General features: G+C 52.8%; 48 protein-coding genes (1 of these 48 running past the window's edge). 21 read left to right on the plus strand and 27 right to left on the minus strand.

Annotated elements, in window-relative coordinates:
* A partial coding sequence (locus tag EDI29_RS16495) for an IS110 family RNA-guided transposase (RefSeq protein ID WP_193555660.1) occupies window positions 1–823 on the plus strand: 823 nt, incomplete at its 5' end.
* A 75-nt stretch (window positions 824–898) separates the two neighbouring features.
* Here EDI29_RS16495 and EDI29_RS16500 read toward each other — a convergent pair.
* The 6 genes from EDI29_RS16500 to EDI29_RS16525 form a co-directional block, all read right to left on the minus strand.
* On the minus strand, window positions 899–1,675 hold the full coding sequence (locus tag EDI29_RS16500; RefSeq protein ID WP_193555672.1) for an ABC transporter ATP-binding protein: 777 nt from the start codon (window positions 1,673–1,675) through the stop codon (window positions 899–901).
* Between the two features lie 44 nt (window positions 1,676–1,719).
* The gene (locus tag EDI29_RS16505; RefSeq protein ID WP_374213724.1) at window positions 1,720–2,607 is read right to left on the minus strand and encodes an ABC transporter ATP-binding protein; all 888 of its coding nucleotides are present in this window, start codon (window positions 2,605–2,607) and stop codon (window positions 1,720–1,722) included.
* On the minus strand, window positions 2,579–3,460 hold the full coding sequence (locus EDI29_RS16510) for an ABC transporter permease (protein ID WP_319849998.1): 882 nt from the start codon (window positions 3,458–3,460) through the stop codon (window positions 2,579–2,581). Before EDI29_RS16510 ends, EDI29_RS16505 begins: the two co-directional genes overlap by 29 nt.
* A 38-nt stretch (window positions 3,461–3,498) precedes the next feature.
* Complete coding sequence (locus EDI29_RS16515; RefSeq protein ID WP_039492138.1) at window positions 3,499–4,539, minus strand: ABC transporter permease; 1,041 nt, start codon at window positions 4,537–4,539, stop codon at window positions 3,499–3,501.
* A gap of 132 nt (window positions 4,540–4,671) precedes the next feature.
* Window positions 4,672–6,282, minus strand: a complete 1,611-nt coding sequence (locus EDI29_RS16520; RefSeq protein WP_137741817.1) for an ABC transporter substrate-binding protein — start codon at window positions 6,280–6,282, stop codon at window positions 4,672–4,674.
* A gap of 100 nt (window positions 6,283–6,382) precedes the next feature.
* The gene (locus EDI29_RS16525; RefSeq protein ID WP_137741750.1) at window positions 6,383–7,537 is read right to left on the minus strand and encodes a mandelate racemase family protein; all 1,155 of its coding nucleotides are present in this window, start codon (window positions 7,535–7,537) and stop codon (window positions 6,383–6,385) included.
* 634 nt (window positions 7,538–8,171) lie between these two features.
* Here EDI29_RS16525 and nirB point away from each other — a divergent pair.
* From nirB to EDI29_RS16565, 8 genes are all read left to right on the plus strand, one after another.
* Complete coding sequence (nirB, locus tag EDI29_RS16530; RefSeq protein WP_137741751.1) at window positions 8,172–10,724, plus strand: nitrite reductase large subunit NirB; 2,553 nt, start codon at window positions 8,172–8,174, stop codon at window positions 10,722–10,724.
* Window positions 10,721–11,089 carry a nitrite reductase small subunit NirD gene (gene nirD / locus EDI29_RS16535; protein WP_137741752.1) on the plus strand — a complete coding sequence of 123 codons (369 nt, stop codon included), beginning with the start codon at window positions 10,721–10,723 and terminating at the stop codon, window positions 11,087–11,089. Before nirB ends, nirD begins: the two co-directional genes overlap by 4 nt.
* 63 nt (window positions 11,090–11,152) lie before the next feature.
* Window positions 11,153–12,532 (plus strand): siroheme synthase CysG, encoded by a 1,380-nt coding sequence (cysG, locus tag EDI29_RS16540; RefSeq protein WP_137741753.1) that lies wholly within the window; start codon window positions 11,153–11,155, stop codon window positions 12,530–12,532.
* Between the two features lie 538 nt (window positions 12,533–13,070).
* The gene (locus tag EDI29_RS16545) at window positions 13,071–13,787 is read left to right on the plus strand and encodes an ABC transporter permease (RefSeq protein ID WP_137741754.1); all 717 of its coding nucleotides are present in this window, start codon (window positions 13,071–13,073) and stop codon (window positions 13,785–13,787) included.
* Window positions 13,787–14,521 (plus strand): ABC transporter permease, encoded by a 735-nt coding sequence (locus EDI29_RS16550; RefSeq protein ID WP_137741755.1) that lies wholly within the window; start codon window positions 13,787–13,789, stop codon window positions 14,519–14,521. The genes EDI29_RS16545 and EDI29_RS16550 overlap by 1 nt, the downstream gene beginning before the upstream one ends.
* Window positions 14,518–15,282 (plus strand): ABC transporter ATP-binding protein, encoded by a 765-nt coding sequence (locus tag EDI29_RS16555; protein WP_137741756.1) that lies wholly within the window; start codon window positions 14,518–14,520, stop codon window positions 15,280–15,282. The genes EDI29_RS16550 and EDI29_RS16555 overlap by 4 nt, the downstream gene beginning before the upstream one ends.
* A gap of 99 nt (window positions 15,283–15,381) precedes the next feature.
* The gene (locus EDI29_RS16560; RefSeq protein WP_137741757.1) at window positions 15,382–16,251 is read left to right on the plus strand and encodes a transporter substrate-binding domain-containing protein; all 870 of its coding nucleotides are present in this window, start codon (window positions 15,382–15,384) and stop codon (window positions 16,249–16,251) included.
* A 94-nt stretch (window positions 16,252–16,345) separates the two neighbouring features.
* On the plus strand, window positions 16,346–17,803 hold the full coding sequence (locus EDI29_RS16565; protein WP_137741758.1) for a M20 family metallopeptidase: 1,458 nt from the start codon (window positions 16,346–16,348) through the stop codon (window positions 17,801–17,803).
* Window positions 17,804–17,874: 71 nt separating this feature from the next.
* Here EDI29_RS16565 and trpS read toward each other — a convergent pair whose 3' ends face one another.
* The 12 genes from trpS to pilM all read right to left on the minus strand — a co-directional run bounded on the left by trpS (window position 17,875) and on the right by pilM (window position 28,148).
* Window positions 17,875–18,879, minus strand: a complete 1,005-nt coding sequence (trpS, locus tag EDI29_RS16570; RefSeq protein ID WP_137741759.1) for a tryptophan--tRNA ligase — start codon at window positions 18,877–18,879, stop codon at window positions 17,875–17,877.
* Window positions 18,876–19,580 carry a phosphoglycolate phosphatase gene (locus EDI29_RS16575; protein ID WP_107168883.1) on the minus strand — a complete coding sequence of 235 codons (705 nt, stop codon included), beginning with the start codon at window positions 19,578–19,580 and terminating at the stop codon, window positions 18,876–18,878. Before EDI29_RS16575 ends, trpS begins: the two co-directional genes overlap by 4 nt.
* Window positions 19,573–20,250: a ribulose-phosphate 3-epimerase gene (rpe, locus tag EDI29_RS16580; protein WP_137741760.1), complete on the minus strand. Its 678-nt coding sequence runs from the start codon at window positions 20,248–20,250 to the stop codon at window positions 19,573–19,575. Before rpe ends, EDI29_RS16575 begins: the two co-directional genes overlap by 8 nt.
* 112 nt (window positions 20,251–20,362) lie before the next feature.
* Window positions 20,363–21,175: an adenine-specific DNA-methyltransferase gene (gene dam / locus EDI29_RS16585; RefSeq protein WP_137741761.1), complete on the minus strand. Its 813-nt coding sequence runs from the start codon at window positions 21,173–21,175 to the stop codon at window positions 20,363–20,365.
* Window positions 21,176–21,254: 79 nt separating this feature from the next.
* Window positions 21,255–22,274, minus strand: coding sequence for an SPOR domain-containing protein (locus EDI29_RS16590; protein ID WP_137741762.1), 1,020 nt, complete (start codon window positions 22,272–22,274; stop codon window positions 21,255–21,257).
* Between the two features lie 149 nt (window positions 22,275–22,423).
* A complete protein-coding gene (gene aroB / locus EDI29_RS16595) occupies window positions 22,424–23,509 on the minus strand; it encodes a 3-dehydroquinate synthase (RefSeq protein ID WP_137741763.1) in 1,086 nt (361 codons plus the stop codon).
* Window positions 23,510–23,560: 51 nt separating this feature from the next.
* Complete coding sequence (gene aroK / locus EDI29_RS16600) at window positions 23,561–24,082, minus strand: shikimate kinase AroK (protein WP_005969451.1); 522 nt, start codon at window positions 24,080–24,082, stop codon at window positions 23,561–23,563.
* A gap of 351 nt (window positions 24,083–24,433) precedes the next feature.
* On the minus strand, window positions 24,434–25,708 hold the full coding sequence (gene hofQ, locus EDI29_RS16605) for a DNA uptake porin HofQ (RefSeq protein ID WP_137741764.1): 1,275 nt from the start codon (window positions 25,706–25,708) through the stop codon (window positions 24,434–24,436).
* Window positions 25,709–25,770: 62 nt separating this feature from the next.
* Window positions 25,771–26,148, minus strand: coding sequence for a HofP DNA utilization family protein (locus tag EDI29_RS16610; RefSeq protein ID WP_137741765.1), 378 nt, complete (start codon window positions 26,146–26,148; stop codon window positions 25,771–25,773).
* Window positions 26,145–26,732, minus strand: a complete 588-nt coding sequence (locus EDI29_RS16615; protein ID WP_137741766.1) for a hypothetical protein — start codon at window positions 26,730–26,732, stop codon at window positions 26,145–26,147. The genes EDI29_RS16610 and EDI29_RS16615 overlap by 4 nt, the downstream gene beginning before the upstream one ends.
* Window positions 26,725–27,294: a PilN domain-containing protein gene (locus EDI29_RS16620; protein WP_137741767.1), complete on the minus strand. Its 570-nt coding sequence runs from the start codon at window positions 27,292–27,294 to the stop codon at window positions 26,725–26,727. The genes EDI29_RS16615 and EDI29_RS16620 overlap by 8 nt, the downstream gene beginning before the upstream one ends.
* A gap of 2 nt (window positions 27,295–27,296) precedes the next feature.
* Window positions 27,297–28,148: a type IV pilus biogenesis protein PilM gene (gene pilM, locus EDI29_RS16625; RefSeq protein WP_137741768.1), complete on the minus strand. Its 852-nt coding sequence runs from the start codon at window positions 28,146–28,148 to the stop codon at window positions 27,297–27,299.
* Between the two features lie 111 nt (window positions 28,149–28,259).
* Here pilM and mrcA point away from each other — a divergent pair, with 111 nt between their 5' ends.
* Window positions 28,260–30,815 carry a peptidoglycan glycosyltransferase/peptidoglycan DD-transpeptidase MrcA gene (mrcA, locus tag EDI29_RS16630; RefSeq protein WP_137741769.1) on the plus strand — a complete coding sequence of 852 codons (2,556 nt, stop codon included), beginning with the start codon at window positions 28,260–28,262 and terminating at the stop codon, window positions 30,813–30,815.
* 71 nt (window positions 30,816–30,886) lie between these two features.
* Here the strand turns inward: mrcA and nudE are convergent, their stop codons facing one another.
* Complete coding sequence (gene nudE, locus EDI29_RS16635; protein ID WP_137741770.1) at window positions 30,887–31,453, minus strand: ADP compounds hydrolase NudE; 567 nt, start codon at window positions 31,451–31,453, stop codon at window positions 30,887–30,889.
* Between the two features lie 436 nt (window positions 31,454–31,889).
* Here nudE and EDI29_RS16645 point away from each other — a divergent pair, with 436 nt between their 5' ends.
* The 5 genes from EDI29_RS16645 to pckA all read left to right on the plus strand — a co-directional run bounded on the left by EDI29_RS16645 (window position 31,890) and on the right by pckA (window position 38,007).
* Window positions 31,890–34,037 (plus strand): intracellular growth attenuator family protein, encoded by a 2,148-nt coding sequence (locus tag EDI29_RS16645; protein ID WP_137741771.1) that lies wholly within the window; start codon window positions 31,890–31,892, stop codon window positions 34,035–34,037.
* A 119-nt stretch (window positions 34,038–34,156) separates the two neighbouring features.
* Complete coding sequence (yrfG, locus tag EDI29_RS16650; RefSeq protein WP_137741772.1) at window positions 34,157–34,843, plus strand: GMP/IMP nucleotidase; 687 nt, start codon at window positions 34,157–34,159, stop codon at window positions 34,841–34,843.
* 12 nt (window positions 34,844–34,855) lie between these two features.
* Window positions 34,856–35,266 (plus strand): ribosome-associated heat shock protein Hsp15, encoded by a 411-nt coding sequence (hslR, locus tag EDI29_RS16655; RefSeq protein WP_137741773.1) that lies wholly within the window; start codon window positions 34,856–34,858, stop codon window positions 35,264–35,266.
* Window positions 35,267–35,320: 54 nt separating this feature from the next.
* Window positions 35,321–36,190, plus strand: coding sequence for an Hsp33 family molecular chaperone HslO (gene hslO / locus EDI29_RS16660; RefSeq protein ID WP_137741774.1), 870 nt, complete (start codon window positions 35,321–35,323; stop codon window positions 36,188–36,190).
* Between the two features lie 197 nt (window positions 36,191–36,387).
* A complete protein-coding gene (gene pckA / locus EDI29_RS16665) occupies window positions 36,388–38,007 on the plus strand; it encodes a phosphoenolpyruvate carboxykinase (ATP) (RefSeq protein ID WP_137741775.1) in 1,620 nt (539 codons plus the stop codon).
* 281 nt (window positions 38,008–38,288) lie between these two features.
* Here pckA and envZ read toward each other — a convergent pair whose 3' ends face one another.
* The 6 genes from envZ to EDI29_RS16695 form a co-directional block, all read right to left on the minus strand.
* Window positions 38,289–39,650 carry a two-component system sensor histidine kinase EnvZ gene (gene envZ, locus EDI29_RS16670; protein ID WP_137741776.1) on the minus strand — a complete coding sequence of 454 codons (1,362 nt, stop codon included), beginning with the start codon at window positions 39,648–39,650 and terminating at the stop codon, window positions 38,289–38,291.
* Entirely contained in the window at window positions 39,647–40,366 is a 720-nt protein-coding gene (gene ompR / locus EDI29_RS16675; RefSeq protein WP_005969424.1) for an osmolarity response regulator transcription factor OmpR, read from the minus strand. Before ompR ends, envZ begins: the two co-directional genes overlap by 4 nt.
* Window positions 40,367–40,704: 338 nt before the next feature.
* Window positions 40,705–41,865, minus strand: a complete 1,161-nt coding sequence (locus EDI29_RS16680) for an ABC transporter substrate-binding protein (protein ID WP_137741777.1) — start codon at window positions 41,863–41,865, stop codon at window positions 40,705–40,707.
* Window positions 41,858–43,108 (minus strand): MFS transporter, encoded by a 1,251-nt coding sequence (locus tag EDI29_RS16685; protein WP_137741778.1) that lies wholly within the window; start codon window positions 43,106–43,108, stop codon window positions 41,858–41,860. The genes EDI29_RS16680 and EDI29_RS16685 overlap by 8 nt, the downstream gene beginning before the upstream one ends.
* Window positions 43,109–43,321: 213 nt before the next feature.
* Window positions 43,322–45,526 carry a TonB-dependent receptor gene (locus tag EDI29_RS16690; RefSeq protein WP_137741779.1) on the minus strand — a complete coding sequence of 735 codons (2,205 nt, stop codon included), beginning with the start codon at window positions 45,524–45,526 and terminating at the stop codon, window positions 43,322–43,324.
* Window positions 45,527–45,793: 267 nt separating this feature from the next.
* Window positions 45,794–46,114, minus strand: a complete 321-nt coding sequence (locus EDI29_RS16695) for a hypothetical protein (protein WP_137741780.1) — start codon at window positions 46,112–46,114, stop codon at window positions 45,794–45,796.
* 547 nt (window positions 46,115–46,661) lie between these two features.
* On the opposite strand from EDI29_RS16695, the gene EDI29_RS16700 reads away from it, so the two are divergent.
* The gene (locus tag EDI29_RS16700) at window positions 46,662–46,994 is read left to right on the plus strand and encodes a hypothetical protein (protein WP_137741781.1); all 333 of its coding nucleotides are present in this window, start codon (window positions 46,662–46,664) and stop codon (window positions 46,992–46,994) included.
* Window positions 46,995–47,066: 72 nt separating this feature from the next.
* Here EDI29_RS16700 and greB read toward each other — a convergent pair whose 3' ends face one another.
* A complete protein-coding gene (gene greB, locus EDI29_RS16705; protein ID WP_137741782.1) occupies window positions 47,067–47,546 on the minus strand; it encodes a transcription elongation factor GreB in 480 nt (159 codons plus the stop codon).
* 174 nt (window positions 47,547–47,720) lie between these two features.
* On the opposite strand from greB, the gene olsF reads away from it, so the two are divergent.
* Together olsF and EDI29_RS16715 are read left to right on the plus strand one after the other, a co-directional pair.
* Complete coding sequence (gene olsF / locus EDI29_RS16710) at window positions 47,721–49,436, plus strand: bifunctional ornithine lipid synthase OlsF (protein ID WP_137741783.1); 1,716 nt, start codon at window positions 47,721–47,723, stop codon at window positions 49,434–49,436.
* A gap of 315 nt (window positions 49,437–49,751) precedes the next feature.
* Window positions 49,752–51,419: a methyl-accepting chemotaxis protein gene (locus tag EDI29_RS16715; RefSeq protein WP_137741784.1), complete on the plus strand. Its 1,668-nt coding sequence runs from the start codon at window positions 49,752–49,754 to the stop codon at window positions 51,417–51,419.
* Window positions 51,420–51,473: 54 nt separating this feature from the next.
* Here EDI29_RS16715 and EDI29_RS16720 read toward each other — a convergent pair whose 3' ends face one another.
* The gene (locus EDI29_RS16720) at window positions 51,474–52,760 is read right to left on the minus strand and encodes a citrate synthase (protein ID WP_137741785.1); all 1,287 of its coding nucleotides are present in this window, start codon (window positions 52,758–52,760) and stop codon (window positions 51,474–51,476) included.
* 319 nt (window positions 52,761–53,079) lie between these two features.
* On the opposite strand from EDI29_RS16720, the gene EDI29_RS16725 reads away from it, so the two are divergent.
* From EDI29_RS16725 to kdgT, 3 genes are all read left to right on the plus strand, one after another.
* Entirely contained in the window at window positions 53,080–55,413 is a 2,334-nt protein-coding gene (locus EDI29_RS16725) for a Tex family protein (RefSeq protein WP_137741786.1), read from the plus strand.
* Window positions 55,414–55,957: 544 nt separating this feature from the next.
* Window positions 55,958–56,746, plus strand: a complete 789-nt coding sequence (locus EDI29_RS16730; protein ID WP_137741787.1) for an IclR family transcriptional regulator — start codon at window positions 55,958–55,960, stop codon at window positions 56,744–56,746.
* Between the two features lie 341 nt (window positions 56,747–57,087).
* Window positions 57,088–57,671, plus strand: the 5' portion of a protein-coding gene (gene kdgT, locus EDI29_RS16735) for a 2-keto-3-deoxygluconate transporter (RefSeq protein ID WP_129708579.1). It continues 373 nt past the right edge of the window; the window shows 584 of its 957 coding nt (coding positions 1–584); it begins with the start codon at window positions 57,088–57,090; its stop codon lies off the right edge, out of view.

Consider the following 57,671-nt stretch of genomic DNA (forward strand, 5'->3'; position numbering starts at 1 on the left):
GCCCTTTGGTGAATGTCATGTCTGCATGGAAGCGACCGGGGTTTACAGCGAGCCGCTGGCCACCTTCCTGAGTGATGCGGGTTATGTCGTCAGCGTGGAAAATCCGGCGCGTATTAAATCCTTCGGTCGCAGCGAGCTGAGCCGTAACAAAACGGACAAAGGCGATGCACGTATGATAGCGCGCTATTGCGGTCAGCACTCTCCGGTGGAATGGCAGCCGATCCCGCTGAATGAAAGAAAACTCAGGGCTCTGGTAAACCGCCTGAATAATCTGCTGGAGATGAAGCAGATGGAAGAAAATCGTCTGGAGACAGCGGATGCAGTGGTGCAGCCTTCCATCAGCGAAGTGATAGCCATGCTGGATGCCCAGTCAGAAGAGACACGGCGGGCAATAAACGACCATATCGATAATGACCCGGGGCTGAGGAAAAACAGGAAACTGCTGGAGTCGATCCCCGGGATAGCAGGTGTGCTGAGCAGTACGCTGCTGGCGTATCTGGGCGATATGTCGAGGTTCAGCAGCAGTAAGGCGGTGGTGGCGTGGACAGGGCTGAATCCGATGCAGCAGGAGTCAGGACAGTGGAAGGGAAAAAGTCGGATCTCGAAGATGGGTAACAGCATAATGCGCCGCTCACTGTATATGCCAGCGATAGTTGCGATGCAGTATAACCCGGCGGTAGCTGCGTTGAGAGAGCGGATGAATGCCCGTAATAAGTCAGGGAAAGTGGTGGTGTGTGCAGCAATGAAAAAGCTGCTGCAACTGGCTTACGGGGTGCTGAAATCGGGTCGTCCGTTCGATGCTGAGATATGTCTTGCCAGATAGCTGGCAAGACGGTATCTAATAACAGGCTTAATGGTGGATGCTCGGCCCTCATGATAATTATCGCGCACTGCACACCTAGCCCATACGCTCCGAACGCACCGCCAGATCGCGACTGTACTGACGGCTGGCGTCCACCAGCATCGAGGTATAGGCATCCTTCGGCACATCGCTGGTCAGATCGTCGGTCTCCAGCGTTTCCAGTATCTTGCCGTATTGCATCACCGCCACCTTATGACACAAGTGGGAAATCACGCCCAAATCGTGCGTCACCATCAGGTAAGTCAGCTTTTCCTGCTGGTGCAACTCCGTCAGCAGATTGAGAATCTCCGCCTGCACCGACACGTCTAGCGCCGAGGTTGGCTCATCCAGCAGCAGAACTCTCGGCTCCAGAATCAGCGCACGGGCAATCGCCACGCGTTGGCGTTGCCCGCCCGACAGCTGATGCGGATAGCGGCGACGGAAATTTGTTCCCAGACCGACCTTCTCCAACAGCGTATCGATGCGATCGTCACGATCGTCAAAACGGTGGATCGATAGCGGCTCTTCCAGAATCGCTTCCACGGTATGACGAGGGTGCAGCGACCCATACGGGTCTTGAAACACCATCTGCACCCGGCGACAACGCGCCCGATCGATCCGATGCGCCAACTTCTTCCCGTCAATGTGCAGCGTGCCTTCCCAATGGTTAAACAACCCGGCCAGACACTTCAGCACGGTGGTTTTTCCTGACCCCGATTCCCCCACCAGACCAAAGATATCGCCATCGTTGACCGTGAGGTTCACATCGTACAACACCTGATTCTTTGCGCTGCCCTGGCCGAAAGAGAGATTCAGGTTATTCACTTCGATCATCGGCTGACGCTGACTCATTGCTTCAGTTGCCATGCTTATCCCCTTTATCCGTTAATCCAGGCAGGATCGCGATTCATCACCGGCAAACGCGGGCGTCGGTGGTCGATATCCGGCAGCGAATTCAGCAACCCGCGCGTGTACGGATGCTGTGCGTTATCCAGATCGGCGGCAGCAATCGACTCCACGATACGCCCGGCATACATCACCAGCACCCGATCGCAGAAGCTACGCACCAGATTGATGTCGTGGCTGATGAAAATCAGCCCCAGACCGCGCTCACTCACCAGATCGTCCAACATCGCCAACACCTGCAAGCGCACGGAGACATCCAGCGCTGAGGTCGGTTCATCGGCAATCACGATTTCGGGTTCGGTAATTAGCATCATCGCAATCATGATGCGCTGTCCTTGCCCGCCTGAGATCTCATGGGGATACAGATTGTAGACACGCTCTGGCTGACGAATACGCACCACGTCCAGCATCGCCATGACCTTTTCCTTCGCCTCGCGGTGCGACACCTTATGGTGCGCCAGATAGGCTTCGGCAATCTGATCGCCGACGCAAACCACTGGGTTCAGCGAGTATTTGGGGTCCTGCATAATCATGGATATGCGCTTGCCGCGAATCTGACGCATCCGCGCCTCATCCGCTTTCAGCAAATCGGTATCGCCGAAGCGCAGTTTATCCGCTGTAATTCGCGCGCTGTGCGGGTGCAGTTGCAATAGCGCGCGGCCAACCGTCGATTTGCCGGAGCCGGATTCACCAACAATCGCTAGCTTTTCACAGCCCAGCCGGAAGGAAACGCCGCGCACGGCATCGGTCACAACACCACGGTTCACGAAGCCTACCCGCAGATTTTCCACTTCCATCAGGGGCGAGCTTCCCGGCACGCGTTGAGAAGACTTATTCAGTTCTGGGATCGAGGATGTCACGTAGGCCGTCTCCAAGGAAGTTGAACGCCAGGCTGTTAATCAAAATCGCCAGCCCCGGAATAGTTACTAACCACCAGCACTCCATCATGTAACGACGACCCGCAGAGATCATCGCGCCCCATTCAGGATCGGGCGGCTGTGCCCCCAACCCCAGAAAGCCCAGACCTGCCGCCGTCAGAATGATGCCCGCCATATTCATGGTGATACGAATAATCACCGATGGCAGGCACAGCGGTACAATGTGGTGCAGCAGGATGCGGATAGACGATGCCCCTTGCAGCTTCACGGCAGAAACAAAGTCCGCGTGACGCAGCGACAGCGTCTCCGCCCTTGCCAGACGAGCAATCGGCGGCCAGGCCGTCAGCGTAATCGCGATCACTACATGCTCCAGACCGGGGCCGAGCGCCGCCACGAACGCCAGCGCCAATACCAGACTGGGGAACGAGATAAAGATATCGGTGATGCGCATCAGGATAGTGTCAACGATACCGCCGTAATACCCTGCAACGACACCCAGCGCCAGCCCGATAGGCCCAACAGTGACCGACACCAGCGCCACGATATACAGCGTGATGCGTGAACCATAGACCAGACGACTAAACACATCGCGCCCAAATTCATCGGTGCCAAAGTAATGTGCCGCACTCGGTGCCTGTAGCGCGTTGGCCAAATCCTGTACCAGCGGATCGTGCGTGGCGATCCACGGCGCGAAGATGGCAACCAGCATCAACATCAACACAATCGCAGAACCAATCGCGGTGAGCGGATTGCGCAGCATCGTCAAGAGAAACCCGCCGATTCGCGCGCCGCGTAACCGCAGGCGGCTCACGCGTTTTTCCGGTGGTGTCCGCATTACCGACCCACGGCTGACAGATGGCTCAGAGGAAATATTCATGCGTTCGTCCTCGGATCAAAGATTTGATACAACATGTCCGACAGCAGGTTAAGCGTCACAAAGATCAACCCCACCAGCAGCACACATCCCATCACCGCGTTCATATCCCCTAGCAGCAGGCTACCGGTCAGATAGGAACCAAATCCCGGCCATGAGAAGACCGTTTCGATCAACACCGCCCCTTCAAGCAGCGAGCCATACGCCAGCGCCACCACGGTTAGAAGCTGAACCAGAATATTGCGAAACGCATGTGCCCAGACAACACGGAACTCAGACAGCCCTTTCACTCGCGCAGTAATGATATATTCCTGCGAAAGCTGCGCCAGCATGAAGCTGCGCGTCATACGGCTGATATAGGCCAGCGAGTGGAAACCGAGAATCGTCGCTGGCAGCACCAGATGGTTCAGCGCGCTGCGGAACACATCCCACTCGCCTGCCAGTAACGAATCTACCAGCAGCAGACCGGTACGGTTTTCCACCAGACCGTCGTAGGCCATATCAACTCGCCCTGCGCCGCCGACCCAATTCAGCCAGGCATAGAACACCAGCAGCCCCATCATCCCGACCCAGAATATCGGCGTCGAATAGCCGGCCAGACTGATAAAACGCACCACATAATCCGCCCACTTACCGCGTCGTGCCGCAGCCAGCACGCCTAGCGGTACACCCAAACCCGCACCCACGATAATCGCCATGGTGGCAAGCTCGATGGTGGCAGGGAAAACCCGGATAATGTCATCCATGACCGGTCGTCCGGTCAGGAGCGCATTGCCCAAATCTCCATGCATCAGTGAATTGAAGTAAATAAAGAACTGAACATACAGCGGCTTATCCAACCCCAGCTGTTGGTAAACCTGTTGATAGGTACTTTGGTCAGCATCCTGCCCGACAATAGCCAGGACTGGATCGATTGGCATCACGCGGCCGATCACGAAGGTCAGGATTAATAATCCGAACAGCGTAACGACGACCTGAAACAGACGTTTTGCCAAACGACGCAGTACTCCACCCGGCTTGATCCAATCAGAGAAAACCATGTTCTTTCTCCTGATATCCCGGTGAGCGGCGACAGCAAACCACCACTCACGCGGTTATCTCTTTTTAACGTATCTGATCGGGATGATTAACCGGGAACGTATCGGCTAATCATCCGGTTTAACGTGTGGACACTAGCGCTGCTTATACACCTCACGCAGATGTGTCGTAGAAGACGGATGCGGCACATAGCCTTTCACGTCCTTACGCAACACCACAGAATCGATCATCTGCGACACCGGAATGATGGCCGGGAACAGTTCTTCATAGCGATTCTGTACGTTGATATACATCTGCTTCTGTTTCTGAGGATCTTTCTCCAACAGCGCCTGATCGATCATGTCATTCAGAGGTTTGTCGTAGAAAGAGGTGCGCCAGCCTTGGAAGTTGGTCAGTTTGGCTTCGTCGCTGTTATCCGGGTTATAGACAACAGAACGCAGGCTGGAGTGAGGATGCGGATCGACGCCACCACCGCCGCGGCCGACCAGCATATCGAAGTTACGATCGCGCATCGCGCCGTAAACCTGATTACCGGTGCCGGAGATGATTTTGGCTTTGATGCCCGCCTGTGCCAGCGTGGACTGTACCGACGTCGCCAGATTCAGGAACGGCTGATCGGAAAGAACACGTAGCGTGGTTTCAAATCCATTCGGGTAGCCCGCTTCGGCCAACAGCGCCTTAGCGCGTGGCACGTCCAGCTTATAGCCAGGGTCCGGCAACGTCGCATCCATCCCTTTTTGGATGGGACGCTGATGATAGAAACCGTAGCCAGGCATTACCGTCTTATTGACGCCATCGTAATCAATCAGGTAGCGAACCGCTTCGCGCACTTTCGGTTTCGCGAAATATTCGTTTTTCAGGCTCATAGCAACGTAGTACAGCGTGCCTTTTTTCACCTCATCAACCACAACATCTTTATCTTGTTTTAACGCATTGATATCCGGCACCGACATGCCTGAGGCCACGTCAATGTCGCCTTTTTCAATCATCAGACGCAGCGCCTGTGATTCAGTCATGTGGCGGAAAATCACGCGGCGCATTTTCGCGTCGCCCTGCCAGTTGTTCTCAACCTTACTGATGCGCAGCACATCTTTCGCCTGCCACACATCCAGCTTGAACGGGCCAGAACCGGCTTCGTTCGTGGTTAGCCAGCCGTTACCCCAGTCACCGTTTTTCTCGTGCTTCATGACCGTTTTACTGTCCAGCACCGAGCCGCTACCTAACGTTGCCAGCGAATAGATCACCAGCTTGGGGTCGTTTGGCTTCGGCAACTCAATTTCAACAGTGTGATCGTCTTTGGCACGGATCATTTTCTCCACGTTTTCCGCGGTGAAGCCGTAGGATTTCCACGTCGTGGCCTGAGCCATGTTGAGGCTAAGCAGACGTTTCATCGACCAGGCGAAATCTTGTGCCGTCACGGGGTTACCGGAATGGAATTTGGCGTTATCGACCAGATTGAAGGTAATGACATTGCCCGCATCATTGACGCTCCAGCTTTTCGCCAGAGAAGGCAGGATATGACTCAGATTGGCAGGATCGAGCACCACCAGCGAGTCATAGAGGTTAACGATGATGCCCACCACTTCGTTACCGGTCATGGCGGCCGGATCGAGTGAGAGCATGTTGTTCATGTTCATTCCCACGATCAGCTGATCGTCAGGGGTTTTTGCCGATAGAATGGCCGGCGTCGCGGCCATGCAGAGTGAACCTAACAGCAGGGTACGGAGTATTGCTCGTGCTTTCATCATTATTCTCCAGGTGTGGGAGCATGGAAGACGACAACTTTTTATTTTTTAGGTAAGGCTATCTTTCAGATCGAACAAACAACTATTCATACAGAAAAAACTATTCTTTGCTTAGGGTATGCTCCTCAATCCAGTCAAAATTAATATCTTCTCCCAGCCCCGGACGTTGCGGCAGATGCACAAAACCCTCGTCATCCATCGGATCGACAATCGAATTCAGGTAAGCAGCAGGTTCATCGTAATCGAGGAAAGGATGCAGTAGCCCGCGTTCATACCAGCGGCAGTTTTTGATCGCACCCACAACGTTGAGGTTTGGCGCACCGTTACCGTGAATTTCACAGTCCATACCGAAAGATTCAGCCAGGCTGGCAACCTTCAGACACGGCCAGAGACCGCCGACGCCTTGCACGCCTGCACGTAAAATGTCGCATGCGCCTTCTTTAACCCAGTCAGCACGGCTAAAGTATTTGCCTGACAGACTTTCCGGCCCGATGACATCGATATCCAGGCTCTTGGTCAGCCAACTGTAAGACGCCATGCTCTGCTCTTCCATTGGCTCTTCAAACCAGGTGAAATCGAGCTTTTGCAGTTCACGACCGATGTATAACGCATCGCTGCGGCTGTACCAGTGGTAGCCATCCAGCATCAGGCAGACATCCGGGCCGACCGCTTCACGCACTGCCGCGCAGGCTTTCACATCAATCTTCGGGCTAGGTGCGAACGAGACAGGCGGCATCCAGGTATGCAACTTGATGGCTTTATAGCCGCGCTGCACCAGTTTTTCGGCGAACTGGCCGTATTCCTCTGGCGTAGATAAACCGCCTTCCAGCTCATCGCCACACATGGTACTGCCGTAAGCAGGGACTTTTTCACGGTAGCCGCCGAGCAGCTTATGCACAGGCATGTTCAGCACACGACCTTGCAGATCCCACAGTGCGGATTCCACAATCGACAGCGCGCGATCGGTCAGTTGGTTGGCGCTGCCGCGTTGCCAGTGCACCAGATCCTGCCAGAGGCGCTCACGATCGAACGGATTCTGCCCAATCAGCACTTTGCGGAAGAAAGCATTAACGATATGGGGACGAATCACTTCCGGCGGAGCGAAAGCGTAACCTTTTTGGCCGTCATCTGCCGTGATGGTCAACAGCGCCATCTTGGCCTGATTTTCGGCTCCCGGGTGTGAATGGCCCGCACTATCGGAAACCCGACGCGTGGGATAAGTGAAGACGGTGACATCAATTGATTCTATTTTCACGTTGTTACCTGCTTTGATGTTTAACACAACTCATGTATACGATTGCGAATGTGAGCCACATAACTATTAAAGAATCACTTCACTGCTTGTGCTGGGACGAGTAGATAAAAAACGCATAACGCTTTCTGGTACGACCTTATAAGTCGATCGGCGTCACAAAAAGAAATCACGTGTTAATTAAAAAAAAATAGCGTTTTATTTTTAATTATTAAGGTTGTTACGCCGTTAGTCATTAGGCAATTTCTTTCATATGAAGAAATTATGTCGCGGATAACTGTGCATTTGCACATAAAGCTGTGAGCACTATCACCAGAAAATTTCATATCCTTATTAAATGGATGGATAATCCCTTAGTTTTATTTTTACGTCTTCAGGAACGTGATTGATTGATGAGGGGGACGATTACCCTGATAGCGGATTGGCCGCTAATCAGTCGGCTTCTGACCAAAAGCGTGCTATAGATCTCATTTTTACCAGTCCCGAAAACTCCAACAAAAACCAAGACTTAATAAAAATTAAGCAAAATCATTAGGATACCCACAAAGAAGTATATAAAAGACAACTTGATGTACATCAATAAGCGGCCTTTGTAGCGCGATAAGGTAACCTCAGAAGAAGCAATTTTGAGGCAAAAATGAACAAAGTCAGACTCGCTGTTATCGGTAACGGGATGGTTGGCCACCGTTTTATCGAAGAGTTGCTGGATAAGGCCCCAACGTCCACCTACGAGATTACCGTTTTTTGTGAAGAACCCCGCGTCGCCTACGATCGTGTCCACCTCTCTTCTTACTTCGCTCACCACACGGTAGAAGAGCTCTCTTTAGTACGCGAAGGCTACTACGAAAAGAATGGCGTTAACGTCCTGCTAGGTGAACGCGCCATCACCATCAACCGCAGTGAAAAAGCCATTCACTCCAATTCCGGCCGTACCGTGTATTACGACAAGCTCATCATGGCAACCGGCTCCTACCCCTGGATTCCTTCAATCAAAGGATCAAACGGGCAAGACTGTTTCGTGTACCGCACCATTGAAGACCTGAACGCCATCGAAAACTGCGCCCGCCGTAGCAAACGCGGCGCGGTGATCGGCGGGGGCCTATTAGGTTTGGAAGCGGCTGGCGCACTGAAACACCTTGGCGTGGAAACACACGTCATTGAGTTCGCCCCCGTGCTCATGGCCGAACAGTTAGATGCACAGGGCGGCACCCTGCTGCAACGCAAGATTGAAAACATGGGTGTGCGTGTGCATACCAGCAAGAATACGCAGGCCATCCAACATTCTGGTCTGGAAAGCCGCAAGACGATGGTGTTTGCCGACGGCAGCACGCTGGAAGTCGATTTCATCGTGTTCTCTACTGGTATCCGTGCGCAGGACAAACTGGCACGTCAGTGTGCGCTGGAAATTGGCCCACGCGGCGGTATCGCCATTAACGACTGGTGTCAAACTTCCGACCCTGACGTCTACGCCATCGGCGAATGTGCCGCCTGGCAGGGCAGGCCATTTGGTCTGGTTGCGCCCGGCTACAAAATGGCACAGGTCACCGTCGACCATCTGTTAGGGCATGAGAACCGATTCCAGGGCGCCGACATGAGCGCCAAGCTCAAGCTGATGGGCGTCGATGTTGGCGGGATTGGCGATGCACACGGCCATACGCCGGGCTCTCGCAGCTACATGTGGCTGGATGAAAATAAAGAAACCTACAAGCGTCTGATCGTCAGCGCCGACAATAAAACGCTGCTCGGTGCCGTACTGGTCGGCGACACGCGGGATTACGGCAACCTGCTGCAATTCATGCTGAACAAAATCCCGCTGCCGGATTCTCCTGAAGCGCTGATTCTTCCCGCGTCTGCTGGCAGTGCGAAACCGACGCTGGGTGTCGATGCACTACCGGAAAGCGCACAAATCTGCTCCTGCTTTGACGTGTCCAAAGGCGACATCATCAAAGCGATTAACGGCGGCTGTCATACCGTTGCAGCACTGAAGGAAACCACCAAAGCCGGTACGGGCTGCGGCGGCTGTATCCCGCTGCTGACACAGGTACTGAACGCGGAACTCAGCAAACAGGGGATCGAAGTCAATAATCACCTGTGTGAACACTTTGCCTATTCGCGCCAAGAGCTGTACCACCTGATCCAAATCGAAAAAATCAAAACGTTCGATCAACTGCTGGAAAAACACGGTTCAGGCTATGGCTGTGAGGTCTGTAAACCGACCGTAGCCTCTCTACTGGCTTCCTGCTGGAACGAGTACGTGCTCAAACCGCAGCACACGCCGTTGCAGGATTCTAACGATAACTTCCTCGGCAATATCCAGAAAGACGGCACCTACTCGGTGATCCCACGCTCCGCAGGCGGGGAGATCACGCCGGATGGCCTGATCGCCATTGGCCGTATCGCGAAGCAATATAATCTGTACACCAAGATGACTGGTTCTCAGCGCATGGCGCTCTTTGGCGTACAAAAAGACGATTTACCCGACGTATGGGCTCAGCTTATCGAAGCCGGGTTTGAAACCGGCCATGCCTACGCCAAGGCGTTACGTATGGCAAAAACCTGCGTCGGCAGCACCTGGTGCCGTTTTGGCGTCGGCGACAGCGTAGGGTTCGGCGTTGAGCTGGAAAACCGCTACAAAGGTATCCGCACCCCGCACAAAATGAAGTTTGGCGTCTCCGGCTGTACGCGGGAATGTGCAGAAGCACAGGGTAAAGACGTGGGGATTATCGCCACCGAAAAAGGCTGGAACCTCTATGTATGCGGTAACGGCGGGATGAAACCGCGCCACGCTGACCTGCTGGAAGCCGACTTAGACCGCGAGACCTTAGTCCGCTATCTGGATCGCTTCATGATGTTCTACATCCGCACGGCCGATAAGCTCCAGCGTACATCCGTCTGGCTGGATAACCTCGAAGGCGGCATCGACTATCTGCGCAATGTGATTGTGAAAGACAAGCTGGGCATTAACGATCAGCTTGAAGCGGATATCGCCCGGCTACGAGAAGGCTATATCTGCGAATGGCAGGCGACGCTGGAAGATCCAGAAGCACAGAAACGCTTTGCCCACTTCATTAACAGCCCAGAGCGTGACCCAAATGTGCAAATGGTAAATGAACGTCAACAACACCGTCCGGCGCGCCCTGCCGAGCGCATTCCGGTGAAACAGATTGAACTGGAAGGGGAAAGCGCATGAGCCAGTGGACTACCGTATGTAAGTTAGACGACATCCTGCCCGGCACCGGTGTTTGTGCGCTGGTCGATCAGCAGCAGATCGCCGTATTCCGGCCACGTAACGACGAGCAGGTTTACGCCATCAGCAATATCGATCCGTTCGCCCAAGCGAGTGTGTTAAGCCGTGGGATAGTGGCTGAACATCAGGACGATCTTTGGGTCGCAAGCCCGTTGAAAAAACAGCATTTCCGCCTTAATGACGGCTTCTGTCTGGAAGATGATGCCTATTCTGTTGCCGCTTATGATACTCAGGTAACAAACGGTAATGTGCAAATATCCATCGCAAACAGTGAGGTAGCGGTTGATAATAACCAACCATTACCGTAATGACATGGTCGGTGCCCTGTAACGACAGGGCACACCACTATCTGAGTCTTCAAGAGGCGTTGCATGGATTACCTACCGATATTCTGTCAGTTGCACGATAAACCCTGTCTGTTGGTAGGAGGCGGTGAAATAGCCGAGCGGAAAGCCCGACTATTGTTGGACGCAGGCGCAGTGGTTACCGTCAACGCGCTCGATTTTAACGATCAATTTCAGGCATGGGAGCAGGATGCCCAATTAACGCTGGTACACGGCACCTTCGATCCCACCTTGCTGAACGAGGTATGGCTGGTGATTGCCGCCACAGACGATCAGGACGTCAATAATCACGTTTATGCCAGCGCCAGCGAGCGTCGAATTTTCTGCAACGTGGTTGATTCACCAGAACGTGCCAGCTTCATTATGCCGTCAATCATCGACCGTTCACCGCTGATGGTTGCCGTATCTTCCGGCGGCGCAGCCCCGGTATTAGCCCGGCTACTGCGGGAAAAACTGGAAAGTATTCTGCCGCAAAACCTCGGTAAACTGGCAGCATTCGCTGGTGAATTGCGCAGTCGGGTAAAAAACCGTTTTTGCAAAATGAGTGCACGCCGTCGCTTCTGGGAAAAACTCTTTGTACACGATAGGTTGGCACAGGCGCTGGCCAATGAAGACAGCGAACGCGTTCAACAACTCACGGAACTGTTGTTCTCCGCCCCACTGGATGACCGAGGTGAAGTGACGTTGGTTGGTGCGGGACCGGGTGATGCCGGGTTACTCACGTTGAAAGGTCTACAGCATCTACAGCAGGCTGACATCGTCGTTTACGATCGTCTGGTATCGAAAGAGATTCTCAATCTGTCACGCCGCGACGCCGAGCGTATCTTCGTCGGTAAAGCCTCTGGCTATCACAGCGTTCCTCAAGATCAAATCAATCAGTTGCTGGAAGAAAAAGCACGCGCTGGCCACCGCGTCGTCAGACTAAAAGGCGGCGACCCGTTTATCTTCGGCCGTGGTGCTGAAGAGTTGGAACACTTGCAACAGGCGGGCGTCCCGTTTTCTGTCGTTCCCGGTATTACTGCTGCGTCAGGCTGCTCAGCCTACAGCGGAATCCCACTCACCCATCGCGATCACTCGCAGGGCGTCAGATTGATTACCGGACACGTCAAGCATGATACCGATCTTGACTGGTCCAGCCTCGCAGCAGAAAAACAAACGCTGGTGTTTTACATGGGGCTCCAGCAGGCTGAACACATTCAAAATAAGCTCATCGAGCAGCAACTACCAGAAACCGTGCCTGTCGCCATTATCGAAAACGGCACCTCAACTAAACAGCGCGTTCTGCGTGGACAACTCTCCCAACTGAGCGAATTAGCGCAGCAGGCCAGCAGCCCGAGTTTGATCATCATCGGCAACGTTGTCGGGCTACGGGAAAAATTGAGCTGGTTTTCAGACCGGACAGCATAATCCTCTCCTCATTTACCGACTCACCCGCTATCCGTCCTGCCGGATAGCGGTTATTGCACCATCATAATGCAACGCCCCACCAAATAGCATAACAATGCACTATTTTAAACATACTCCCTTACAAAATGTCACTTTAATGCTTTACCACAAGCCACATCTGTCTTATTTTGACTAAAACAAAACTCATTAATAAGCAGGCTATGTGAATAAATAATCAATTATCATTTGCGTGGAAACGTGGCCCAAGTATTGCTTAGCTTTCTAATAGATTCGCGGCACGACTTCTGAATCGTTCTTATCGAACCGATTTCATCGTCAAACCATCGTGTTTCATCGAATTCGTACTCCATCGAATGAGTACATCATCAAGTTAATACCATTACGCATTACTGCTTTTGTTCCTGAACAGCGTGTGTAGCCCTCTCATCACAAACACAGTTCTGTGTAACGGAGCCATCTTTTACTACCAACAAAACTTGCTAAGAACACTATTTGCTAAGAATAAAATTTGCCAAAAACAGGCAGTTTGGAGTCACTTGTGGAAGACATTACATTCTGGCAGCTCATCAGTTTTGGTGAACACGGCTGGGGAAAATTATTACTGATTGGGGCAGGAATGACGCTCGCACTGGCGATCGGCGGCTTCCTGCTGGGAGCGGTGATCGGCACGATCGGTGCCTGGTCCAAAATTTGCGGCAATCGCCCCGTGCGCTATCTGGCCGATGGCTACACCACTCTCATCCGTGGCGTCCCCGATCTACTCATCATCTATCTGCTTTATTTCGGCGGCAGTTCCGCGTTAACCCTGCTCGCCAAACTGTTTGGCAGCAATGAGTTCTTTGGTTTTCCGGGCTTCCTCGCTGGCGTCTTCGCCGTCGGCATTTCCTCCGGTGCGCAGCAAACGGAAGTCTACCGCGGTGCCTTCTACGCCGTTTCCAAAGGGGAAATTGAGGCCGCCAAAGCCTGCGGTATGCCAACGCTACTGCGCCTGCGCCGCATCATCATACCGCTCCTGCTGCGCCACGCGATCCCCCCACTCGGCAACGTGTGGCAGTTGGTGCTGAAAACTTCTGCGCTGGTTTCCGTTACTGGTGTCGCAGAGCTGATGACGCAGTCGCAAACCGGCGCCGGTTCTACCGGTAAACCGTTTGATTTCTTCATGGCAGCCGCGCTGCTGTACCTGCTTATCTCAATCTGTTCCGGCTGGATTATGCGCCGTGCTGAGTCTCATTATTCCCGGGGTGTGAAACGCTGATGGATTTTCCTTTTCTGTACAACACGTTTCTGGAGATTATTCCCGGTATCCCGTTGACTCTACAGCTGGCGGTCAGCTCGGTCTTTCTGGGCTTCTTTCTGGCGCTGGGCTTGGCGTTGATGCAGCTGTCATCCTTTGCCGTACTGCGTTCAATTGCCCGGACCTACGTGCTGTTTTTCCGCGGTACGCCGCTGCTGGTTCAATTGTTCCTGATTTACTACGGGCTGGGGCAATTCCCCTGGGTTCGGGAAAGTGTTCTTTGGCCATTCCTGCGGGAGCCGCACTGGTGCGCCCTGCTGTCACTCAGCCTGTGTACCGGTGCCTATGCCAGTGAAATTATCCGTGGCGGATTGCAGTCCGTTCCGGTTGGCCAGATCGAATCGGCGCGCGCCTGTGGCATGCCGTCGTTCATGATTTTCAAGCGTATCGTTTTCCCGCTGGCAATCCGTCAGGCACTCCCGGCTTACGGCAATGAGCTGATTTCAATGGTCAAATCGACCTCATTGGCTTCTATCATCACGCTGATGGAAATCACCGGTATCGCCGCACGCCTTATTGCGGAAACCTACCGGGCGCTCGAAGTGTTCCTGGTCGCCGGTGCTATTTATCTGTTTATTAACCTTATTCTGACACGCTTATTGATGTGGACAGAATTTACGCTCACCCCTCATCTCCGTGCGCCGGGCGCGCAACCGGCAGCGAAAAAAATTAAGAAATTGGGAGATCTGCAATGACGACACCCGCCATTAGCCTGCGCAACATTCATAAAAGCTTCGGTTCTCTGGACGTCCTGAAAGGGATTTCGATTGAAGCCAATCAGGGAGAAGTCATCTCAATTTTGGGATCGTCCGGTTCAGGTAAATCGACGCTGCTGCGCTGTAGCAACCTGCTTGAGCTTCCCGATCAGGGCGAGATTATCGTCGGCGGAGAAGCGATTGAAATGAAGCCGAACCGCAAAGGACATAACCGCCCATCAAACCTCAAACAGATCGACAGAATTCGTACCCAACTAGGCATGGTGTTCCAAAATTTTAACCTCTGGTCACACAAGACCGTGTTGGAAAACATCATCGAAGCGCCCGTGCACGTCTTAAAGCGCCCACAGGCGGAGTGCGTGGAACACGCCGAGCAGCTGTTAGAGAAAGTCGGTCTGGCGGATAAGCGTCACTACTATCCTGCGCATTTGTCCGGTGGACAGCAGCAGCGCGCTGCGATTGCCCGTGCGCTCGCGATGGAACCGAAAGTGATGCTGTTCGATGAGCCAACCTCTGCACTCGATCCTGAACTGGTGGGCGAAGTGCTGCGTGTGATGCGCACGCTGGCGGACGAAGGGATGACCATGCTGGTCGTGACGCACGAAATGGATTTTGCCCGCGAAGTCTCCAACCGCATCGTCTTCCTCCATCAGGGGGAAATTGAAGAACAGGGAACGCCGGAGCACGTTTTCACCGCCAGCCAGTCGGCTCGCTTCCGGCAATTTATTGCCAGTTGGTAAACACAGCCTCGCTAATTTCGTGCGCAGACGGCTACCTCTGCCGCGAAATTCAGCGGGAATAAATAAAATATAACGATATAGAGTTCCAGGAGAACACCAATGATCAAATCCAAACTCACTCTGCTCGCCTGCTCGCTGTGTATGGCAGGAACGCTGGCTGCCTCATTCACCGCCTCAGCAGAAGAGAAAAAATGGACAACCGTCCGCATCGCAACCGAAGGGGCTTATCACCCGTATAACTTCACCAAGCCAGACGGTACGCTCGATGGCATGGAGATCGAACTGTACAAAGTGCTGTGCGACAACATGCAGGTGAAATGCGAGATCATGGTTCAGCCCTTCGCCAGCGCCATTCCTGCGCTGAACGCCGGTAAATATGACGCGATCATTGCAGGTATGTCCGCCACGGCAAAACGCCGTGAGGTGATCGATTTCAGCCAGCCGTACACGCAGTCAGGGCAGACGTTCGCCGTACTGAAATCCAGCTCACTCGCCAAAGATTTCCCAGACGCGGGCGTGCGTTTCTCCATTGAGCCCGCCGATGAAGCGAAAGCACTGGCAGAGGTTGAGAAGTTGAAACCGCTGCTGGAAGGCAAAACTATTGGCGTGCAGTCTGCTTCTATCGCCAGCGCCTTTTTAGATAAATATATGAAAGGCGTGATGAAAGTTCGCGAATACAAAACCACGCAGGAACACGATCTGGATCTGAAAGCAGGCCGTGTCGATCTGGTCATCGCTTCCGCGCCTTACCTGAAAAGCACAACGGACAAACCGGGCAATGACAACATCGTGATGCCAGGGCCACAGTTCATCGGCGGCATTCTGGGCAGCGGTTCTTCCGTTGGCCTGCGTAAAAGCGATCCTGAGCTGAAAGCTATGTTCGACAAGGCGATCGATCAGGCCAAGCAAGACGGCACCATTAGAAAGCTGAGTGAAAAATGGTTCGGTATGGACACCACGCCACTCTGAGTATGACCCTCTAGTTGAATCGCGTGTCATGGCGAAGTGGCTGTGACACGCCCCTCGCCAATGCCATCAGAAAAATCAAACGAGCACACCACGCATGAATGCAACACACACTGAAGGAACGCTGCCGGCCGTCAATCACCAGAACGTGGAAGCGATCTGCGATCTGATTGTCGCCAAGCGGCAGCAATTCTGTACGCTGAGCGACGGCATCTGGGATACGCCAGAGCTGAACTACGAAGAACATCGTTCAGCCGCACAGCATGAAGCCGTCCTGAAAGCCGAAGGCTTCCGTCTGACGAAAGGCATTGCCAACATGCCGACTGCGCTACTGGGAGAATTCGGTGAAGGTCTGCCGATTATCGCCATTCTGGGTGAATATGATGCGCTACCGGGTCTGAGCCAGCAGGCAAATGTCGCAGAGCCGAAGCCGCTGGAAAACGGTGGCAACGGCCACGGCTGCGGGCATAACCTGCTCGGTACCGCGGCGCTACAGGCGGCAACGGCAGTGAAAGATTATCTGCAAAAACACGCCCTGGCCGGAACCGTACGTTTTTACGGCTGCCCTGCGGAAGAAGGCGGATCGTCCAAAGGTTTTATGGTCAAGGAAGGCGTGTTTGATGATGTCGATATTGCCCTCTGCTGGCATCCAGCGACCTTCACGGGCGTCAATAGCCCGATATCGCTAGCCTGCAACGAGCTGAATTTTTACTTCAAAGGCCGTGCCGCTCATGCTGCCAGCAGCCCGCACTTGGGGCGCAGCGCGCTGGATGCCGTTGAATTAATGAATGTTGGCGTGAACTATATGCGCGAGCATATGCCGTCCTCCGCGCGCGTTCACTACGCGATTACCGACAGCGGCGGTCAGGCACCAAACGTCGTACAGGCTAACGCGACCGTGCGTTACCTCGTACGAGCACGTCAGTTGCCGGAACTGCATCAGTTGGTCAAACGCGTGAAAAAAATTGCTGAAGGCGCGGCGCTAATGACAGAAACCGAAGTCAGCAGCGAGGTGATTAGCGGTGATGCCAACCTGCTGGCAAATCCGCCGCTGGAAGCACGTATGCACGAACATCTACTGGCACTCGGTCCAATACCGTTCGATGACGAAGACCGGAAGATAGCGGCAATGTTCCAAACGGCGCTGAGCGCCGAAGATATTGCCGAATCTTACGCGCGTTTCGGCGTCAAACCACAACCAGGTTTAACGCTACACGACGGTATTTATCCGCTGTATAGCCCGAATGAAGCCTTCATCGGCTCTACCGATGTGGGAACAGTTAGCTGGGTGGTGCCAACCGTGCAGATCCGCAGCGCTACCTACGCCATCGGTACACCGGCGCATTCGTGGCAACTGGTTGCACAGGGGAAAACCGGTGCCGCCCACAAAGGCACGGAATATGCGGCAAAAGCGATGGCATCACTGGCTATCGATCTGCTGGTCACGCCTGAACTGATTGCTCAGGCAAAAGCCGACCATCAGGAAAGGTTGCAGCACACACCGTTTGAGAACCCGATTCCAGACGACGTGTTTCCGCCGATCCCACAGGGGTAAGACGCGAATTTGAAGGGATAGAGAAGTGACAAGACACCGTCAGGAGAATATCTCCTGACGGGGATTAAGGCTTACGGGCGGGACACAAAACCGACAGCGTCGTAAACCTTCTTCAGCGTTTCCTGCGCGCGAGCACTCGCTTTTTCAGCACCTTCACGCATCACCTGTTGCAGGAAAGCCTCATCGTTACGGAAACGGTGATAACGTTCTTGCAGCTCCGAGAGCATACCAGATACGGCATCCGCCACCGCGCCTTTCAAGTGCCCATACATCTGGCCGTCAAACTCTTGCTCCAGCTCAGGGATACTTTTTCCTGTCACGCCAGACAGAATATCCAACAGGTTCGATACCCCGGCTTTATTCTTCACATCATAGCGAATGACTGGTGGCTCGTCGGAATCCGTCATGGCACGTTTGATTTTCTTCACCACTGCTTTCGGATCTTCCAGCAGCCCGATGACGTTATTACGGTTATCGTCAGATTTGGACATCTTCTTGGTCGGTTCCAACAGAGACATCACGCGCGCGCCCGATTTCGGAATAAATGGCTCTGGCACTTTAAAAATATCGCCATACAGGCTGTTGAAGCGCTGGCCAACATCACGGCTCAATTCCAGATGCTGCTTCTGATCTTCACCTACCGGCACCTGATTGGTTTGATACAGCAGGATATCCGCCGCCATCAGCACCGGATAATCAAACAGGCCAGCGTTGATATTCTCTTCATAGCGCGCGGATTTATCCTTGAACTGTGTCATACGGCTCAGCTCGCCGAAATAGGCATAGCAGTTCAGTATCCAGCTCAGTTGGCTATGTTCAGGAACATGCGACTGAACAAAAATAGTGCTCTTTTTCGGGTCGATGCCACAAGCCAAATACAGCGCCAGCGTGTCCAACGTCGCTTTTCTCAGCGCCTGCGGGTCCTGACGTACCGTGATGGCATGCAAATCCACAATGCAATAGATGCAGTCATAATCGTCCTGCATGTTGACCCACTGACGTAACGCCCCCATGTAGTTACCAATGGTCAATTCACCAGACGGTTGCGCACCGCTAAATACAATGGGCTTGCTCATACTAAGGGTTCCTGATTGTGTGAAGAAGACTGCCCGATCAGAGGCAAAATATCGGCAAAGCGATCCAAAACGATATCCGGCTGACTCAGCTCGATCGCTTCACCATAGTTATAACCATACGTCATGCCGACACTGCGGCAACCCGCCGCCTGCGCGGCCTGAATATCATTGCGGGAATCACCGATGAACAAGAGCTCGCTAGCGCGTAATCCCAGTTTACCCAACACCAGATAGAGCGGCGCGGGGTGAGGTTTTTTCACGATGACATCATCGCCACCGATGATCAGTGAAAAATAGTCACCGATCCCTAATCCTGACAGCAGTGGCGCAACAAACGGCGTGGGCTTATTGGTCACCACGGCCATCGGAACCCCTTGCTGTGCCAACTGCGCCAGCGTCTCTTTTACCTGTGGGAACAGCGTACTACCGCTATCCACCGTCTGCGCATAATAGCTATCAAACCGCTCACGCGTTTCCTGCAAGCGCGCGCCCGTCGGTTCAACACCAGCCCAACGCAGCGCACGTTCAACCATGACGTCGGCACCGTTGCCGATCCAGGTTGCAACACGGGCTTCGCCCGCAGCAGGCAATGACTGTGCCACTAATGCCCGATCGATAGCCGCCGCCAGACCCGGTGCGCTATGAATCAGCGTGCCGTCCAAATCAAAAGCCAACCCGCGAATCGCAGTTAATTCAGTCATGTTTCGTCCTTGAAATTTCATTACGCATTTGATCAATAACGGTACGGTAATCCGAATGACCAAAAATAGCCGATCCCGCTACAAACATATCCGCGCCCGCTTCCGCAATCGCGCCGATATTCTCCACTTTTACCCCGCCATCAACTTCCAGTCGAATGTCGTAACCGCTGTCGTCGATCAAGCGACGAACCTGGCGAAGCTTATCCAACGTACCAGGAATAAAAGATTGGCCGCCGAATCCAGGGTTAACCGACATCAGCAGAATGATATCCAATTTGTCCATGACATAATCGAGATAACTTAGCGGGGTCGCAGGGTTAAACACCAGCCCAGCTTTACAGCCGTGGTCTTTAATGAGTTGGAGTGAACGATCGAGATGATCGGTAGCTTCAGGATGAAAGGTAATGAAACTGGCTCCCGCATTGGCAAAATCGGGAATGATTCGATCGACCGGTTTCACCATCAGGTGAACGTCAATCGGCGCGGTAATGCCGTAATCGCGCAGGGATTTCAGTACCAGCGGGCCAATCGTCAAATTTGGCACATAGTGGTTATCCATGACATCAAAATGGACCACATCAGCCCCGGCTGCTAATACATTAGCGGTATCTTCACCAAGACGGGCAAAATCAGCCGACAAAATAGACGGCGCGATTAAAAACGGTTTCATTCATTTCTCCAAACGGTAAAGTCTGAATGCCTGCGGGTAACCTCACTCTCGGCTAATGACGCCTCTCAGACGGCATTAACCCATTCACCGCGCTCTGTTTGCCCAAGCGGTATTACCGATATAGGGCTAATAACTCGTTTACTTTACTACGCCCTAAAATATTACGGCTAATTGTTCTGCGCGCTTTAACAACATAAAGCACGGCTTCCTGGTACCACTCACGAGTCAACAAGGTGTCATGATTGGAAATCAGCACGGGAATTTGGCTTTCTACTGACAAACGCCGCGCCAATTGCGCCAAACTTTGCTGATCGGCACGACTGAAATTATTGGTGTGGTAGGCCGTAAAATTCGCGGTAGCAGACAGCGGTGCATAGGGCGGATCGCAATAAATAACCGATCCCTTCTCTGCTTTTTCCAGCGTGTCCTGATAATGCTCACAAACGAAGGTGGCATTTTGCGATTTCAGGGCAAACCAGCGAATCTCTTCTTCAGGAAAGTAGGGCTTCTTATAACGCCCAAAAGGAACATTGAACTCACCGCGCATATTGTAACGGCACAGGCCGTTATAGCAGTGGCGATTCAAATAGAGAAATAACAGAGCACGCCGATAAGCATCGCTGCAAAGGTTAAATTCGTCACGCAGCAGATAAAACGCCTCAGACGTGTTCACTTCATCCGTAAACAGCTTACGGGCGTCGAGAACAAACGCCTCAGCATTCGCTTTGACGATATTGTACAGGTTAATCAGATCGCTATTAATATCAGCCAGTATATAGCGCTCATATTCCGTATTCAGAAACACGGAACCCGCGCCAACAAAAGGCTCAATAAGACAGTCTCCTGCGGGTAAATAGCGACGAATTTCTTCTACCAGCGGATATTTACCACCAGCCCATTTTAAAAAAGCGCGGTTCTTCTTCATGCCGTCGTTAGTTACTCATACGTTTCAGAGCCGCGGATTGTACTCTGTGTCAGACAGCACATCAGGGCTAAAATTGGTGTTACTTATTCAAGTCCTGCTTCACCTGACGGATCGGCTTAACCCATGGTTTTTTCGCTTGTACCTCTGCGGGTAGCGCGGCAATCGCCTGTTTCGCCTCCGCAGAAGAAGCATAGACTCCGGTCACTAACACATACCAGGATTTTCCGTCTCGTTTCGTTTCATACACCCATGAATGGGCGAGATTGTGTTGTTTCGCGTAGGCTTTCAGCGTGTCTGAGCGTGAAGCGCTGCTCAGTTGCAAAGTAAAGTGGCTGGCTGGCGCATTCTGTACGGAACCATTCTGCCCAGCAGTCGCTGGCGCCGCCGCTTTTGCGTTAGTAGCTGGTTTGCTCGCTACTGGCGTTTTTGGCGCGCTGTTCACGGCAGGCTTAGCATTGCTAGCGTGTGCAGGCGTCGCGTTGTGCGTATTTTTAGCTGAGGACGCCGCAGGCGTTTTTCCCGCCGGAGCAACCGTCGCAGGTGCCGTTGGCAGCGTCGAGTTTCCTGTTGCGCCCTGAGAGAATTCGCTCACGCGCCCTTGCTGTTGCGACAATGCATCGGTGATATTGCCCGGTAATTCAATACGCTGCTGTCCAGCCACTGGTGGTTGAACTTTCGCATCTGTCGGCGTACCAGCAATCGGTGGAGCACTTAATGTTTGGGGTGACATCGGCGCTTGGGAAGATGCCTGCGCGGATGTTTGACCATGACCAACATCGCCGGGAACTGCCGTAGGGTTCTCACCCTGTGAAGAAAGCTGCGAGTTCTGTGTCATAGATGACGATGAAGAGAGATCGATATTCCGCTCTCCCCCCGCTTGGTTTTGTGTCTGTGGCGTTTGTGGCTGAGAAGGAGCCTGCAAAGCAGAGCCGATACCCACAATCAACAGCACCAGCACGATAATCCCGATGCCAATCATCAGGTGCTGTCTGGAAAGCGCGACTTTAGGTACCGCGAAGCTGCTGCTCTTTTGCTGACGAGTAGGTCGACGGTCACTGGTATCAGGCTTCAGCTCATCTTCCGGCTTGAACTCATCCATTTAACATCTCCCCACTAAAAAGCTCGAATCCGCCATACGATCGTCAAGGCGAATCATTGAATCGTAACGCATTGTATTTTATTAACCATAACCCATCAGGGCGTGTCTGTCGTTAATACTTAGCTTTCATAACTGGCTAGCATTACGCGTCAGGCTTGGCAATCCGCAATTGAGGCCAACACCATGTCATGCGCAACGCCACCACGGACTTCTGATTGGCCAATCGCCGTTGGCAACACCAGACGTAGCTCACCTGCCAGCACTTTCTTGTCACGCATCATGTGAGGAAGATAGGCTTCAGGCGCCATTTGCGTCGGGCCGTTCACTGGCAGGCCAGCACGAACCAACAGAGACGTGATGCGCTCGACGTCCGCAGAGGAGAACTGCCCGAGGCGACGTGCAGTATGCGCAGCCATCACCATGCCTGCAGCAACCGCTTCACCATGAAGCCAATTGCCGTAGCCCATTTCAGCTTCAATAGCATGCCCGTAAGTATGGCCCAAATTGAGCAATGCACGCATGCCACTTTCACGTTCATCAGCGGCGACCACTGCCGCTTTGATTTCACAGCAGCGTCGAATGCAGTAAGCCAGCGCGTCGTGCCGTAGCTCACGCACTGCTTCAATATTTTCTTCAAGCCAAAAGAAGAAATCGCGATCCAAAATAATGCCGTACTTAATAACCTCCGCCAGCCCGGATGACAACTCCCGTGCGGGTAAGGATTTCAGGCAGTCCAGATCGACAACAACCGATACGGGCTGATAAAACGCCCCGATCATGTTTTTACCCAACGGGTGATTGACGGCGGTTTTACCACCGACAGAAGAGTCTACCTGTGATAACAGCGTTGTCGGCACCTGAATGAACCGGACGCCACGCTGATAGCTGGCTGCGGCAAAACCGGCCAAATCGCCGATGACACCGCCACCCAACGCTACTATCGTCGTATCACGACCATGTGGCTTTGCCAGCAGCGCAGTAAAGACCTGATCCAATACGGCCAACGATTTGTACTGCTCGCCATCAGGTAAGATCACCTGATCGACATGCACGCCATTGTTTTCCAACACACCACGAACGCGGTCAAGATACAGAGGGGCCAACGTCTGATTAGTCACCAGCATGGCCTGTTCCCCCGCTTTCAACGGCATAAAAGATGCCGAATCATCAAATAATCCGGCGGCTATCGTAATGGGATAACTACGTTCCCCTAGTGTTACGGTAATTCTTTCCATGCTCGTTAAACAACCCGTTCAGGGTCCGCTCAATGCGGATAAGGTATGCTCTTAGTTGCTTTCCAGCATATTGATAATCTGGTTAGCAACAACCTTGGCACTTTGCTCGTCAGTCCGAATGGTAACATCGGCGATTTCTTCATAAAGCGGGTTCCGCTCTTTCGCCAATGCTTCCAATACTTCACGTGGAGGGGTTTCAACCTGAAGTAACGGACGTTTCTTATCACGCTGCGTGCGGGCCAGTTGCTTCTCGATTGTCGTTTCCAAATAAACGACAACGCCGCGCGCGGAAAGACGATTACGCGTCTCACGTGATTTGACTGAGCCACCGCCTGTCGCCAGTACGATGCCTTGCTTTTCCGTCAATTCATTAATGACTTTCTCTTCACGATCGCGGAAGCCTTCTTCGCCTTCCACATCGAATACCCAGCCCACATCAGCCCCAGTGCGTCGCTCAATTTCTTGATCGGAGTCGAAAAACTCCATATTGAGTTGCTGAGCTAACTGACGGCCAATAGTGCTTTTGCCGGCACCCATAGGCCCAACCAGAAAGATATTGCGTTTCTCTGCCATGTTTTTTGGTATTACTAAGACAATTCGTTAATGATAACCCGCCCCGCCAATCAACCCAGCGGCGGGACCTAAACTGAAACCTCATGAGCGATAGTGCGAGAATCAGACAAAAAATTATCTCAAGACTCAGGGTAGTTTGGCAACCGAATAAAATGTCACATCGACCACAGAGGGCCAATGCAGTATGTTTTATCGACATTTTCGGTGGAACAACACTTCAGTGCTCAATTCGCTAACCCTTGTAAGCTAAATCCGCCGCAGCGTCAAACTCATAAGCATTGAACGTGACAAAAATATTGCTCCTTATCCAAAAAAAATCACCGAATAACATCAGAGCTAGCCTGGGTTTGCTCACGATGAGGCGGGTATCAGCGTCGGCGTGATGAAAATAACCAATTCTCGTCGTGTATGCTGCTGAGTATGGTTTCTGAACAGATGACCAAATACAGGAACCTCACCTAATAGTGGCACCTGTCTGTCGCTGTTCTTTTTTTGCTGCTGGAAAATGCCACCTAATACGATAGTTTCTCCGTCGGTGACGGTCACCTGCGTTTGAATTTCTTGTTTATCGATTGCTAACGCTTCACCATTATCGCCCTGCTTAATCGTCTGTCCCGGCATGTTTTGACTGATTTTCAGGTTCAGCGTAATACGTCCGGCGCGCAGAATGTCGGGCGTCACTTCCATACCGAGCACCGCTTCTTTGAACTCGATAGACGTCGATCCGCTAGCACCGCTGGAGACTTGATACGGGATTTCCGTTCCCTGTTTAATACTCGCGGTCTGCTGGTGTGCGGTAAACAGGCGGGGACTCGCGATAATTTCGACCTGGCTTTCCTGCTCCAGCGCCATTAATTCCAGATCTAACAGACGACCATTCAGTCGCGCCAAATGGAACCCCGCATTGACCGCTGGCGTGTCTACTGGCAGGCCAACATTAAAATTGTTCAACCTGAGTGCTTTGTTCGTTGCATCGCCTTCTCCCAGCCCCCAGTTAACGCCTAACGCCTGCAAGTGCTCGCTGCTAATGGTGACAATATGTGCCGCCAACTGCACCTGCGCTAGCGGCAAATCGAGCTCTTTTACCCACGGTTCAAGCTGTGCCAGCGCGTCTTCCGTATCGTGAATCAATAAGGTATTCGTTCGTTTATCCACGGTTACGCTGCCACGCGTAGAAAGCAGGGCTCCACGCTGAGCCTGAACGCTGGCTGCGACCTCACCCACATCAGCATACTGCAAGGCGACAGAAAGATTATGTAGCGGCAGTTTCTGCGCTAACTCCGCCATGCGTTCATCCTTTTCCTTCTGCTGGGACGCAAGATGCTCGGCAGGGAAAACCAGCAGCACGTTACCGTTGCGCTCTACGCTGAGTTTCCCCATACGCAAAACAATCTCCAGCGCTTGCTGCCAGGGAACTTCTGCCAGCCTCAAGCTAAGGTTTCCCGTCACCCCCGGCGCAATCACCACATTGAGCTGCTGGTGATCGGCTAGCGCCTGTAACACCCGTGATATTGGCGAATCCTCAAAAGCCATCGATACCGAAGGCTCGGCACTGACCTGATACGGCACCGCGAGAAGCAGTAGCCAGCCCAACGTCGCCACGCGACATAACATTCTTATGTTCATAACCGTCCTTGTTATCGAGATAAGCGGTTGTTAAAAAATACGAGTCGATAGGCAAGTTTCACCTATTCCTTTGGCTTATTAATAAATGGCGAAGCCAGCAATAGGCTCTCCTGCTGACCGTCACAACCTGCCCCCCTCGCGGTCGGAACAAGTTTGGCTCCTGATTTATCCAGTTGACTGACCGACCAATTTCCCGGAGGAACAACCTCGCCATTTGTTAGCCGGACCCACCCTGCTTCTGGCTGGGTTAGCCAGCCAATCCAGCGGTCACCAGAACCAATCACTCCCTTTAGCCGCCACGCAGGCAATGTCGCTGAGGGCAGGCAACGTGCGGCGTTCAACGGATGAAAAGGGTCGATACGTGCTGCGGTTTTTTCTGCCTGCACGCTATGCAGCACGAATAACAGCATCCATGGAATACGACCTATCATCTGGCTCATGGCACCACCTCTGGCTCGATCAGTGATAATTCAACCCGTAGCCGTGGCGCTTCAGAGGATAGCTTGGTTGACGCAGCATCTGGCTTGACCGTCAACTGCGCAATTCGCAGTACATAAGGCAGCGCCGTCAATTTACGAAGCACCTGCAATACCCCCGTGTAATCCGCACTAAATACCAGTTGCCAACGTTCCTGATGAGGAGCCTCTACACCACGGGAAGCGGGTTGCCAGGACAGCAGCGAAGCCCCCGCTTGCGACAGAGGCTCGACGAGAAGTTGTGCCAACACATCGGGCTGAAAGGGAGCGGATCGCGCGTTTTTTCCCGCTAGCTGCGTGTGTAAAACTGACAATAACGGCATCGTGTCTAGTTTTTGTTGCGTTTCCTGTATATCCAGCCGCACCTGAACGATCTGCGCCTCCGCGCCAAGAATGGTTCTCCGTACGTCACCAATGAAGAACCAGCCTGATAGCAGCCCAACGACAGCCACAAACGCCCATTGCAGGGCAAGTTGCTGCCAGAGCGGTTTATTAATTAGTCCTGGTCGGTTCAACACAGCATTAAGCATGATTTTTTGATTAATCATGGTCATCCCCCAACAGGGAATCAGTTGCGCTGCGCCAGTCAACCTGCAAGGAAAAACGTAGCCCGTCATCCACACCGCGCTCTCGGGATGTACGCAGCAGTTGTACGCGTTCGACTGAAACATGACGCAATAACGCGTGCTGTAGCGTAATGATGTCGTGATAGTTTCCGCTCACGCCGGTAAGTAGCAAATGCGACCCACGGTCGGCGATTTCCGTCAGCCACAGACGCACGGGCATCATGCCAGCAAGCTGCTCTAACAAATGAAGACTGCGACGATTGTCATGCAGGATGACCGCCTCTGTACGTTCTTGAACCTGAAAGCGACGCAGCGTTTCCCGCGCGAGGTAAGTTTGCTGATACAACGCGGCCAGTTGCTGCTGTTGCGCCAGAACCGCATTAAGCCCATCCTGCGCACGTTGTTGCCGGTGCTGGCAAAGCAGATAACTTGCCGCAATAAGACATAACATCAACCCTGCCTGTAGCCACAATAGCCCTAACCAGCGGCGTGCCCGCTGACGCCTCTGCGTTTTACGCCAGGGTAAAAGATTAATCAGCAGCATAGTCAGACATCCTCAGGACGCAATGCCAAGCCACTCGCGATCGCAAAAGCCGAGGGAAAACTCAGCAACGGTGGCTGTAGGTGGCTAAACACCGTTAACGGCGACCACGGCAGTAATACGTCGCTACTCTGTCTGGGTACATCGGACGAGACGCTGGAATAATAGGCTATACCATCGACATCATGCTGATAGCGAGTGCTTACAACCGATACGATATCGGCTTCATCATGCAACTCATCAAGGTGTATCACGCCCGCGTGAAACGCGTGGTTCAACGGGGATGCCCACAACCAGCCATCCAACAGGCGATGCAGGAACAGACGGTTAGCTTCAAGTCCAGCCAGCTGTGCCATCGTTCGAAGCGCACACGTTGAAACGTCAAGGACATCAGGGCATAGCCCCGCGCTCTTCAGACATGTCAGCCATTTGTCGATTTCCTGTCGGCGTGCAGCCGTCACCAGTAGTGAACCCTGCTCTTGCGGATCTTCCCGATAGTCTATGACCAACGATTCACGGCTAATCGGCAGCTTGCGATCCGCCAGGGTTTCAATATAGAGACTACGTTCTGGCTCCTGTAAACGCCGGTCAGGCAGCGGTAAACGCTGCTGCAAAATCGACTGAGCAGGAAACCCCACCCGCAATGAAATATGTTCAGGCAGTAAACGACGCCATGTTCGTAAGGCCTCACAAAGCACCTCAGTATGGTGTAGACTACCCGAGCGCAACGTATCGTCTGGTAGTGGATATTGCCACCAGTGACGAAGCTGCCAACCGTAGCGGCGACGCTGAACTGCCAGAGCGCGCATGAAGCCGTTCTGTATATCTAACCCAACCCGCCAGATGTGATAAGCCATGTTTAACCCGATTTCCTTATCCAATAAACGTATCCACAGTGCTGGGTTATCTTTATACTAGCGCCCGATTGTTTATAAACTGTCCAAACGCTACTGAATGGAAAATCCCAGGTGAAGTTCGTAAAGTATCTATTCATCCTTGCAGTCTCTTGCATTCTGCTGGGAGCTGCCTCGATATATGGTTTGTACCGCTATATCGAACCCCAACTGCCCGATGTCGCCACGCTGAAAGACGTCCGGTTACAAACGCCGATGCAGGTCTACAGCGCCGATGGCGAACTGATCGCTCAATTTGGTGAAAAGCGCCGTATCCCGCTCAAGCTGGACCAGATTCCCCCTGAGCTGGTACATGCTTTTATCGCGACCGAAGACAGCCGCTTCTATGATCACCACGGTGTCGATCCCGTCGGGATTATCCGCGCCGCGTCTATCGCGCTTACTTCTGGTCACGCCTCTCAAGGGGCGAGTACCATTACGCAACAGCTTGCCAGGAACTTCTTCCTGAGCCCGGAACGCACCCTGACTCGTAAGATCAAGGAAGTGTTTCTGGCTATTCGTATTGAGCAATTGCTGACCAAGGATGAAATCCTTGAGCTCTACCTGAACAAGATTTACCTTGGCTATCGCGCCTATGGTGTTGGCGCGGCGGCACAGGTTTACTTCGGTCGCCCTGTTGACCAGTTGACGCTGAGCGAAATGGCGATGATCGCCGGCTTGCCGAAGGCTCCATCGACGTTCAACCCGCTCTATTCCTATGACCGCGCCGTTGCCCGCCGCAACGTAGTACTGGCGCGGATGAAGGATGAAAACTACATCACGCCGTCGCAATACGACGCGGCACGCAACGAAAAGCTGGTCGCGAATTATCACGCGCCTGAAATTTCGTTCTCCGCACCGTATGTCGCGGAAATGGCACGGCAGGAGATGGTCAAACGCTACGGCGAAGATGCGTATAACGACGGTTATAAGGTCTACACGACGGTCACCAAAAAATTGCAAACCGCCGCACAGGATGCATTACGTAATAACATCCTCGCCTATGACATGCGCCACGGTTATCGCGGCCCAAGTAAAGTGTTGTGGAAAGTGGGTGAAGGCGTCTGGGATCAGACGAAGATGATTACGGCTCTGAAAGCGTTGCCGGTCTACGGCCCGCTCTCTCCAGCCATCGTCACCAGCACTACAGCGGACAACGCGATTGCGATCCTCTCTGACGGCAGCAATATTGCCCTGCCGATGGCGGGGATGCGCTGGGCACGCGCATACCGTTCCGATACGCAGCAAGGGCCAACGCCGAAACGCGTCACGGACGTGGTACAGGCAGGCCAGCAGGTCTGGGTACGTAAAGTGAACGATGATTGGTGGCTGGCACAGGTGCCGGACGTCAACTCTGCTATCGTCTCGCTTAATCCGAAAAACGGTGCGATAGAAGCACTGGTTGGCGGTTTTGACTTCAACCAAAGCAAATTCAACCGTGCGACGCAGGCACTGCGCCAGATTGGTTCCAACATCAAACCTTTCCTGTACACCGCTGCGATGGACAAAGGTTTAACGCTGGCAACGATTCTGAACGACGTACCAATCACCCGTTGGGATGCGGGCGCAGGATCTGACTGGCGGCCGAAAAACTCACCGGCAACCTATGATGGTCCGATCCGTTTGCGTCAGGGGCTGGGTCAATCCAAAAACGTGGTAATGGTGCGTGCCATGCGTGCGATGGGCGTGGACTATGCGGCGGATTACCTGCAACGCTTCGGTTTCCCTGCGCAGAATATCGTCCATACTGAATCGCTGGCGCTGGGTGCCGCCTCGTTTACGCCGCTACAGGTCGTACGTGGCTATGCCGTCATGGCAAACGGCGGCTATCTGGTCGATCCTTATCTGATTAGCAAGATAGAGAGCGAAGCGGGCGGCACGGTCTTTACCGCGGCACCAAAAGTGGTCTGCGATACCTGTAATTTGCCGCTGGTTTACGGTGAAACACCGCGCTCACCAGTGTTGGCAACCACCAACGTTGAAGATGTTGCTACATCAAACGAAGCACCGCCTTTAGGCCTGCCGCAGCCAGAGCTGGAGCCCGTCACACCAGAGGCCGCACAGCAAAACGCCGCACAACCTTATGCACCGCACGTGATCAACACGCCGTTGGCGTTCCTGATTAAAGACGCGCTGAACAGCAACGTCTTTGGCGAACCGGGCTGGATGGGGACGGGCTGGCGTGCGGGTCGCGAGTTGAAACGTCGTGATATCGGCGGTAAAACCGGTACAACGAACAGTTCCAAAGACGCCTGGTTCTCCGGCTATGGCCCGAATCTGGTGACCTCAGTCTGGATTGGCTTCGACGATCACCGTCGCGATCTGGGTGCCAGCAGCGCATCTGGCGTCATCAAAGACCAGATTTCCGGTTATGAAGGCGGTGCGAAATCAGCGCAGCCTGCGTGGGATGATTTCATGAAAGCCGCGTTGGATGGCGTACCGGAACAACCGCTGACGCCGCCGCCAGGCATCGTCAGTGTGGTCATTGACCGCAGCAGCGGCAAGCTGTCTAACGGTGGCGGGAACAGCCGTTCCGAATACTTCATTGACGGTACGCAGCCGAAAGAATACGAAGTGCATGAAGTCGGCACCACGCTGATGGATAACGGACAAAGCGAAGAATTGTTCTAGCCAACGTTCGATAGCGTTACACTTACAAAGAAGGCACCTGAAACGGTGCCTTCTTTTTTGGCTATGATGAGTCAGGAAATTAGCGGGGTGGTACGATGCAGCCAGTTGTGAGCCAGAAACAGTGCGCTAACATTACGTGCTTCGCGGAAATCGGGCTCTTGCAGCAGCGACATCATATTATCCACCGGCCAGCGCACTTGCGGTAGAGGCTCCGGTTCATCGCCTTCCAAACTCTGCGGGTACAGCCCGCGCGCTACCACGATATTCATCTGACTGGAAAAATAGGAGGGTGCCATGGTTAACGTCGCCAACAGCTCCATCTTTTCCGCCCCGAAACCGACTTCCTCCATCAGTTCGCGATTAGCCGCTTCAAAAACCGTTTCACCGGGATCGATCAGCCCCTTAGGGAAACCCAGCTCGTATTCCTCAATGCCGACAGCGTATTCGCGGATCAACAACAGTTGATCATCAATGATCGGGACAACCATCACCGCCTGCCGACCGCTTGAGCGCATCCGTTCATAAACCCGGCGTACCCCGTTGCTAAATTCAAGATCGACGGATTCCACATTGAACAAGCGCGAACGCGCTACCGTTTCCACCTTGAGGATTTTAGGTTTTTTCAGGTTATGACTCATTGATGCCCCCAGAGAGTTACGACCAGAACGGCGCCTTCGCCCAACGCACATGAGGGACTGCGTTTATCGCAACCTGAACACGACATGCTGTTGAATAAGAAGAGATCGTAAATATTCTTTTTTGATTCTGTTCACATTGTGCGTTAACAGTCACCTTCGCTGCAACTATCGTGACGATGAATTTACGTGTGAGCAACATGCGGGACACATCGTATATGAGAAACGACCGCCCAAAGTCAATAACTTAAAAAAAATAGGATTATCCTCATTCAATAGGCGTTTTTTGCTTGTTACTATCATCACCTTATGCGATTAATTCTATTCACAATTACGTTATTAATCTAAGAAAACAACGCCATACGGGTTATCATCGATTGTATAATTTTGTTAAACTCCGACAGGAACAAGGAGCATTGCGTTTTGGAATGGAGATGACATGAGCACAATATTTACCCTATTGGCGATATTGCTTGCCTGTCTGATCGTTATCGGAGGTCTTGTCGGCTACCGTATGCGACGCCGTTTCCTGTCCGCTCCGCCCTTACCTGTTTCGCAATCGCTTCCCCGTCGGTTAACCGAAGATGAACGGATCGCTATTGAGCGTTATCTGGCCCAGGAAAACAGCCAGCAAACCACGCCGCTTGATATCCCTAATGCGCAGCCAAAACTGCCACGATCTCTGCAAAGTAATCGGGTGTATCCTATCACCCATACCATTACACGCTACGGCCTGAGCACCGATGTTCAGAATAAGTGGCGCTACTACATTGATACCCAAGAGATTCATCTGCCGCCCAGTTGGGAACAGTTCATTACCGAAAACAATACCGTCGAGCTGATTAAGACACGTTCGATCCCACTGGTGATTTCCCTAAACGGTCATACGCTGACAGAATGCCTCGACGATCGTCCGCTAGCCCCGTTACCGGCTGAAATTCCCGTGCCAAATGCCTCTATCCGTCAGGAGGGCAGTGAGCATGCGGAGCTGGTTACCATCCGCAAAGAAACGCGTGAAGAACACGTCATACACCACTCCAGAGGGTTAAAAGAAACGGCCGTGCTCTGCCTGTCTTTTTTTCTCCTGTTCATCAGCCTGAATAGCCCTATCGTTCTACTCCCCTGGCTGATCGGCATGGCGACATTGCTGGCGGGCTGGAGCTTATGGCAGCTTTTCCGGTCGCCGTCCTCTCAGGAATTGCGGGATGTCCATTGCCTTCACGGCACGCCACAAGGCTTGGGTTTGTTTGGCGAATCCAATCAGGGGCCACTCGGCAATATCTCGCTCGGCAACATCGATCTGATCTACCCACCGCACTGGCAGCCTTATATCACGCAGGATCTGGGGCGAAAAACGGACGTAGATATCTATCTCAACCGGCAAGTGATTCGTCAAGGTGAGCACCTTTCGTTGCACGATGAAGTGAAATATTTCCCGCTACAGCGCTGGGGCAGGAATCTGCTGCTGGCTGCGGGTTCACTGCTCAGCCTGATGTTACTCGTCACTAACGTGCCGCTCGAACTACCGTTAAAACTCAGCCTGGCCTGGCTTCAGGGCGCACAGCGCATTGAGGTCACGCAAGTCAGCGATTTGGAAAAAGCTCAGCTCCGTATTGGCGACACGCTGGCAGTTCGCGGTAGCGGTATGTGTTATGTGCCCGCAGGCATTCACCCCATCGCCACACCATCGCCCTATGCCTACAGCCCTTTCGACTGTTCCGCTATTTACTGGAACAAAGCTGCGCCGCTACCGCTACCAGAGTCCGAGACAATAGAAAAAACGTCCGCCTTACTGAAATCCGTCAACAGCCAGCTTCATCCGCAAGCTGATAAAGAAGGTCAGGACAATTCTCAATTAGCGTCCACGATCCAGAAGTCAGGGCTGATTCTGATGAAGAACTTCGCTGATGTTGTCCTGAGAACACAAGATTTGTGTAAACAGGAAAACGATTGCTCCCGCTTAAAGAACGCGCTAGTGAATCTGAGCGACGTCAAAAACTGGAACACGCTGGTAAAAGATGCCGATTCCGGCAAGCTGAAAGGCATGAATGTAGTGTTGCCCGCCGTCAGCGCAGAAACACTGGAATCATTGGTCAACAGCTCCACCGATCAATTCTTCTCTCAGGAAATCAATAATGCAGCAGAGTCGCTGAACAGCCCTCCCCCTGGTGGATTCCTGATTCGTAGCGATGAAGGCCGACAGTTCGTTAACCACCCGCTCCCTCCGATGCCGCTGAATGAATATCGCCCATCGGATCAATGGCAGGAACTCCAGCGGCTTTCTGCGATGCTGCTGCATACGCCGTTTAATGCCACCGGCGTCATCACGCAGCTCAATACCGATGCCAACGGGACGCAGCACATCAGCCTGCACAGCGAACCCGACGTCATTACCGTCTGGCGTTATCTCGGCAGTTGCCTGCTGCTGCTGCTTTTTTCCGTGACGTTTATCGTTAATGCGGTTCTGACCGGCATTAAGATGCGTAAAAGCCAGAAGCGAGTAACCGATATTCAGCGCTATTACGCCTCACGCTTCAATATGATGACGAACTCGTTCCCGGACAATCGCCCTCAGCTCCCCCGCTAACGGCATCGTGCCCGCCCTGCGGTTATATGCTAACCTAGCGACCGTCACTCTTGTCACAATTGCATTGCGCGTCTTCTGCTGCATCACCCCTATAGCACGGCGCGACATCTGGAGTCGTTATGAATCCCCACGTTAACTGGCATGACATCGACACGGTGATACTGGATATGGATGGCACGCTGCTCGATCTGGCGTTTGACAGCTATTTCTGGCTTCAACTGGTGCCGCAGTCGCTCAGTGAAAAACGTCGCATTAGCCTTGAACAGGCGCACCAGCTTATCGAGCAGGAGTACCGTGCCGTTCAGCACACGCTAAACTGGTACTGTTTCGATTATTGGTCAGAACGTCTCGATCTGGATATCTATCAAATGACGACAGATATCGGTGCACGCGCCCGATTGCGCGATGACACTACGCCATTTTTAGCGGCGCTGCGCGAATGCGGTAAAGAGACGATTCTGCTGACCAACGCCCATCCGCACAGTCTGGCGGTAAAAATCGAGCATACCGGGCTGGATCGGCACCTTGATTTATTGCTTTCCACCCATACTTATGGGTATCCGAAAGAGAATCAGCGCTTGTGGCAGGCCGTACAGCAGCAAACCGGTTTCGATCCTGCCAGAACCCTGTTCGTGGATGACAGCGAACCGATTCTGGATGCCGCGAAAACCTTCGGCATCCATTATTGTCTGGGTGTGCGTAATCCCGACTCCGGTCAGCAGGAGAAAGCGTTCCTGCAACATCCGTCAATGAATGACTATCTTGCGCTGCTACCGGCTCTGCGTCACTCCGTTAACGCAGGGTAATCAGGAGGATTTATGGTGAAAGCTACCGAGCAGGCCGACGACGCCGTTCGTCTGGACAAATGGCTCTGGGCCGCCCGTTTTTATAAAACACGAGCAATAGCCCGCGAGATGATCGACGGCGGCAAAGTGCACTATAACGGGCAACGCGGTAAGCCGAGCAAACAAGTCGAGCTGAATGCCGAGATTAAACTGCGTCAGGGAAATGATGAACGCACCGTGATCGTTTCAGCCGTCAGCGGCCAGCGCAGAAGTGCGACAGAGGCGCAGGCGCTGTATCAGGAAACGGCAGCAAGCATTGAGAAACGAGAAAAGGTGGCACAGGCGCGGAAAATGAATGCGCTGACGATGCCACACCCCGATCGCCGCCCTGATAAAAAAGAGCGACGCGATCTGATTAAATTTAAATACAGCGATCAGGACTAGCGCGCTGCGGCGATCGCTGCACCACTCATCGCGTACTACAACGAGAAAAACATCATGGCTCACGACCAACTACATCGCTATCTGTTTGAAAATTATGCCGTCCGTGGCGAATTAGTGACAGTTAACGAGACGTACCAACGTATTTTGACTAACCACGACTACCCGTCTGCGGTGCAAACACTGCTGGGTGAAATGCTGGTTGCCACCAGCCTGTTGACGGCAACGCTGAAATTCAGCGGTGATATTACCGTGCAGCTTCAGGGTGATGGCCCGCTGAAACTGGCGGTCATTAACGGTAACCACCAACAGCAGATGCGCGGCGTTGCCCGTCTGCAAGGGGATATCGCACCGGGGAGTTCGCTGAAAGAGATGGTCGGCAATGGCTATCTGGTCATTACGATTACGCCAACCGACGGCGAGCGTTATCAAGGCGTGGTTGGTTTAGAAGGAGAAACCGTTGCCGAATGTCTGGAAAGCTATTTCCAGCAGTCCGAGCAGTTGCCGACACGGCTGTTTATCCGAACCGGACAGCACGAGGGCAATCAGGCCGCCGCAGGCATGTTGCTACAGGTACTGCCTGCGCAGGATGCCGATCGCAATGATTTTGATCATCTGGCACAGCTCACCACAACGGTCAAAGCTGAAGAGCTGTTTACCCTGCCTGCTAACGAGGTGCTGTACCGCCTTTACCATCAGGAAGAGGTTACCGTGTATGAACCGCAGGATGTCGAATTCCGCTGTCACTGTTCGCGCGATCGTTGCGCAGATGCATTAATGACGCTGTCCGATCAGGACGTGAATGAGATGATCGAACAGGATGGTGAAATCGATATGCACTGTGATTATTGCGGTACGCACTACCTGTTTAATTCTCTGGATATCCGCGCGATCCGGCACGATTCATCAGGAAATCTGTTGCATTAATCGTTTTAACGGGTACGAAAGTACCCGTTTTATTTTGCTTATTTTCCCACCAGTAAACCACCGTGATTATTTTTCAAACACCCTAAATAAGCAAAGTTATTAATGAATTTATTTAATTTTATGATTGCTATCGCGGTTAAAATAAGCTTACTCCCTACAATGTTTAGTAGTACGACTATAACTTGAGGAGTAGCAACATGCAGATCAACGGTATTACCCCGCAAGCTCTGGCTGCTTATGGAATCCATGATGTCCGCGATATTGTCTACAATCCCAGCTATGAACTCCTTTTTAAAGAAGAACGCTCTCCAACCCTACAAGGCTATGAACGCGGCATCGAAACCCAACTGGGTGCGGTAGCCGTCGATACGGGCATCTTTACCGGCCGTTCCCCGAAAGACAAATACATCGTGCGCGATGACGTGACCCGCGACACCGTGTGGTGGTCCGATCAAGGCAAAGGTAAAAACGATAACCACCCATTGAGTCAGGAAACCTGGACACACCTGAAGCAGCTCGTCACCACGCAGCTGTCCGGCAAGCGGTTGTTCATCATCGATGCCTTCTGCGGTGCCAATCCAGACAGTCGCCTCAGCGTACGTTTCGTGACGGAAGTGGCCTGGCAGGCGCATTTCGTCAAAAACATGTTTATCCGCCCGAGCGATGAAGAACTGGCAGGTTTTGAGCCGGATTTCATCGTGATGAACGGCGCAAAATGCACCAACCCGAACTGGCAGGAACAGGGGCTGAACTCCGAGAACTTTGTCGCGTTCAACCTGACAGAGCGCATCCAACTGATTGGCGGCACCTGGTACGGCGGCGAAATGAAGAAAGGGATGTTCTCTATCATGAACTACCTGCTGCCGCTGAAAGGCATCGCCTCGATGCACTGCTCGGCGAACGTCGGCGAAAAAGGCGATGTCGCGGTCTTCTTCGGCCTGTCCGGTACGGGAAAAACCACGTTGTCCACCGATCCGAAACGCCAGTTGATTGGCGATGACGAGCACGGCTGGGACGACGACGGCGTCTTCAACTTTGAAGGCGGTTGCTACGCCAAAACCATCAAGTTATCCAAAGAAGCGGAGCCGGATATTTACGGTGCCATCAAACGCGATGCGCTGCTGGAAAACGTTACGGTGCTGGCTGACGGCACAGTGGACTTCAACGACGGTTCCAAAACCGAAAATACCCGCGTCTCTTACCCGATCTACCACATTCATAATATCGTTAAACCGGTCTCTAAAGCGGGTCACGCAACCAAAGTGATCTTCCTGACGGCGGACGCCTTCGGCGTGTTGCCACCCGTTTCCCGCCTGACGTCCGATCAGACGCAGTATCACTTCCTGTCTGGCTTTACGGCTAAACTGGCAGGAACTGAGCGCGGCGTGACGGAACCGACACCGACGTTCTCCGCCTGCTTTGGCGCGGCATTCCTGATGCTGCACCCGACGCAGTACGCAGAAGTGCTGGTGAAACGTATGAAGGCGGCAGGTGCGCAGGCCTATCTGGTAAACACCGGCTGGAACGGCAGCGGCAAGCGTATCTCAATCAAGGATACGCGCGGGATTATTGACGCCATTCTGAACGGCAGTATTGATGAGGCAGAAATGCAGACGCTGCCTGTCTTCGACTTGGCGATCCCAACCTCGCTGCCCGGCGTCAATCCTGACATTCTCGACCCACGTGATACCTACGCGAGCGTCGAACAGTGGCAGGAAAAAGCGGACGATCTGGCACAGCGCTTTATCACCAACTTCGATAAATACACCGATGCACCGGCAGGTGCCGCGCTGGTGAAAGCAGGGCCGAAGCGGTAAAGGCTAAAGAGAGTCCATCACGAAAAAGGCACGGAGTCCGCGCCTTCAGATCGTTGACAACCTATTTGCCGAATGAAAACGGTAGTAACGGAATAGAAGAGTAAAGCGTTTGCGCCAGGGATGGCGCAAGCCGAGCGTACATGGACGTATTCACAGCGTCTTTACGATCTATCCGTTACTACCGCTCGACGGTCTTTGTCGTAATCGAAGAAAGGCGCGGATTCCGCGCCTTTCTTTTATTCATATCTGAACAGCTCTAATGCCAGTACTGCCCAACATGCTTATGACTCTTTTGCCGTACCGTTATCCGCTACTGAAGCTTCCGAGAGCAGCGGCAAATACGCGCGGACACAGAGCCCACCGCGTTCGCTCGTGCCAACATCCAACACGCCATTATGTGCATCGATAATACGTTGCACAATCGCCAAGCCCAGCCCTGTTCCGCTGGTGGTTCGTGCGCTGTCGCCGCGAACAAATGGCTGGAACAAATGCTGTAATTGATCGGCCGCGATACCTTCCCCGTCATCTTCTACCTGGAACCAGACACGCTGTAGCTCACGTCCGGTACTGACCTTGATCCAGCCATTACCGTAACGCGCCGCATTCACCACCAGATTCATCGCCGCACGTTTTATCGAAAGTGAGCTGATACGCACCAGCAGGTCGCCTGTCGCGAACTCGCTGTCGATCTGGCGCTCATAACCACTCTCCGATGCTACCACCTCGCCCATAATCGCATTCAGATCGGCCACTTCCGTCTGCATTTCCTGACCGGTACGCAGGTAGTCGAGGAACTGTTCAATAATCGCATTACACTCTTCAATGTCCTTATTGATCGACTCCGCCAGATAGTCATCTTCCTTGCCCATCATCTCAGTCGCCAGACGAATGCGTGTCAGCGGCGTGCGCAGATCATGACTGACGCCCGCCATCAGCAGCGTGCGATCGTCGGCCAGCAGCTTCACACCGGAGGCCATCTGGTTAAAGGCACGCGTCACGGAACGCACTTCAGAAGCCCCGTACTCACGCAGCGGCGGTGGAATAATGCCTTTGCCGACCTGCAAAGCTGCATGTTCCAGTTCAACCAGCGGTCGGTTTTGCACCCGAATAAAGAGCCATGCGCCACCAATCACCAGCAGCATAATCGCCAGCGTGTAGCGGAAGAGCGGCGAGAAATCGCCCTGATGAATTTCAGTGAGAGGAACACGCACCCAGATATCCGGTGACAGCCAAGTTTTCAGCCACACCACTGGCGTGTTCTTGCTGACCTCGACCCGCACATCCGTCGGGCCACCCAGCTGTTGCGCCATCTGATCGCTCAGAAACTTATAGTGCTGAGCCCAACGCAAGCCGCTTTCCTCCGCCGCCGCATTGGTGTACAGCGATATACCCAATTCACGGTAAATCTCACGTCGGAACGCAGGCGGCACCTCGAGCGTGGAGCCATCTTCCAGTTGCAGACTGTCCGTCATCAGCATTCTCACTTCGTATGCCAGCACTTTATTGAACTGCTGCAAACTCGGTAAAATGGCAAAGTTGAGCACCACCAGATAGGTGGTGACCAAACTGACAAACAACAACGTGACAATCAGTAGCAACGTCCGTGCAAATGAGCTGCGCGGAGAAAAACGCCATTGCATCATGCCTTACTGCCGTCCGGGACAAATACGTAGCCAAGACCCCACACGGTCTGGATATAGCGCGGGTGCGCTGGATCTTCTTCCACCATGCGGCGCAGGCGAGAAATTTGTACGTCGATGGAGCGCTCCATCGCACTGTATTCACGACCACGCGCCAGGTTCATCAGCTTATCGCGAGACAGCGGCTCACGCGGGTGGCTTACCAACGCTTTAAGCACGGCAAATTCACCGCTGGTTAACGGCATCGGTTCGTCATCACGGAACATTTCGCGCGTGCCCAGATTCAGCTTGAATTTGCCAAACGCGATAATCGCTTCTTCCTGTGACGGCGCGCCCGGCAGTTCATTTGCCTGACGACGCAGCACCGCACGGATGCGAGCCAGCAGTTCACGCGGGTTGAAAGGTTTAGGAATATAATCGTCCGCGCCAATTTCTAGCCCAACGATACGGTCCACTTCTTCCCCCTTCGCCGTTACCATAATGATCGGCATCGGGTTGCTCTGGCTGCGTAAACGACGGCAGATGGACAACCCATCTTCGCCCGGCAGCATGAGGTCAAGCACCATGAGGTGAAAGGATTCACGGGTCAGTAAACGGTCCATCTGTTCAGCATTGGCTACGCTACGTACCTGAAAACCCTGTTCGGTCAAATAACGTTCTAACAGCGCACGCAACCGCATGTCGTCATCTACAACCAGAATTTTATAGTTTTCTTGCATTCTCTTTCTCCAAAGGCGTAATAGCGCCGACGCTGCTATTGTTCAGAAACACACGAATTACTGACAGTCGTTTCTGGTATACATTCTAGGCAAAATTGTTACAAAGCATATTAAAATTCGTGTAATCAATCATTTCCTGTGCTGTCAGTCATAAAATCATCGGCGATTTATGCAGGCTGTGGTTAGCGAAGATTGTCGTTTACGACGATTATAGTAACGCTGTCGCCAATAAAAAGGCACTGTGGCAGCAAAAGCAGGAGAAAAGAAGGACAACGCCCGGCTTTCCAATGGTAAACGGGCACGCGCAGCTCCGACGTGACGCCGGAGCTGCCTCTCAATCACGGCGTAAGACTGACGAAATAGCCCGGCTGGTAGTCAACCGGTAAAAACTGCTGATGAAGCTGGCGGAAGGTGTCGTCTGCATTGAGATCGCGGAATAAATCTGGGTGAAACCACTCTGCCAGTTGCTGAATCGCGATGAAATCATATGGGCCGTTGTAAAACTGATGCCAGATGGCATGGAACGCACGCTTCTGTTTGGCAATACTGTTGGTATAGGCCGGACGTCCCAGGAACCATTCAAGCCGCTTGCGCCCTTCCGTCATATCCTGTCCCGGCCCTAACCCAATCCAGCGCCCGCCGGGAACGAAGGCTTCAAAGTTGCCGCTGGTGATCACCACGACTTCCGGGTTTTCCACAATCACCTGTTCAGAATGCATCTGCATGAAGGTATTCGGCGCATTTTTCGCTGCCACATTGTCGCCACCCGCCAACTGCACAAATTTACCAAAATTATCCCGACCAAACGTCAGGCAGCACTCATCGGTGTAACCACCCAGTCGTTCAATGAACACGCGCGGTGAACGCGGCTTTTTCGCCGCCAACACGTCGGAAACGCGTTTTAGCTGCGCCTCACGGAATGCCAGAAACGCGTCGGCACGCGCTTCCTGATGGAACAGCTGGCCGAACAGGCGCAGGGTCGGCGCGGTGTTTTCCAGTGGGTGATAGCGGAAGTCGACATAGACAATCGGAATGCCAACGCTGTCCAGTATCCGATCGTAACCCGCATCGACAATCGCCCGCTGCGCTTCAATGTTCATAATGATCACGTCCGGCTTAAGCGACACGGCCTGCTCCACGTCAAACGTGCCCTTTTCCGTGCCATCGAACGTCGGGATCGTCGCCAGTTGAGGAAAACGATCGCGATACTGGTGCCACGTAGCCGGATCGGACTGAATCAGATCGCGCCGCCAGGCGACAATCCTTTTTGCCGGATCTTCCCTGTCGAGCATGGCGACCAGATAAAGCTGACGTCCTTCCCCCAACATCACGCGCTGCACTGGCGTGTTGACTCTCACCTCACGCCCTAACACATCCTTGATGACGGTTGAGGTTTGCGCGGTTTGTTCGGCCTGCCCCGTCAGCGGCGACAGGCCAACTATCAACAGCGCACTCAGCAATAACCGACGGCAATGTTGCCGCGTCCAACGATTACACATTTTCGATATTTCCCTTCGTCGAGAGAGAGTCATGTTTTTCCGCCTGTCTCCGCAAGCGTCGTAGCAGCATCAACGAGACCAGGAAGGTCACCAGATAAGCGGCACCAACGCAGAAGAACAGCGAACGTAGTCCGGGGGAGTAGAGAACCAGTCCGCCCAGAGAAATGCCCAGAATCGAGGCAAACTGGCTGACGCTTTGCGCCACGCCAAGTAGGTAACCCTGCTGCCGGGCTCCAGCCGCACGGGAAATCAGCGCCATCAGAACGGGCGTCGTCGCCCCCAGTAGCACGCCCCACAGGAAATAAAGCGGGATGAAAATCGCAATATTCAGCATCGTGGCAGCCGTCAATGTCACGATGGAACAGGCCAGCATAACCACACACAGACGGCTCAGCGTCTGCGACAGCGAAAGGTTTTCAAAATAGCGCGCCCACAGCGATGCAGAGACAATCACGCCGGTCGCCTGTAAGCCATAGCACAGACCGATAACCCACTTATCCACCTGAAAGAAGCCGTCCATATAGAGGGAAAACGGCGTTTGCGGAATCATGCGGCTGGTCAGCAGCAGGCCAGAAATCAGCAATAGGCCGGGGATCGGCGACAGCGCCCAGAGCCGCTTACCGGATACCTCTTTCGCCTGTACGTCCGCAAACTGTGTCGTTGGCACCGCCGGGGCGACATGCGGTAGGAACAGCGCCACGGCGATGCCACACAGCGCGCAGAGGATCGCGGCACTCAGGTTGATCCAGAAGAAATTCAGGTAATCGAGAATCAGCCCGCCGACAATCGCCCCCAGCAGCGATCCCGCGTTGGTGGAGACCTGAAGCCAGGCAAACAGCCGCGTACGCTGTAGCGGGCTGACCACCGCAACGCCGTACGCCTGCGCGGGTGCAATATAGCCCGCACAGGCACCTTGAATAAAACGCAGCGCGACTATCGTCCAGATATCATTGGCCCATGCCAGCCCAAGTTGGGTCAACGCCAGCCCGAACAGCGCACGGATCATCATGGCTTTGTTGCCCAGCCGATCGCCCATCCGCCCCCAGAAGGCGCTGGTCAGCATAATGCCCAGCATCGGCCCGACGTAGACGGCAATCCCTGCGATACTCAGTTCCGCACCGGACGACATGCTTTCCAGATGCAGCGGCCAAAACGGCCCGCTCATCTCCATCGCTCCCATCGCCACCAACTGCACGACAAACATAAAGTGGATGATGAATGCCACCTGCCCACTCAAGCGCATGCGTCAGCTCCTTCTGCTTTCACGGTATTACCTCGTCTCACTTCAGCCACTGTACCGGAAAATAGTCAGGGCGATCCTGCGTGGACGCGCCCATGTAATCACTGCCCCCGGTAGGCTTCCTCAATCATTCCACCAACATAGCGGTTGCGGCAAAGCTAAACGAGTTTCTCATCGCTATCTCCTTAACGTTCGGTTCCTGAAAAACGCCTATCCTTAGAAATCAACTGCGACGGACAGCATCAGCGTCCGCGGCGTTCCTTGCGATACCGTGCTGAACGACGTCACGCCAGACCAGTAATTGCGGTCAAAGGCGTTAAGCACATCGGCACGGAACGTAGTCGGTGCGTTATAGATGCGCGTCTTGTAACGCGCGCCGAAATCAACGGTGGTCCAGGAAGGAATAGACTGGGTATTGATGGTGTTGACGTTCTGCTTCCCGTTATGGGTGACGTTGGCGTTGAGCGTCAGATCGCGCAGGAACGGCAGGTCATATTCCACGCCGGCGTTAGCCTGAAAACGCGACGTACCTGGCGCGCGCTTGCCCTGTGCTCCCGGCGTCACGCTTTTGGTCAGCTCAGCATCCAGCAGCATCACACCACCAGTCAGACGCAGATCTTCCAGCGGTGAGCCGACCACATCCAGTTCGATGCCCCGATTGCGCTGCTCGTTGGCCTCAATAAATTCACTACCCAGGCCGTTAGCCAACGCACCGCTCGGCTTGGTGATCTGGAAAACGCTCAGCGTGGAGATCGTCCCCAACGCGTCTACTTTCACCCCGGCTTCGTACTGTTTGCTCTTATACGGCGACAGCACCTGACCTGGATTACTTGCATTTGCTGGCGCAATATCCCCTTTGCTCAGCCCCTCAATGTAGTTGGCATAGAGCGAGACGTGCTGCCAGGGCTTCACTACCACACCCACCATCGGCGTTATCGCATTTTTGTCGTAGGACGATGATGGCGCACTATTGCCGGGAACAAAGTTATCCGACTTGATCTGCTGATAGCGCAGCCCACCCGTCACTTGCAGTGCATCGTTCCAGAAGCCGAGTGTATCCGCCAATGCGATACCCGATAGCGCGGTGGAAGAGCGTTTATACACGCTTGGTGGAGCGGCGACATTCTGTGCGGGTGAAGAAACCGGATTATAAATATTCGAGTTAATCGCTGTTCCGTTGCCAATACCGGTTGCCTGACGATCGCGATAGTAGCTGGTCTGGGCAGACAGTTTGTGCGTCACAGAGCCCGTTTCCACATCTGCCCGAACGCCCGTCGCCAGCGTGTAGCGACTGGTAGTAAAGCGATAATTCCCTACGGCGGAACTCACATCACCATTGTTATTCGTGACCTGCGGCACCTGTTCCGACAGTCTGCTCACGTGCGCGCTGGAACCGCCCAGATCGGTAAACCAGGTGACGTTATCCGCCAGATCGTATTCGGTATGCAGCAGCACCGACTGATCTTTGGAATGCCAGAATCCCCACGGCTGGGAGATATTGTTATTACCGTCTGGCGCATCAGGCACGGTCACGCCAGCCGCAAACGAGTAAGGCCGCGACGGCGCGCGGGTTTTCAGGTGCTGGGTGATGAGATCCAGCGTGGCGCGGAAGCGTTCTGAGGAGAAATCCAGCCCCAATGCGCCGACCTGTGTGCGCTTGTCGCTGCCGTCCCACACGGTGTCGCCGTAGCCATAGTTACCGTTAAAACGGACACCAAGCAGATTGTTATTGTCCAGCGCATAGACGCGGGAAATATCCGCATGCTGGGTGAGCTGGGAATCGGACTGCCAGCTGGTGGTGAGACGGGTCAGATTGCCCACGGTGGTCGGACGTTTGGTGACAGCATTAATCACCCCACCCACGCTGCTGTTAGGCGACAGCCCATACAGCAGCGCCGACGGCCCTTTCAGCACCTCAACCCGCTCAATGTAGTCGGTCATCAGTTGGTAGTTGGGTGCGACGCCATAAACACCGTTCATGGCGATGTCGCTCAGATTGCCTTCATTGAGCGGGAAACCACGAATGTAGTAGGAATCCAGCAGACCGCCCTGCGAACTACTGACTCGCACCGAGGCGTCATGCGCAACTACCTGTCCCAGCGTCTGCGCCTGTTTGTTTTCAATAAACGACGACGTCATGTTGCTGACGTTAAATGGCGTATCCATGACGTCCTTTTTGCCTAACAGCCCGGTGCTGGACGCACGCGCCGACATGCCGCCCGCCACCAGCCCCTGCGTAGCCTCAGCGTCTTTGGCTTCAACCACAATAGTGGAATCATCGCGCTCTCCCGTTGCAGCCTGCACGGGTATCGCGATGCCGCTCAACACAGCCATTGCCATCGTGACGGCGGTGGCCAACGCGGAGGGAATAGGAAAACGGGTTTTCCCAGTAGACGGAGTGAAGTTCTTCCTGGTGTTCATCAACAAAGTTATCCATCTCAAAATAAGAAGTGAAAAAGATGTTCCCGCTTCTCAACCTATGAGGCAGGAACATCGCCATACATCACGATCCCTTGCGGGTTTATTTCCCTTCGGTGAAGAAGGGGTTGTCTGGGTCGTGCTGAATTCGGTAGTCGCGATATTCCTGGATGTACATCCGCAGCAGCGCACGTGTAGGTGTACCCGTCGCCGAAATCGCGGATTAATCGCCACTGCGTGAAATATTTTTGCCCATCCTGCGCCATGGCTTCAGCCCCCCAGACACCGATAGCGCCGGGCATGGGTATCATTACGGATGCGGTTAGCCACATCTTTTTTCGAACCATTAATGCCGCTTTCTTCAGGGTGAAAATCGAAACTATCGCGGAGTAAATCAATCAACCGATCGTGGCTGGTGACGGGAAAAAACGAGCCATCTGAATTAAGAGGATAAACATTTACATTATTAATATAAGTGTTTACTGGTGCCGACAAAATATTATCAACGTGCCACTCATCGTTGCCTTTCCGCAAAATCAGCGTTTCTTGATTGGAATTATCCGCAATAAAAATCAGGTTGTTACGATTCAAAATCCCTCCTCAAAAAAGCAGCGTCTCATACCGATAAAACAAGTCATCATTAATTGCATTAACGTATAAGAAGGTGTCATTAGAAATCGGACAACACGTCCCGAAAAAATAATAAAGACGTTGTAATAGATAAATTTAAAAATAATGAACGGAAACCTAGCATATTACCCATTCAAATGTAAATAGGTATCATCCTCATTCGCAACCAATTGGTTACATTTTAATAAAATTGCTTTAAATCAATGAATTAATAGAATATGGCGGCATCAACCACGCTAAGATCTACATCTTCATGCTGAATAATGCCCCCAATCGCTTTCGGCATGCTGTTAGAGGAGGTACCGATACCGTGATATTCGATTAGAAGATGCTGTTCATATTGATGAAAAAACAAATCCAGCGGAAATATTATTCAGCGGCATAAAAAAGACACTACCGTCTCTGAAGTCAATTACAAAAAACACATAAATTTAAATAAACTGAGTTCAATGGCGCATAGACTCTAAATAATTCGAGTTTCAGGCAGGCGGCAAGAGAAAGAGTCCCGATGAGCTTACTCAAGTCAGTTATTCGGGTGACAAATCTGCCAGGAGCAGATTTGAACGCGGCTTGCAGCGGCACTTTAGGGCGAGTATTTGAGCGCAGCCAACGCACATGCAACTTGAAGTATGGCGAATATAGTGAAGATATCGAGTCACTGAATAGGCTCAATAATAAAGAGGGATTAAGGCGTAACGAAACATTAAGAAATAAAATAGTCAAATGGGAAATTGTCTTACCCAAAATAGAATCTGAAAAAACACTGAATGAAGCGAGGAAAATGATAAATCGCAATAAGCCAGAAAACGTAAGTACTATTGCGATCGCAAAATGCCGGTGACTAAACCTGCTTCAGGCGGCGTCGCATTTTTCACGTCGACGATAAATAAGCCCAGTGTGCGCTGGGCTACGCTCATGACTTAACGTAATCAATCGAATTGACGAACCACTCGCGCGGGCCATCTGGCGTATTCACAGTGAATTCCTCATCAACCGCTTTTTTCAGCATCGCACGCGCCATCGGGGAGTCAATCGAGATATAGTCTTTATTGTCACCGTAAATTTCGTCCGGGCCGACAATCCGCAAGCGCTTCACATCACCTTGCTCATTTTCGATCTCTACCCAAGCGCCAAAAAATACGCTGCCGTCCTGCTGCGGCGAGTAATCAACGATTTTCAATTCCGTCAGGCATTTTCTCAGGTAGCGCACACGCCTGTCGATCTGGCGTAACAAACGCTTATTGTAGGTATAGTCCGCATTTTCTGAGCGATCCCCCAAACTTGCTGCCCAGGAAACGATTTTGGTAATTTCCGGGCGCTTTACATTCCAGAGATGCTCATGCTCTGCCCGCAGTTTGTCATACCCCTCGCGGGTAATCAGATTGGTTTTCAAGTCGTTAACCCCGTTAGGTGCTTAGTGCATACCACGTTCTTCACTATTCCCAAGCGCAAAAAATCACGCGTTCATTACACAGATTTACAGTTTTGGCTAATAATCTATCAACAGACATAAATATGTCATTTCTATCCCGTACTTTTAGCCACGGAGAGCTACGGAGAACGATTTATGTTTAGCTTAGACGCCATTCTGCAAGATCTTGCCCCGCATCGCCATACACCACCCTGGCAGAAAACGGTTTTGCGTTCTCTGCTATTTGAAAATGAAATGCAGCAATTTGCCCGGCGTTACCCGCATTTGAAAGGATTGGATCTGGTCGAACAGATTCTTGATTACTTCAACTTCAATTGTGAAATGGTCGAAGGGGATTTAGAAAATATCCCCAGTCAGGGACCTGTGGTGTTGGTTGCCAACCACCCCATTGGCTCACTGGATGGTCTGGCGCTACTGCGCACCGTCGCCAGCGTCAGGCCCGATGTTCGCATCGTCGCCAGCCAGCTCCTCTCTTATGTCGCCCCACTTAAAAATCTGTTTTTTTCCGTCGATAACTTCAATAACCGTACCAAACGCCAGCAAATCAGCGCTATCCAGCAGCATCTGGAAGGCGACGGCGCGATCATCGTGTTTCCGGCTGGTGAAGTTTCACGCGCCAGCCTGCAAGGAATTCGTGACGGTCACTGGCATAATGGTTTTATCCGCATGGCGAGCAAAGCCCGTGCGCCCGTAGTTCCGATTCATATCGGCGGACGCAACAGTGCGCTGTTCTATCTCTCTTCCATGGTTTATCGCCCGCTGTCCACCCTCCTGCTGGTCAGAGAAATGTTCGGCCAGCGCGGACAAACTCTCAAGCTGCGTATCGGTGCCAGAATTCCCTATACGTCCTGGAGCCAGGGCGAATGGAACGCCAACGATCTGGCAGCCCGCTTCCGGCGACACGTTTATCGATTGGGACAAGGGAAACCCGGCTGCTTTGCCAGTGAGAAGCCTATCGCGCTGGCCGAAGATCGCGTGCTCCTGAAACGTGCGCTGTCAGAATGTGAAACGCTGGGCACCACGCCGGATGGTAAAGTGGTCTATCTGTATCGGCGCGGTGAAGAGGATTATGTACCGCTGTTGCGTGAACTCGGACGTTTGCGGGAAATCGCCTTCCGCGCCGTCGGTGAAGGCTCCGGTCAGCGCCGCGATCTGGACAGCTATGACGATGACTACCTGCATCTGATTCTGTGGGATGACCGCGAACTGGAGATCGTCGGCGCTTATCGTTTTGTCTCAACGACCAGTCTGATTGCCGAGAAGGGCAAAGGCGGCCTCTATAGTCATAGTCTATTCCAGTACGGTGACGAGATGGACCCGATATTGGCGTCAGGCATTGAACTGGGGCGCAGTTTTATTCAACCCAAATATTGGGGTAAACGCGGACTGGATTATCTCTGGCTGGGTATTGGTGCTTATCTGGCACGCTATCCAGAACACCGCTATCTGTTCGGTCCGGTATCGCTTTCTGGCACTTTGCCGCCTCATGCACGCGATTTACTGGTTGCTTTCTATCGCCTGCACTTCACGCCTGACCAGCCGCTGGCAACCTCGCGCCGCCCTTATCCAGCCTCGCTGCCTGACGTGCTGAAGCAGTTTGAAGGAACAGACTATCAGCAGGATCTCACACGGTTGAAAAGCATGCTCAGCAATATGGGGTGCGCCATTCCAACGCTCTACAAGCAGTATTCGGAACTGTGTGAACCCGGAGGCGTGCGGTTTATCGACTTTGGCATCGATCCCGACTTCAATAACTGCATCGACGGCCTGGTGCTTGTCGACCTGCAACAGCTGAAAGCATCACGCTATCAGCGCTATATCGCCCCTTTTACCAGCGATAGCGCTTCTTAATTGATCGGTGCGCTCGCCTCTACAGGGGCTAGCGCACCACACTTCTATTCATGAACACCATAGCCCCGCATATTTTGTCTCTCAGATCACACATTTCATACGAAATCCCATTTGCCGTAATTTACGTGATCAACTGAACGCTTTTACTGCCGATATTAAAGATATTCTTATCTATAGGTTTTTAAATGCGGGAGTCGACGATGTATCCCGAAAATGAAAAACATGGCAATAAAACCCTGTCATTACTTGCATCAATTACGATAGCAAGCCCCCTCCTTTATGCCTTCGTAGCATGTCAAAAAATTAAGGATGTTTATGAATATGCTGAACAGAATCAAACTCGGTAACATGCTGGGTATGGGATTTACTCTGGTTATCATCATCAGTTTGCTGGTCGCATTCTTCGGACGACTCCAGCTGGTTGGGCTGGGTAACGACATCAACCGACTTTCCGGCACCACGTTAGCCAACATGCTACTCATTCAAGAGGTTAAAGCCGGTTTTGATGCCAATGCCCGTCTTATCCGCAACATTGCGCTGAGTACCGACCCCGAGAAAATTCGGCAGGAAAAACAGTTTGTTGACGAACAAATCGCCCGCAATACCGCCAATCTGAAAAAACTCGGACAACAGTTAGATACCGAGGGCACCAGCGCACTGCTGAAACAGTTTCAGGACACGCGTCCACCGTACCTTGCGGCTTTTTTGAAAGCCATAGAGCTGGTGCAATCCACCGACCCACAACAGCGCCAGCAGGGTAGCGCCATTATTCTTAACGAGATGCAAACCGCGCAAAACGCGCTATTCAAAGTGCTGGATGCGATGACAGCCTCACAACAGCAGGATACCAATGAGATTGTCAGCCGTGCGCAGAATAATGCGCAATCCGGCAGCGTTATCATGCTGATTCTCTCCCTTGCCGCCACCGCGATGGCCGCTGTCGTGGCATGGCTGATCACCCGTACATTGAAAAAACAGCTGGGCGGCGAACCGCTGTACGCAACCCACGTTGCCCGGCATGTAGCCGAGGGCGATCTGGCCGTCGACATCGATATAAAACCGGGTGACCACAGCAGCCTGTTAGCCACCATGCACCACATGAGTAATAGCTTGGGCAATATCGTCGAACAGGTGCGACAAAGCAGTGAGGCGATCGCTTCTGGCTCCAGCCAGATCGCTGCTGGCAGTGAAAACCTCAGCCAACGCACAGAAGAGCAAGCTGCCAGTTTGCAGCAAACCGCCGCCTCAATGGAGCAGATGAGCCAGGCGATTCGTCAGAATGCGGATACCGTGCGTAACGCCACCCGCCTCGCCAGCCAAACCAGCGAAACGGCGACAAAAGGCGGTGAGGCCATTAGCGATATCGTTGTGACGATGAAAGAGATCTCCGCCAGTTCGCATAAAATTCGCGATATTATCAGCGTGATTGACGGTATCGCTTTCCAGACCAATATTCTGGCGTTGAATGCGGCCGTTGAAGCCGCCCGCGCTGGCGAACAGGGCCGCGGCTTTGCCGTCGTCGCCGGAGAGGTTCGTTCTCTGGCACAGCGCTCCGCCTCTGCCGCTAAAGAGATTGCGGTACTGATCAATACCAGCGTCGAAAAAGTCGAAGCAGGCAACCGTCTGGTCGAAGAAACAGGTAGCACCATTGATGAGCTGGTCAGTCAGGCACGCAATGCCGCAACGTTAATCGGCGAGATTGGGACAACCACGCAAGAGCAGGAATCCGGCATTGCACAAATTCATGATGCAGTTAACCAACTCGATCAGGTCACACAGCAGAACGCGACGCTGGTGGAAGAGTCTGCCAATGCAGCAACCAGCCTGCGCGAACAGTCTGCCCATCTGGTGACACTCATGAACCATTTCCGCCTGCGAGGTATGTCAGCAGCCCGTCCAACGCCGGTGGCAAAGGCAGTACAACCGGCCCGCTTAGCGCTAGCCCCTGTCGGTAACACACAGGATAACTGGGAAAAATTCTAGCGTATTTCGCCTGTCCCCCTGATGCCCCAACATCGGCATCAGGGGGACATCGTACTAGCCTTTCATTTGAGAAGCATAATCCCGGCGCGGCTGCCCAGTGTAAATTTGCCGCGGGCGATAGATGCTGATGTCCTGCTGTTTGTGCATTTCATCCCAATGCGCAATCCAGCCGATCGTCCTGCCAACGGTAGAAATAACCGTAAACATGGATGGCGGTAGACCCATCGCTTTCAGAATAACCGACGTATAGAAATCGACGCTGGGATAAAGTTTATTTTCCAGAAAATAGGCATCGGTCATAGCGATATGTTCCAGCTCCATCGCCACCTGTAACAGGCTGTCTTCCATACCCAATTCACCCAGTACCTCGTAGCAGGTTTTACGCAGAATCGCCGCACGTGGGTCGAAATGCTGGTAGACCGAGTTACCGAACCCCATCAGGCGGAATGAATCACAGCGGTCTTTTGCTCGTCGTACAAATTCAGGCACGCGATCGACCGTTTTAATCTCTTCCAACATGCGCATACAGGCTTCGTTCGCCCCACCGTGCAGCGGCCCCCACATCGATGCCAGCCCGGCGGCAATGCAGGCAAACGGGTTAGCGCCAGAAGAGCCAGACGCTCTAACCGCCATCGTGGACGGGCATTGACCGTGGTCAGCATGCAGAATCAGAATGCGGTTCATCGCCCGTTCCAACACCGGATTAACTTCATACTTCTCTGCCGGAATCGAAAACAACATGTGCAGGAAGTTGCCGGTATAGGAGAGGGAATTTCGCGGATAAACAGAAGGCTGCTCGATGGAGTATTTGTAGCACATCGCCGCCAGCGTCGGCATTTTTGACAGCAGTCGCACTGCCGCTAGCTCGCGGTGCTCCTCGTTATGAATATCCAATACATCGTGATAGAACGCGGCCAGCGCCCCGACCACCGCACACATTAGCGCCATCGGATGGGAGTCACGGCGAAAGCCGCTGAACATCCGGGTAATTTGCTCATGAACCAGCGTGTGCCGGGTAATGTTGTTGGCAAATTCTGCATATGCCTCCGGTGAAGGCGCGTCGCCATGCAGCAGGATGTAACAGACTTCCGTAAAATCGCACTGCTCGGCAAGCTGTTCGACAGGGAAGCCCCGATGCAGCAGCACGCTATTCACTGCATCAATATAGGTAATCGCCGACTCGCATCCTGCCGTATTGGCAAAGCCAGGATCATAACTGCATAGCCCGTGTTCACCGAGTGGGCGAATATCTACCGCCTCTTTCCCCAATACGCTGGAACGCATTTCCAGCGCAATACTCGCCTGCCCTTCTGCCGTCAACGTGGACGTTCTGACTGTCATGAGTCCTTCTCCTGCCCGAATAATGATGGTGTTCCCGTTCGCTTTCACGGCCTTCTGGATAGATCATTCCGTGCTACACACCCGGATTAAAACAACACTCAATTTACAAAGAAACAAGCCAACGTATTTCATACGCTAAAATTGTGGATGGATTGCAAGAATCTGATGGAATATTGATTTAGGTAAAGATTGTTACGCTGAACAGCGCGAGATCGTCCACACTTTCCAGATGGCAGCGGCTGGCATTTTGCACGCTCAATCCGTATAACTGTCCTCACTTATTTCACCCACTCACTTGATGACGACTGATATCAGACCCATGAATGATTCATTAAGCCACATTATCGCCAGCGAATTGCAGGCGCGCACGGAGCAGGTAGACGCGGCAGTCCGCCTGCTGGACGAAGGAAATACCGTCCCTTTTATCGCCCGTTACCGTAAAGAAGTGACCGGCGGACTGGATGACACCCAACTGCGCCAGCTCGAAACACGCCTCGGTTACCTGCGTGAACTGGAAGACCGTCGCCAGACTATTCTGAAATCCATCGATGAGCAGGGAAAGTTAACTGAGCAGCTCGCCACCGCCATTAACGGCACGCTGAGCAAAACCGAACTGGAAGATCTCTACCTGCCGTATAAACCGAAACGCCGCACGCGCGGGCAGATTGCGATTGAAGCCGGTCTGGAACCGCTGGCCGACAGCCTATGGCAAGACCCAAACCAGGAGCCGGAGCTGACGGCACAGGCTTATATCCATGCCGATAAAGGCGTGGCGGACGTGAAAGCGGCGCTGGACGGCGCACGCTACATTCTGATGGAACGCTTTGCCGAAGACGCCACGCTACTGGCAAAAGTGCGTCACTATCTGTGGAAAAACGCCCATCTGGTTTCCCGTGTCGTGGAAGGGAAAGAGGAAGAAGGCGCGAAGTTCCGCGACTACTTTGATCATCACGAACCGATTGCTCAGGTGCCTTCACACCGCGCACTAGCGATGTTCCGTGGTCGTAATGAAGGTGTGCTGCAACTGGCGTTGAATGCCGATCCGCAGCACGAAGAAGCGCCGCGCGAAAGCTACTGTGAGCAGATTATTATCGATCACCTGAATCTGCGGCTAGGCAATGCGGCGGCAGACAGCTGGCGACGCGCCGTCATTAGCTGGACGTGGCGCATTAAAGTGCTGCTGCACCTTGAAACCGAATTGATGGGCAGCGTGCGTGAAAAAGCCGAAGACGAGGCGATCAACGTCTTCGCCCGTAACATGCACGACCTGCTGATGGCCGCGCCTGCAGGTATGCGCGCCACCATGGGTCTCGATCCCGGTCTGCGTACTGGCGTAAAAGTCGCGGTAGTCGATGCCACCGGCAAGCTGGTCGCAACCGACACCATTTATCCGCATACCGGTCAGGCGGCTAAAGCGGCTCCAATCATCGCCGCGCTGTGCCGCAAATATCAGGTAGAACTGGTGGCGATTGGTAACGGCACCGCCTCGCGTGAAACCGAGCGTTTCTTCCTCGATACGCAGAAACAGTTCCCGGAGATCAACGCGCAGAAAGTGATCGTCAGTGAAGCCGGCGCGTCGGTGTATTCCGCCTCTGAGCTGGCCGCACTGGAATTCCCCGATCTGGATGTATCGCTGCGCGGTGCGGTGTCTATCGCCCGCCGTTTGCAGGACCCGCTGGCAGAATTGGTGAAGATCGACCCGAAATCCATCGGTGTAGGCCAGTATCAACATGACGTGAGCCAGAGCCAACTGGCGAAGAAACTGGATGCGGTGGTCGAGGACTGCGTAAACGCCGTCGGCGTTGATCTCAATACGGCCTCTGTTGCACTGCTGACGCGTGTCGCAGGGCTGACACGTATGATGGCGCAAAATATTGTGACCTGGCGTGATGAGAATGGCCGCTTCCACAACCGTGAACAGTTGCTGAAAGTCAGCCGTCTGGGGCCAAAAGCCTTTGAACAGTGCGCGGGCTTCCTGCGTATCAACCACGGCAATAACCCACTGGATGCCTCCACCGTTCACCCGGAAGCCTACCCTGTCGTAGAACGGATTTTGGCCGCAACCGAGCAGGCGTTGCAGGAGCTGATGGGGAATCCCAATGCGCTGCGTAACCTGAAACCGTCGGATTTCACCGATGAGCGTTTCGGCGTGCCGACGGTGACTGACATCATTAAAGAGCTGGAAAAACCGGGTCGCGATCCGCGCCCCGAGTTTAAAACCGCCAGCTTCGCCGAAGGCGTAGAAACCTTAAACGATCTGCTACCGGGTATGATTCTGGAAGGCGCCGTCACCAACGTCACCAACTTTGGCGCGTTTGTGGATATCGGCGTCCATCAGGACGGCTTGGTCCATATTTCATCGCTGGCCGACCATTTCGTCGACGATCCACACAAAGTGGTGAAAGCAGGCGATATCGTGAAAGTGAAAGTGATGGAAGTGGATCTGCAACGTAAGCGCATCGCGCTGACGATGCGGCTTGATGAGCAGCCGGGTGAAACATCATCACGCCGTGGTGGTGGCAATGCCCGCACTGATAACACGACCTCATCACGTCAGCCAGCAGGTAAATCACGCCCTCGTCCAGCAAATGCACCTGCTACAGGCAATAGCGCGATGGGTGATGCGCTCGCTGCCGCCTTTAAAAAGCGCTAATCACCTCATGCCGATCGTTTAAGCATCGAGGTACACGGGGCAGGCATCCCTGCGGGAACCTCCCCCTGTGTTTCCCCTAATAACGGGCTTAAGTGATCGGTATTAGCAAATCGCCATTCTATACCCCAAATAATTCGAGTTGCAGGAAGGCGGCAAGAGAGGGAGTCCCGATGAGCTTACTCAGGTAAGTGATTCGGGTGAGTGACAAACCTGCCATGCCATAGGCAGGTTTGAACGCTGCTTGCAGCGGCCCCAACGGGGCGAGGCACACGCAAGTGTGCTGAGTAGCGCAGCCAACGCACCTGAGGCTTGAAGTATTACGGGTATATTATTATTTAAAATAATGCCTGACCTCATTGACGAGGTCAGTCATCTTTCCCGCCAAAATATCACTATTTTTGTTTCCCTAATAAAACTACGTTTCATTTATATTGAAATATTCAACCTATTTGAGATTAATTTGTGATCTGTATCTAGGTAAATAAATTACCGTTGCGTTATTATTGTTCTATATAGGAAACCATAGTTTTATATATAGAACACCATGAATATATTCCAGCAACTCGAACACAGTAAAGCGCCTGCGGCAGTCCGTTTAGTGATGATTGTTGACTATATTGCCAAACGCGACGAAGCCAGTTTCACTGAGATATGTACTGACTTGTCTATCCCCAAAAGCAGCGTACATCATCTATTGGAAGTGCTGGTGGTCACACAGCTATTACGCCAGCGCGCCGACGGGCGTTATGTTTTGGGGTTGAGGCTATTTGAGCTGGGTGGTCTGGTAATAAAGAATATTGACCTGCGTAAAGATACGATTAACTTTATGCATGAGCTGGTCAAAGAGACGGAATTGACCTGCCACCTTGGTATTCTGGACGGCGATAATGGTTTCTTCCTGAGTAAAGTGGAATCGCCCAAAGCTATCGTAAAAACATCCTGGGAAGGTAAGAAAATTATTTTTAACCGTATGTCTCTGGGAAAAGTGCTCGTGGCCTGGCTACCACAGGAAAGAATTGAATCACTGATTGCCAATTGCACCTTTGAGTATTTAACGCCCCGAACAATTACCAATAAAGACGATTTCCTACAACACCTGAAAACCGTCAAAGAGCAGGGCTGGGCAATAGATGACGGTGAAGATATAGAAGAAATTTGCTGTATGGCCGCACCGATTTTTAACCAAAATGGTGAAGTCATCGCCGCTATCGGCGTTAACGGTATGCAATCGCAATATGCTAATGGAAAAAAAGAAAAGCATCTGGCAAGCCTGATTAAAACCAGCAAAGCGATTACCGCTCATATCAACAGTCGGAATATTGATAGTAGATAATATATTTATCGAAAATAACCAGAGTGAATTTTAACTTGTGAATAAAGTCATGCACAAATCAGCGTGACGGACATTTCACGACATAAATACCTGTAAACGCTAATCAAGTGTTACGGGAAGGCCACCTATAACTAAAAATAGGGGAATGGCCATAAATATCAAAACAACGAAGAATATTAATTATCAATTTTATAATGGGGACAACCATCTTCAATAAATAATGAAATCGGGTAATAACCGCTTAGGTTTTATTTACCTCTATTTATTACTTTATATCAATCATCTCTCTGCTTTCACTGAAAGCGGGCTGAATATCTTTTTATTTTTAAATGAGGTCTTTTATGAAAATCAAACAAGCTATTGATAAAATCCCTGGGGGATTAATGCTGGTTCCGCTCTTTTTGGGCGCATTCTGTAATACCTTTACGCCGGGTGCTGGCAAATATTTAGGTTCTTTCAGCAACGGTCTTATTACTGGCACGATCCCGATTCTGGCCGTCTGGTTTTTCTGTATGGGCGCGTCTATTGAGCTTAAAGCGACAGGAACGATGCTGAAAAAATCAGGCGTTCTGGTGGTGACCAAACTCGCTACCGCCTGGGTTGTGGCGCTGATCGCAGGCACGTTCTTACCGGGCGATGGCATCCAAAACGGCTTGCTCGCCGGGATCTCCGTTCTTGCGCTGGTCGCGGCAATGGACATGACTAACGGTGGTCTGTACGCCGCATTGATGAACCAGTACGGTTCGAAAGAGGAAGCGGGTGCCTTCGTGTTGATGTCTCTGGAATCCGGCCCGTTGATGACCATGGTCATTCTGGGTGCCAGCGGTATCGCGACCTTTGAACCTCAGCTATTTGTCGGGGCCGTACTGCCTTTCCTGATTGGTTTTACATTGGGTAACCTGGACCCGGATTTGAGAAAACTGTT

The organism is Pectobacterium polonicum (assembly GCF_005497185.1).
Lineage (GTDB): Bacteria > Pseudomonadota > Gammaproteobacteria > Enterobacterales > Enterobacteriaceae > Pectobacterium > Pectobacterium polonicum.

Excerpts from the sequence above, each read along its gene's own strand:
- EDI29_RS16500 (WP_193555672.1), bottom strand. The coding sequence starts at position 1,675 with ATGATCGAAGTGAATAACCTGAATCTCTCTTTCGGCCAGGGCAGCGCA.
- EDI29_RS16510 (WP_319849998.1), bottom strand. The coding sequence starts at position 3,460 with ATGCGGACACCACCGGAAAAACGCGTGAGCCGCCTGCGGTTACGCGGC.
- EDI29_RS16515 (WP_039492138.1), bottom strand. The coding sequence starts at position 4,539 with ATGGTTTTCTCTGATTGGATCAAGCCGGGTGGAGTACTGCGTCGTTTG.
- EDI29_RS16520 (WP_137741817.1), bottom strand. The coding sequence starts at position 6,282 with ATGAAAGCACGAGCAATACTCCGTACCCTGCTGTTAGGTTCACTCTGC.
- nirB (WP_137741751.1), top strand. The coding sequence starts at position 8,172 with ATGAACAAAGTCAGACTCGCTGTTATCGGTAACGGGATGGTTGGCCAC.
- nirD (WP_137741752.1), top strand. The coding sequence starts at position 10,721 with ATGAGCCAGTGGACTACCGTATGTAAGTTAGACGACATCCTGCCCGGC.
- cysG (WP_137741753.1), top strand. The coding sequence starts at position 11,153 with ATGGATTACCTACCGATATTCTGTCAGTTGCACGATAAACCCTGTCTG.
- EDI29_RS16550 (WP_137741755.1), top strand. The coding sequence starts at position 13,787 with ATGGATTTTCCTTTTCTGTACAACACGTTTCTGGAGATTATTCCCGGT.
- EDI29_RS16555 (WP_137741756.1), top strand. The coding sequence starts at position 14,518 with ATGACGACACCCGCCATTAGCCTGCGCAACATTCATAAAAGCTTCGGT.
- EDI29_RS16560 (WP_137741757.1), top strand. The coding sequence starts at position 15,382 with ATGATCAAATCCAAACTCACTCTGCTCGCCTGCTCGCTGTGTATGGCA.
- EDI29_RS16565 (WP_137741758.1), top strand. The coding sequence starts at position 16,346 with ATGAATGCAACACACACTGAAGGAACGCTGCCGGCCGTCAATCACCAG.
- trpS (WP_137741759.1), bottom strand. The coding sequence starts at position 18,879 with ATGAGCAAGCCCATTGTATTTAGCGGTGCGCAACCGTCTGGTGAATTG.
- EDI29_RS16575 (WP_107168883.1), bottom strand. The coding sequence starts at position 19,580 with ATGACTGAATTAACTGCGATTCGCGGGTTGGCTTTTGATTTGGACGGC.
- rpe (WP_137741760.1), bottom strand. The coding sequence starts at position 20,250 with ATGAAACCGTTTTTAATCGCGCCGTCTATTTTGTCGGCTGATTTTGCC.
- dam (WP_137741761.1), bottom strand. The coding sequence starts at position 21,175 with ATGAAGAAGAACCGCGCTTTTTTAAAATGGGCTGGTGGTAAATATCCG.
- EDI29_RS16590 (WP_137741762.1), bottom strand. The coding sequence starts at position 22,274 with ATGGATGAGTTCAAGCCGGAAGATGAGCTGAAGCCTGATACCAGTGAC.
- aroB (WP_137741763.1), bottom strand. The coding sequence starts at position 23,509 with ATGGAAAGAATTACCGTAACACTAGGGGAACGTAGTTATCCCATTACG.
- aroK (WP_005969451.1), bottom strand. The coding sequence starts at position 24,082 with ATGGCAGAGAAACGCAATATCTTTCTGGTTGGGCCTATGGGTGCCGGC.
- hofQ (WP_137741764.1), bottom strand. The coding sequence starts at position 25,708 with ATGAACATAAGAATGTTATGTCGCGTGGCGACGTTGGGCTGGCTACTG.
- EDI29_RS16610 (WP_137741765.1), bottom strand. The coding sequence starts at position 26,148 with ATGAGCCAGATGATAGGTCGTATTCCATGGATGCTGTTATTCGTGCTG.
- EDI29_RS16615 (WP_137741766.1), bottom strand. The coding sequence starts at position 26,732 with ATGATTAATCAAAAAATCATGCTTAATGCTGTGTTGAACCGACCAGGA.
- EDI29_RS16620 (WP_137741767.1), bottom strand. The coding sequence starts at position 27,294 with ATGCTGCTGATTAATCTTTTACCCTGGCGTAAAACGCAGAGGCGTCAG.
- pilM (WP_137741768.1), bottom strand. The coding sequence starts at position 28,148 with ATGGCTTATCACATCTGGCGGGTTGGGTTAGATATACAGAACGGCTTC.
- nudE (WP_137741770.1), bottom strand. The coding sequence starts at position 31,453 with ATGAGTCATAACCTGAAAAAACCTAAAATCCTCAAGGTGGAAACGGTA.
- EDI29_RS16645 (WP_137741771.1), top strand. The coding sequence starts at position 31,890 with ATGAGCACAATATTTACCCTATTGGCGATATTGCTTGCCTGTCTGATC.
- yrfG (WP_137741772.1), top strand. The coding sequence starts at position 34,157 with ATGAATCCCCACGTTAACTGGCATGACATCGACACGGTGATACTGGAT.
- hslR (WP_137741773.1), top strand. The coding sequence starts at position 34,856 with ATGGTGAAAGCTACCGAGCAGGCCGACGACGCCGTTCGTCTGGACAAA.
- hslO (WP_137741774.1), top strand. The coding sequence starts at position 35,321 with ATGGCTCACGACCAACTACATCGCTATCTGTTTGAAAATTATGCCGTC.
- pckA (WP_137741775.1), top strand. The coding sequence starts at position 36,388 with ATGCAGATCAACGGTATTACCCCGCAAGCTCTGGCTGCTTATGGAATC.
- envZ (WP_137741776.1), bottom strand. The coding sequence starts at position 39,650 with ATGATGCAATGGCGTTTTTCTCCGCGCAGCTCATTTGCACGGACGTTG.
- ompR (WP_005969424.1), bottom strand. The coding sequence starts at position 40,366 with ATGCAAGAAAACTATAAAATTCTGGTTGTAGATGACGACATGCGGTTG.
- EDI29_RS16680 (WP_137741777.1), bottom strand. The coding sequence starts at position 41,865 with ATGTGTAATCGTTGGACGCGGCAACATTGCCGTCGGTTATTGCTGAGT.
- EDI29_RS16685 (WP_137741778.1), bottom strand. The coding sequence starts at position 43,108 with ATGCGCTTGAGTGGGCAGGTGGCATTCATCATCCACTTTATGTTTGTC.
- EDI29_RS16690 (WP_137741779.1), bottom strand. The coding sequence starts at position 45,526 with ATGAACACCAGGAAGAACTTCACTCCGTCTACTGGGAAAACCCGTTTT.
- EDI29_RS16700 (WP_137741781.1), top strand. The coding sequence starts at position 46,662 with ATGAGCTTACTCAAGTCAGTTATTCGGGTGACAAATCTGCCAGGAGCA.
- olsF (WP_137741783.1), top strand. The coding sequence starts at position 47,721 with ATGTTTAGCTTAGACGCCATTCTGCAAGATCTTGCCCCGCATCGCCAT.
- EDI29_RS16715 (WP_137741784.1), top strand. The coding sequence starts at position 49,752 with ATGAATATGCTGAACAGAATCAAACTCGGTAACATGCTGGGTATGGGA.
- EDI29_RS16720 (WP_137741785.1), bottom strand. The coding sequence starts at position 52,760 with ATGACAGTCAGAACGTCCACGTTGACGGCAGAAGGGCAGGCGAGTATT.
- EDI29_RS16725 (WP_137741786.1), top strand. The coding sequence starts at position 53,080 with ATGAATGATTCATTAAGCCACATTATCGCCAGCGAATTGCAGGCGCGC.
- EDI29_RS16730 (WP_137741787.1), top strand. The coding sequence starts at position 55,958 with ATGAATATATTCCAGCAACTCGAACACAGTAAAGCGCCTGCGGCAGTC.